The sequence below is a fragment of the Pseudomonas brassicacearum subsp. neoaurantiaca genome, assembly GCF_013608025.1.
Lineage (GTDB): Bacteria > Pseudomonadota > Gammaproteobacteria > Pseudomonadales > Pseudomonadaceae > Aquipseudomonas.
The window spans coordinates 246-57,729 of record NZ_VDLV01000063.1 but is presented as its reverse complement, the minus strand read 5'-3'; the positions used below and the strand labels follow the sequence as shown (position 1 = coordinate 57,729).

At 62.3% G+C, this 57,484-nt stretch carries 49 protein-coding genes (1 of these 49 running past the window's edge); 12 read left to right on the top strand and 37 right to left on the bottom strand.

Features of this window, described 5'->3' with window-relative positions:
- The 14 genes from FHK92_RS26125 to FHK92_RS26060 form a co-directional block, all read right to left on the bottom strand.
- Positions 1 to 1,943: the 5' portion of an ATP-binding protein gene (locus FHK92_RS26125; RefSeq protein ID WP_181290669.1), read on the bottom strand. It extends 169 nt beyond the left edge of the window; only the first 1,943 of its 2,112 coding nucleotides appear in the window; the start codon lies at positions 1,941 to 1,943; its stop codon lies beyond the left edge, outside the window.
- A gap of 266 nt (positions 1,944 to 2,209) precedes the next feature.
- A complete protein-coding gene (locus FHK92_RS26120) occupies positions 2,210 to 5,308 on the bottom strand; it encodes an error-prone DNA polymerase (RefSeq protein WP_375154634.1) in 3,099 nt (1,032 codons plus the stop codon).
- Entirely contained in the window at positions 5,284 to 6,705 is a 1,422-nt protein-coding gene (locus FHK92_RS26115; protein ID WP_181290667.1) for a Y-family DNA polymerase, read from the bottom strand. The genes FHK92_RS26120 and FHK92_RS26115 overlap by 25 nt, the downstream gene beginning before the upstream one ends.
- Before the next feature lie 7 nt (positions 6,706 to 6,712).
- Positions 6,713 to 7,336 carry a translesion DNA synthesis-associated protein ImuA gene (gene imuA / locus FHK92_RS26110; RefSeq protein ID WP_181290666.1) on the bottom strand — a complete coding sequence of 208 codons (624 nt, stop codon included), beginning with the start codon at positions 7,334 to 7,336 and terminating at the stop codon, positions 6,713 to 6,715.
- Positions 7,336 to 7,953 (bottom strand): transcriptional repressor LexA, encoded by a 618-nt coding sequence (gene lexA / locus FHK92_RS26105; RefSeq protein ID WP_181290665.1) that lies wholly within the window; start codon positions 7,951 to 7,953, stop codon positions 7,336 to 7,338. Before lexA ends, imuA begins: the two co-directional genes overlap by 1 nt.
- 275 nt (positions 7,954 to 8,228) lie before the next feature.
- Complete coding sequence (locus tag FHK92_RS26100; protein ID WP_181290664.1) at positions 8,229 to 8,501, bottom strand: gamma-butyrobetaine hydroxylase-like domain-containing protein; 273 nt, start codon at positions 8,499 to 8,501, stop codon at positions 8,229 to 8,231.
- Positions 8,498 to 9,460 (bottom strand): HEAT repeat domain-containing protein, encoded by a 963-nt coding sequence (locus FHK92_RS26095; RefSeq protein ID WP_181290663.1) that lies wholly within the window; start codon positions 9,458 to 9,460, stop codon positions 8,498 to 8,500. The genes FHK92_RS26100 and FHK92_RS26095 overlap by 4 nt, the downstream gene beginning before the upstream one ends.
- Positions 9,457 to 10,305 carry an ABC transporter ATP-binding protein gene (locus tag FHK92_RS26090; protein ID WP_181290662.1) on the bottom strand — a complete coding sequence of 283 codons (849 nt, stop codon included), beginning with the start codon at positions 10,303 to 10,305 and terminating at the stop codon, positions 9,457 to 9,459. The genes FHK92_RS26095 and FHK92_RS26090 overlap by 4 nt, the downstream gene beginning before the upstream one ends.
- Positions 10,305 to 11,087, bottom strand: coding sequence for an ABC transporter permease (locus FHK92_RS26085; protein ID WP_181290661.1), 783 nt, complete (start codon positions 11,085 to 11,087; stop codon positions 10,305 to 10,307). Before FHK92_RS26085 ends, FHK92_RS26090 begins: the two co-directional genes overlap by 1 nt.
- A 130-nt stretch (positions 11,088 to 11,217) precedes the next feature.
- Positions 11,218 to 12,624 carry an ABC transporter substrate-binding protein gene (locus FHK92_RS26080; protein ID WP_181290660.1) on the bottom strand — a complete coding sequence of 469 codons (1,407 nt, stop codon included), beginning with the start codon at positions 12,622 to 12,624 and terminating at the stop codon, positions 11,218 to 11,220.
- A 249-nt stretch (positions 12,625 to 12,873) separates the two neighbouring features.
- Positions 12,874 to 13,119: a 4Fe-4S dicluster domain-containing protein gene (locus FHK92_RS26075; protein ID WP_003180418.1), complete on the bottom strand. Its 246-nt coding sequence runs from the start codon at positions 13,117 to 13,119 to the stop codon at positions 12,874 to 12,876.
- A 24-nt stretch (positions 13,120 to 13,143) separates the two neighbouring features.
- A complete protein-coding gene (locus tag FHK92_RS26070) occupies positions 13,144 to 14,883 on the bottom strand; it encodes a fumarate reductase/succinate dehydrogenase flavoprotein subunit (protein WP_181290659.1) in 1,740 nt (579 codons plus the stop codon).
- A complete protein-coding gene (locus tag FHK92_RS26065; RefSeq protein ID WP_181290658.1) occupies positions 14,880 to 15,632 on the bottom strand; it encodes a GntR family transcriptional regulator in 753 nt (250 codons plus the stop codon). The genes FHK92_RS26070 and FHK92_RS26065 overlap by 4 nt, the downstream gene beginning before the upstream one ends.
- Before the next feature lie 84 nt (positions 15,633 to 15,716).
- Positions 15,717 to 16,760 carry an AraC family transcriptional regulator gene (locus tag FHK92_RS26060; RefSeq protein ID WP_181290657.1) on the bottom strand — a complete coding sequence of 348 codons (1,044 nt, stop codon included), beginning with the start codon at positions 16,758 to 16,760 and terminating at the stop codon, positions 15,717 to 15,719.
- 205 nt (positions 16,761 to 16,965) lie between these two features.
- On the opposite strand from FHK92_RS26060, the gene FHK92_RS26055 reads away from it, so the two are divergent.
- A complete protein-coding gene (locus FHK92_RS26055) occupies positions 16,966 to 17,910 on the top strand; it encodes a SphA family protein (protein WP_181290656.1) in 945 nt (314 codons plus the stop codon).
- A 146-nt stretch (positions 17,911 to 18,056) separates the two neighbouring features.
- Here the strand turns inward: FHK92_RS26055 and FHK92_RS26050 are convergent, their stop codons facing one another.
- The 4 genes from FHK92_RS26050 to FHK92_RS26035 form a co-directional block, all read right to left on the bottom strand.
- A complete protein-coding gene (locus FHK92_RS26050; RefSeq protein WP_181290699.1) occupies positions 18,057 to 19,265 on the bottom strand; it encodes a DSD1 family PLP-dependent enzyme in 1,209 nt (402 codons plus the stop codon).
- Between the two features lie 74 nt (positions 19,266 to 19,339).
- Positions 19,340 to 20,638, bottom strand: coding sequence for a D-arabinono-1,4-lactone oxidase (locus tag FHK92_RS26045; protein ID WP_181290698.1), 1,299 nt, complete (start codon positions 20,636 to 20,638; stop codon positions 19,340 to 19,342).
- Positions 20,639 to 20,755: 117 nt separating this feature from the next.
- Positions 20,756 to 21,130 (bottom strand): c-type cytochrome, encoded by a 375-nt coding sequence (locus FHK92_RS26040; protein WP_181290655.1) that lies wholly within the window; start codon positions 21,128 to 21,130, stop codon positions 20,756 to 20,758.
- 131 nt (positions 21,131 to 21,261) lie between these two features.
- Positions 21,262 to 22,146, bottom strand: coding sequence for a LysR family transcriptional regulator (locus FHK92_RS26035; protein WP_181290654.1), 885 nt, complete (start codon positions 22,144 to 22,146; stop codon positions 21,262 to 21,264).
- Between the two features lie 132 nt (positions 22,147 to 22,278).
- On the opposite strand from FHK92_RS26035, the gene FHK92_RS26030 reads away from it, so the two are divergent.
- Complete coding sequence (locus FHK92_RS26030; protein ID WP_181290653.1) at positions 22,279 to 23,922, top strand: GMC family oxidoreductase; 1,644 nt, start codon at positions 22,279 to 22,281, stop codon at positions 23,920 to 23,922.
- Positions 23,923 to 24,129: 207 nt separating this feature from the next.
- Complete coding sequence (locus FHK92_RS26025; RefSeq protein WP_181290652.1) at positions 24,130 to 25,752, top strand: MFS transporter; 1,623 nt, start codon at positions 24,130 to 24,132, stop codon at positions 25,750 to 25,752.
- A 168-nt stretch (positions 25,753 to 25,920) separates the two neighbouring features.
- On the opposite strand, the gene FHK92_RS26020 is transcribed toward FHK92_RS26025, so the two are convergent.
- On the bottom strand, positions 25,921 to 26,328 hold the full coding sequence (locus FHK92_RS26020) for a response regulator (protein WP_181290651.1): 408 nt from the start codon (positions 26,326 to 26,328) through the stop codon (positions 25,921 to 25,923).
- 239 nt (positions 26,329 to 26,567) lie between these two features.
- Between FHK92_RS26020 and FHK92_RS26015 the strand changes: the two genes are divergently transcribed.
- On the top strand, positions 26,568 to 28,508 hold the full coding sequence (locus FHK92_RS26015) for a DNA topoisomerase III (RefSeq protein ID WP_181290650.1): 1,941 nt from the start codon (positions 26,568 to 26,570) through the stop codon (positions 28,506 to 28,508).
- A 683-nt stretch (positions 28,509 to 29,191) separates the two neighbouring features.
- Positions 29,192 to 29,521 (top strand): hypothetical protein, encoded by a 330-nt coding sequence (locus FHK92_RS26010; RefSeq protein ID WP_181290649.1) that lies wholly within the window; start codon positions 29,192 to 29,194, stop codon positions 29,519 to 29,521.
- A gap of 65 nt (positions 29,522 to 29,586) precedes the next feature.
- On the opposite strand, the gene glsB is transcribed toward FHK92_RS26010, so the two are convergent.
- Entirely contained in the window at positions 29,587 to 30,495 is a 909-nt protein-coding gene (gene glsB / locus FHK92_RS26005) for a glutaminase B (protein WP_030137932.1), read from the bottom strand.
- Positions 30,496 to 30,814: 319 nt separating this feature from the next.
- Between glsB and FHK92_RS26000 the strand changes: the two genes are divergently transcribed.
- The gene (locus tag FHK92_RS26000) at positions 30,815 to 31,009 is read left to right on the top strand and encodes a hypothetical protein (RefSeq protein ID WP_181290648.1); all 195 of its coding nucleotides are present in this window, start codon (positions 30,815 to 30,817) and stop codon (positions 31,007 to 31,009) included.
- Between the two features lie 10 nt (positions 31,010 to 31,019).
- Here the strand turns inward: FHK92_RS26000 and FHK92_RS25995 are convergent, their stop codons facing one another.
- The 12 genes from FHK92_RS25995 to FHK92_RS25940 form a co-directional block, all read right to left on the bottom strand.
- Positions 31,020 to 32,039, bottom strand: coding sequence for a hypothetical protein (locus FHK92_RS25995; protein WP_181290647.1), 1,020 nt, complete (start codon positions 32,037 to 32,039; stop codon positions 31,020 to 31,022).
- A 72-nt stretch (positions 32,040 to 32,111) separates the two neighbouring features.
- A complete protein-coding gene (locus tag FHK92_RS25990; RefSeq protein WP_181290646.1) occupies positions 32,112 to 33,518 on the bottom strand; it encodes a saccharopine dehydrogenase C-terminal domain-containing protein in 1,407 nt (468 codons plus the stop codon).
- A gap of 71 nt (positions 33,519 to 33,589) precedes the next feature.
- Positions 33,590 to 34,399: a DUF3618 domain-containing protein gene (locus FHK92_RS25985; protein WP_181290645.1), complete on the bottom strand. Its 810-nt coding sequence runs from the start codon at positions 34,397 to 34,399 to the stop codon at positions 33,590 to 33,592.
- Positions 34,396 to 34,827: a phage holin family protein gene (locus FHK92_RS25980; RefSeq protein ID WP_181290644.1), complete on the bottom strand. Its 432-nt coding sequence runs from the start codon at positions 34,825 to 34,827 to the stop codon at positions 34,396 to 34,398. Before FHK92_RS25980 ends, FHK92_RS25985 begins: the two co-directional genes overlap by 4 nt.
- A complete protein-coding gene (locus tag FHK92_RS25975; protein ID WP_181290643.1) occupies positions 34,827 to 35,477 on the bottom strand; it encodes a hypothetical protein in 651 nt (216 codons plus the stop codon). The genes FHK92_RS25980 and FHK92_RS25975 overlap by 1 nt, the downstream gene beginning before the upstream one ends.
- A 309-nt stretch (positions 35,478 to 35,786) precedes the next feature.
- Positions 35,787 to 36,287, bottom strand: coding sequence for a YciE/YciF ferroxidase family protein (locus FHK92_RS25970; protein WP_030139706.1), 501 nt, complete (start codon positions 36,285 to 36,287; stop codon positions 35,787 to 35,789).
- 122 nt (positions 36,288 to 36,409) lie between these two features.
- Complete coding sequence (locus tag FHK92_RS25965) at positions 36,410 to 37,339, bottom strand: ZIP family metal transporter (RefSeq protein WP_181290642.1); 930 nt, start codon at positions 37,337 to 37,339, stop codon at positions 36,410 to 36,412.
- A gap of 108 nt (positions 37,340 to 37,447) precedes the next feature.
- On the bottom strand, positions 37,448 to 38,329 hold the full coding sequence (locus tag FHK92_RS25960) for a manganese catalase family protein (RefSeq protein ID WP_181290641.1): 882 nt from the start codon (positions 38,327 to 38,329) through the stop codon (positions 37,448 to 37,450).
- A gap of 267 nt (positions 38,330 to 38,596) precedes the next feature.
- On the bottom strand, positions 38,597 to 38,974 hold the full coding sequence (locus FHK92_RS25955) for a con-10 family general stress protein (protein ID WP_033864476.1): 378 nt from the start codon (positions 38,972 to 38,974) through the stop codon (positions 38,597 to 38,599).
- A gap of 510 nt (positions 38,975 to 39,484) precedes the next feature.
- Entirely contained in the window at positions 39,485 to 39,733 is a 249-nt protein-coding gene (locus tag FHK92_RS25950) for a metallothionein (protein WP_030139702.1), read from the bottom strand.
- Between the two features lie 24 nt (positions 39,734 to 39,757).
- A complete protein-coding gene (locus tag FHK92_RS25945) occupies positions 39,758 to 40,027 on the bottom strand; it encodes a hypothetical protein (protein ID WP_181290640.1) in 270 nt (89 codons plus the stop codon).
- A 64-nt stretch (positions 40,028 to 40,091) separates the two neighbouring features.
- Positions 40,092 to 40,601 carry a ferritin-like domain-containing protein gene (locus FHK92_RS25940; RefSeq protein ID WP_030139700.1) on the bottom strand — a complete coding sequence of 170 codons (510 nt, stop codon included), beginning with the start codon at positions 40,599 to 40,601 and terminating at the stop codon, positions 40,092 to 40,094.
- 178 nt (positions 40,602 to 40,779) lie between these two features.
- On the opposite strand from FHK92_RS25940, the gene FHK92_RS25935 reads away from it, so the two are divergent.
- Positions 40,780 to 41,607 (top strand): NAD-dependent protein deacetylase, encoded by an 828-nt coding sequence (locus tag FHK92_RS25935; RefSeq protein WP_181290639.1) that lies wholly within the window; start codon positions 40,780 to 40,782, stop codon positions 41,605 to 41,607.
- A gap of 129 nt (positions 41,608 to 41,736) precedes the next feature.
- Here the strand turns inward: FHK92_RS25935 and FHK92_RS25930 are convergent, their stop codons facing one another.
- A complete protein-coding gene (locus FHK92_RS25930; protein ID WP_181290638.1) occupies positions 41,737 to 42,633 on the bottom strand; it encodes a LysR family transcriptional regulator in 897 nt (298 codons plus the stop codon).
- Between the two features lie 137 nt (positions 42,634 to 42,770).
- Here FHK92_RS25930 and FHK92_RS25925 point away from each other — a divergent pair, with 137 nt between their 5' ends.
- From FHK92_RS25925 to FHK92_RS25915, 3 genes are read left to right on the top strand one after another with little or no spacing between them, the layout of a single operon-like run.
- Positions 42,771 to 43,469 (top strand): CoA transferase subunit A, encoded by a 699-nt coding sequence (locus tag FHK92_RS25925; protein ID WP_181290637.1) that lies wholly within the window; start codon positions 42,771 to 42,773, stop codon positions 43,467 to 43,469.
- A gap of 36 nt (positions 43,470 to 43,505) precedes the next feature.
- On the top strand, positions 43,506 to 44,171 hold the full coding sequence (locus FHK92_RS25920) for a CoA transferase subunit B (protein ID WP_003180355.1): 666 nt from the start codon (positions 43,506 to 43,508) through the stop codon (positions 44,169 to 44,171).
- A gap of 11 nt (positions 44,172 to 44,182) precedes the next feature.
- On the top strand, positions 44,183 to 45,364 hold the full coding sequence (locus tag FHK92_RS25915) for an acetyl-CoA C-acetyltransferase (protein WP_181290636.1): 1,182 nt from the start codon (positions 44,183 to 44,185) through the stop codon (positions 45,362 to 45,364).
- A 262-nt stretch (positions 45,365 to 45,626) separates the two neighbouring features.
- On the opposite strand, the gene FHK92_RS25910 is transcribed toward FHK92_RS25915, so the two are convergent.
- Positions 45,627 to 46,340: a FadR/GntR family transcriptional regulator gene (locus tag FHK92_RS25910; RefSeq protein WP_181290635.1), complete on the bottom strand. Its 714-nt coding sequence runs from the start codon at positions 46,338 to 46,340 to the stop codon at positions 45,627 to 45,629.
- Positions 46,341 to 46,677: 337 nt separating this feature from the next.
- Between FHK92_RS25910 and FHK92_RS25905 the strand changes: the two genes are divergently transcribed.
- Both FHK92_RS25905 and gudD read left to right on the top strand, forming a co-directional pair.
- Positions 46,678 to 48,024, top strand: coding sequence for an MFS transporter (locus FHK92_RS25905; RefSeq protein WP_181290634.1), 1,347 nt, complete (start codon positions 46,678 to 46,680; stop codon positions 48,022 to 48,024).
- A 29-nt stretch (positions 48,025 to 48,053) separates the two neighbouring features.
- Positions 48,054 to 49,397 carry a glucarate dehydratase gene (gene gudD / locus FHK92_RS25900; RefSeq protein ID WP_181290633.1) on the top strand — a complete coding sequence of 448 codons (1,344 nt, stop codon included), beginning with the start codon at positions 48,054 to 48,056 and terminating at the stop codon, positions 49,395 to 49,397.
- A gap of 125 nt (positions 49,398 to 49,522) precedes the next feature.
- On the opposite strand, the gene glgB is transcribed toward gudD, so the two are convergent.
- The 3 genes from glgB to FHK92_RS25885 all read right to left on the bottom strand — a co-directional run bounded on the left by glgB (position 49,523) and on the right by FHK92_RS25885 (position 57,342).
- Complete coding sequence (gene glgB, locus FHK92_RS25895) at positions 49,523 to 51,757, bottom strand: 1,4-alpha-glucan branching protein GlgB (protein ID WP_181290632.1); 2,235 nt, start codon at positions 51,755 to 51,757, stop codon at positions 49,523 to 49,525.
- A gap of 11 nt (positions 51,758 to 51,768) precedes the next feature.
- Positions 51,769 to 55,113: a maltose alpha-D-glucosyltransferase gene (treS, locus tag FHK92_RS25890; RefSeq protein ID WP_181290631.1), complete on the bottom strand. Its 3,345-nt coding sequence runs from the start codon at positions 55,111 to 55,113 to the stop codon at positions 51,769 to 51,771.
- A gap of 231 nt (positions 55,114 to 55,344) precedes the next feature.
- Positions 55,345 to 57,342 (bottom strand): alpha-1,4-glucan--maltose-1-phosphate maltosyltransferase, encoded by a 1,998-nt coding sequence (locus FHK92_RS25885; protein ID WP_181290630.1) that lies wholly within the window; start codon positions 57,340 to 57,342, stop codon positions 55,345 to 55,347.
- Positions 57,343 to 57,484 lie beyond the last annotated feature (142 nt).

The following is a 57,484-nucleotide window of genomic DNA, read 5'->3' as shown; positions in this document are numbered from 1 at the left end:
GCCAGGTCGGAGCTCTTGATCAGGCCGGGCATGACCACGTCAGTGAAGATCAGGTCCACCGAGACGTTGTCGAGCAACAGCTTCATCGCCTCGTCGCCGTTGGCGGCGGTCAGCGTTCGATAACCGAACTGTTCCAGCAATTCCACCGACGCTCCGCGCACGTCATCGTTGTCTTCGACCACCAGGATCGTTTCCTGCAGGCCGGGCTGGAGCGTGCGGAGGTGCGCCTGCTCCGCAGATTCAGGCTTATGGCTGCGGGGGAAGTACATGTGCACTTGCGTGCCTTCCCCCGGGTGGCTGGCAATCTCGATATGCCCGCCACTCTGCTTGACGAACCCGAACACCATGCTCAAGCCGAGTCCGGTGCCCTGGCCATCGGTCTTGGTGGTAAAGAACGGCTCGAACACCTGGTTCAAGACTTCGGGCGCCATGCCGGCGCCCCGATCGATCACCGACAATCGCACGTAGTCACCGGCCACGACACCTTTGCCAGCGCAGGACGATTCGTCCAGGGCAATATTTTCCCCGACCATGCTGATGACGCCTTCGCCACCCATGGCATCGCGCGCATTGATTGCCAGATTCAGCAGGGCATTTTCCAACTGGTTGCGATCGACATGGATGCACCACGGCTCAGGGGGCAACGACACATCGATCCGGATGGTTTCGCCCAGCGCCCGTTGCAGCAATTCTCCCAGGCCATCGTAGATGCGACGAGGGTTGTAGACCGCCGGCGACAGCGGCTGGCGACGGGCGAAAGCCAGCAACTGCGATGACAACTTGGCGCCCCGCTCCACCGCTTCGATCGACGCGCCGACCCGCCGTTGCACATTGGGATTGTCAGGCTCGTGGCGAGCCAACAAGTGCAGGTTGCCAGCGATCACCTGGAGCAGGTTGTTGAAGTCATGGGCGACGCCGCCCGTGAGTCCGCCGATGGCTTCGAGTTTCTGTGATTGGCGCAGCTGTTCTTCGGCTGCCAGGCGCGCCTGCACTTCATTATCGACGCGCTGCTCCAGGTCGCGGGTGAACTTGAGCAGCGACGCTTCGGCGGCCTTGCGCTCGTTGATGTCGATCAGCACGCCGGGAAAACGCAGGGGCTTGCCCAACGCATCGAACTCGCATCGACCGCTGGCCAGCACCCAAAGGTAATCGCCCTCGGCACGACGCAAACGGTATTCAGCGGTGTAGGGAACGCCCGTGCGCAAGGTCAGATCGACCCGCTGCTCCACGTCCTCGATGTCATCAGGATGGATGCGCTGGCGAGCAATCTCGATGGGCAGTGCATCCAGCGGGCACTCAGGCGGATAGCCAAACGTACGGGCGAAACGCTCGTCGCCAGACAGTGTGTCGGTGGTGATATCCCAAACAAACGACCCCAGCAACGGCCCAGCAGAAAGCGCCAGCTGGATGCGCTCATTGACCGCGCGATAGCTGCGCTCGGCCTCTTGCCGGGCCCGCTCGCTCAGCACCAGTTCGGTGGTTTCCACCACGATCGCCAACACGCCGGCCGGCGATTGGTCATCGTCCGGCACCGGGCTGTAGTAGAGATCCATCCAGACGTCTTCGGGCTTGCCGTCACGCAGCAGCACCAGTTCCTTGCTGCGGTAGGACAACGTGCCGCCAGCCAGGCACACGTCCAATACATGGCGGTTGAACTCGGCCACCTCCGGCCACCCCAACTCCACCGCCCGTCCCAGCAGGTACGGATGGCGACCGCCGGCAAATTCGGCATAGGCATCGTTGTAGATCATGAAGCCCTGGCGGCCCCACAACATGACCATCGGCAAGGGCGACGCCAGCATCACTTGGACCGCGCTGCGCAAGCTGGCGGACCAATGCTCGATCGCACCCAGTTCGGTGCGACTCCAATCGTGCGCCCGGATGCGCCGGGCCATCTCTCCGTCCCAACCGGGACACCCGTTACTCTGGGATAAGAACTTCATGGAACGACTCTCACCTCAAACTACCAGCAGGGAAGCGGCATACCACAAGTCCCTTGTGCTAGTGCTTCGAGCACTGGGTTGGCAATTGGTTTCATGCAAAGGCTTTTGCGCCGGGCCTTGTGGCGAGGGGATTTATCCCCGCTTGGCTGCGAAGCGGCCCCAAACCCGACACTGAGGTGTGTCAGATTGTTCGGAATCGACCGTATTGGGTCTGCTTCGCAGCCCAGCGGGGATAAATCCCCTCGCCACAGATTTCAACCAAAAGTTCAGCGGAAATCCCGACTGCGCACATGGATGCCCGCCAGCAACTCACTCAAATCGCTCAGGCGTCCTGCGATGAGATGGCGGACCTCGCCGACACTCTCCCAGCGCCCATCCACCCTGAGCAATTGCGAGCCCACCAGGACCTTGCGCTGGCGTTCGGCCAAGTCGCGCCAGACCACCACGTTGAGGTTGCCGAACTCATCTTCCAGCGTAACAAAGGTCACGCCGCTGGCCGTGCCCGGGCGCTGGCGGCCGGTGACCAGCCCGGCGACGCTAACGTTGCGGCCATGTTCGACAGCCTGCAATTCCCGCGAGCTGCGGCAGCGCCGGGCGCGTAATTCGGAGCGCAGCAAGGCCAGTGGATGGGGCCCCAACGTCGTGCCCACCGTGGCGTAGTCGGCGAACAGGTTTTCCCCCACCGTGGGGGTCGGCAAGTCCACGGTGGGTTCTTCCTGGCTGGGCAAGCCCGCGAACAAGCCCAGTTGTCTTTCCACGCCAGCGATTTCCCAGCGGGCGCGATGACGATCGCCGGCCAGGCCGCGCAAGGCATCGGCGTCGGCCAATTGCTCCATGGCCCTGGCGTCGAGTCGCGCCCGCTCGCCCAGGTCGGCCACATCGCTGAAAGCCCGCTCCCTGCGCGCCGCTTCGATACGCCGGGCATCGTCCTCGCGAAACCCTTTGATCAGGCGCAAGCCCATGCGAATCGCCGGTTGCCGGCCTTCCATCGGTTCCAGGCTGCATTCCCAGTCACTGGCCCGCACGTCCACCGGACGGATCTGCAAGTGGTGTCGGCGGGCATCCTGGAGGATTTGATCCGGGCTGTAGAAACCCATGGGCCAGCTGTTGATCAGTGCACAGGCGAACGCCGCCGGCTCGTGGCATTTGAGCCAACTGCTGGCGTAGGTCAGCAAGGCGAAACTGGCGGCGTGGGATTCAGGAAAACCGTAATTGCCGAAGCCTTTGATCTGCTCGAAAAGCTGCGCGGCATATTCAGGTTTGTACCCCTTGGCTTCCATGCCCTCGGCCAATCTTTTCTTGTGCGGTTCAAGCCCGCCGTGGCGCTTCCAGGCGGCCATCGATCGGCGTAACTGGTCCGCTTCGCCCGGGCTGTAGCCGGCGGCCACAATGGCGATCTGCATGACCTGTTCCTGGAACAATGGAATGCCCAAGGTTCGGCCCAGTACCTCTTCCAATTCCGGCGACGGATAAGTGATCGCCTCTTCTCCATTGCGCCGCCGCAGGTACGGATGCACCATCCCGCCCTGGATCGGTCCCGGCCGCACGATGGCCACTTCGATCACCAGGTCGTAGTAATCCTTGGGCTTGAGCCGGGGCAGCATCGCCATCTGCGCCCGGGATTCGATCTGGAACACGCCGATGGTGTCGGCGCGGCTGATCATCTCGAATGTCGCGCGATCGTCCTTGGTCAACGACGCCAGGGTATGCCGCACACCCCGGTAATGTGCGACCAGGTCGAAACAACGGCGGATCGCGCTGAGCATGCCCAAGGCCAGAATGTCCACTTTGAGCAGCCCGACCGCATCGAGGTCGTCCTTGTCCCACTGGATGATGGTGCGCTCGGCCATCGCGGCGTTTTCCACCGGCACCAGGGTGTCCAAGGGTTGCTGGGAAATCACGAAGCCGCCGGGGTGCTGGGACAGGTGCCGGGGGAAGCCGATCAGTTGCTGGGTCAGGCTCAATACCCGGCGCAGCACTGGGCTTTCGGGATCGAATCCTCCTTCGCGCAAACGATCCAGCGGCGGCGCTTCATCGCTCCAGCGACCACAGCAATCGGCCAGTGCATTGACCTGGTCCGGCGGCAGGCCCAGGGCCTTGGCCACGTCGCGCACCGCACCAGCGCCGTGGTAACTGCTGACCACCGCCGTCAACGCCGCACGATGCCGACCGTAGCGCTGGAACACGTACTGCAGGACTTCTTCGCGACGCTCGTGCTCGAAATCGACGTCAATGTCCGGCGGCTCATTGCGCTCGCGGGACAGGAAGCGTTCGAACAACATATCCGTCTGGGCCGGGTCGATTTCGGTGATGCCCAAGGCGTAGCACACCGCCGAGTTCGCCGCCGAGCCCCGGCCCTGGCAGAGGATATGGCGACTGCGAGCGAAGCTGACGATGTCCTGCACGGTGAGGAAATAGCTGTCGTAGCCAAGCTCGGCAATCAGCGCCAACTCGCTTTCGATCTGCGCCCGCACCTTGTCCTTCACACCGCCCTTCCACCGCTCGCGCATGCCGCGCTCGGTCAGTTCCCGCAGCCAGGACGTCGGATCATGGCCCTCGGGCACCAGCTCGCGCGGGTATTCATAGCGCAACTGACCGAGGTCGAACGTGCAACGCCGAGCAATTTCCACGGTTTCATCGAGCAAGGCGCGGGGATAGAGATCGGCCAGGGCCTCAAGGCTGCGCAAATGGCGTTCGCCGTTGGGGTGCAAGCGCTGACCGGCCTCAGCGACGGTGACGTGGTGACGGATCGCGGTCATGGTGTCTTGCAAGGCGCGACGACCCCGCACATGCATGTGCACATCCCCCGTGGCGACGGCCGGAAGGCCCAGGCATTCGGCCAATGCGAGCAAGTCCGCCAGCCGCCGCCGATCGTCTTGCCCGCAATGCAACTGCACGGCCAGCCACAGGCGTGCGTTGAACACCTGTTGGAGCCAGTGCCCTTGCGCCTCGGGCTCCTTGCCATCGGGCACCCACAGCGCGAGTAGCCCCGGCAGCGGCTCGTCGAAGTCTTCCCGAACGATGCGATAACGGCCCTTCTCGCTGCGGCGCCGGGCGCGGGTGATCAGCCGGCACAAGGCCTGGTAGCCTTCGATGTTTTCCACCAGCAACACCAGCTTCGGACCGTCCTCGACCTGTATTTCGCTGCCGATGATCAGTTGCAGCTCCAGTTCCCTGGCTGCCTGCCAGGCCCGGACGATCCCGGCCAGGGTGCATTCATCGGTGATCGCCAGAGCCCGATAGCCCTGCTGCTTGGCACGACGGCACAGCTCCAGGGCGCTGGAGGCGCCGCGCTGGAAACTGAAGTTCGACAGGCAATGCAGCTCGGCGTATTCGACGTTCATGCGAACCAGCCTTGCAGCCACAACGGCCCGCCCTCGCCCACCGGCCGATAGGCCCAGCCACGTTGGCCGGCACGGGTTTCGACCAGATAGTAGTCGCGGCGCACGTCGGCCCCATCCCACCAGCCGGATTCGATGCGCTCCGGGCCCATGAGGATTCGCGCTTGGCCTTCGGGCAAAGCCTGGGGCTCGCCGAGCAGCCAGCCGGGGCGCTGGATATCCTCGCGCAGCGGACATGCCTGTTGTTGCGGCTGGGGTTTCATCTGCCAAGCGCATTCGGGCCGATGATCATCGCCAAACCCCAGCCCTTGCACGGCTTCGTCACCGAGGCGCGCCCGCAGCCGTTCGCGCAACTGCTCCCAAGGCAAGGACTGCTGGGGACGTTCATCGAACAATTCCAGGCGCTGGGGTACGAAGCTCGGCAGGTCTTCGGCACACAAGCGAAAGCCGCGCACGGGCGCCTCGACCTGCACCTGTTCGAGACGGCCCCGGGCCAGCTCGAACAGCATCGAAGCATCCCGCTCGGCGCTGAGCAGGCCGACCTTGATGACCGTGTCCGGTAAACCGGCGTGCTCCAGGCGCAGGTCAAAACGCTGCACGCCGCTGTCGCGGCCACACAGGTAGGCCGACAGGTCACCGGTCAATCGGCGCAACGGAAAGAGCAATGCCTGGTGGGATTGCACGTCGTAATTGAGTTCGATGCGCACATCGAAACGGTCCGGCGGCAGGTAGAACGACAGCGCCAGGGTGCGGCTGCCCACCAGCGCGTCGAGGTGCTTGAGCATGTCGGCTTCGAAGCGCCGCGCCAAGGTGTGCCGGGGCAAGGCCTGGACTTGGCCGAGCTGGCGCAGGCCCATGCGCGACAACGCCGTGGCAACTTCCGGCGTCAGGCCGACCCGGTCCACCGGCATGTGTCCCAGGTACGCTTGCAAGGTCTCGTTATCGGGCACCACCAGGGCGTCGTAGGCATTGGCCAGCGTCCGCGCCGCCACGGGATTGGGCGCGGCGACGATGCGATGACGAAAGCCCAGTTCAGTCAGTTCGGCCCGCAACCGCGCCTCGAACACCGGCCACGGTCCGAACAGCCCCAGGCTCGATTCGATCTCGAACACCACCGTGCGCGGGTAATGCACGCTGACCTGGGAGCTGAAACGGTAGGCCCAGGCGGCGAGAAATTGTTGCCAATATTGGATTTGCGCCGCGTCGTACTCGGCCGTGGCGAACCCTTTGCTCAAGGCCTGGGCGGCGGTCATGGTCTGGCCGGGGCGCAGGCCCAAGGCGCGGGCCGGTTCGTTGACCGCTTGCAGCACCCGGCGCTGGGCCGGACCGGTCAGCAGGGCCAGGGGCTCGTCGGGATCGGGGCGCTGGCGCAGCGCGGCGTCCAGCGCCAATTGCGGGAAGAGAATACAGACCCAGCGCATCGCAACCTCAATGCCCTGTGAGCGTGGGAAAAGCGATCGGCGCCGAACGGGCTAGCCCGCCGCGGGACTTGAGCACCCGCAGTTGCGCGGGCCGAGCATCGATGGCGATGCGCAAGGCCGCGGGGGACGGGTTGATGGCTTCTTGGATCGAGCGCCAGGCGAACGCCAGGGTCTGGCCGGTTTCCGCGGCGACCTGCAAACGGCGCAAGGCCCGGTCATCCGCCTGGCGCGGCCAGCACAACACCGCGCCGCAACTGCCCGAACGCAGGCATTGCTCGGTGGCCCACAAGGCTTCCCGTGGATCGGCCTGGATGATCGACAACTGGCGCAAGTCCACCCCGGCGTTTCGCCAGGCCTGGGGATAGGGCACGAAGGGCGGCGCCACCAGCACGATCCGCTCCCCCGCCGCCGACAGCCGCGCCAGGGTCGGCCACACCAGTTGCAACTCGCCCACGCCTGGCGCGCCGATGAGGATTTCCGTCAACGCCGCTTCCGGCCAGCCGCCACTGGGCAATGCCGCGTCCAGCGCCGCATGGCCGGTGGGTTGCGGGCTGGCGGCCGGTGGCGCAGGCCGGCCCTTCCAGACCTGGCCGCCATTGAACAGCGTGTCCAACGCAACGACGGCGCCCATCAGCCTTGCCTCACCAGGCCACAAAACACGCCTTCTATCGCCAGGTCCTGGTCGGCTTCGACGATGATCGGCTGATAGGCCGGGTTGCGCGGCAACAGGCGCACCCGTTCGCCGACTCGCTCGAAACGCTTGATGGTCACTTCACCGTCCAGGCGTGCCACGACGATCTGCCCGTTGGAGGCCTGGGGCGTGCGTTGTACGCCCACCAGATCGCCATCGAGGATGCCGTCCTCGATCATCGAATCGCCTTGGACGCGCAGCAGGTAATCCGGCGCCTTGGTGAAAATCGCCGGGTCCAGCAAGAGACGGCTGTGGACTTCGGCATCGGCCCCGATCGGCAGACCGGCGGCCACCCGCCCGAGCACCGGCACATCCAGCAACTCGGGGCGCGGCGGCTGGTTCAACAGTCGAATGCCTCGGGCCTGGTGCGGATTGACCTCGATGAACCCGGCTTCGGTCAACGCCAACACATGCTTGCGCGCCACGCTGCGGGAGGCAAAACCAAACGCCTCGCTGATTTCAGCGAGGCTGGGAGACTGGCCCTGTTCGGCGATGCGTTCGCGAATGAAGGTCAGGATGGCGGTACGGCGGGGAGTGAGAGTCGTCATGGAGTACATTTGTACTCTTTCAGGATTTTTCTTACAAGCGCCGACAGTCAGTTCACGGGTTGACTGCGCAAAACCAAATTAACCGTGTTGAATGATTTTGGGACTGCTGGCGCAGCCCAGCGGGAGCAAGCTCCCTCGCCACGGGTTTACCGTATTGCTCAAGTAACCAGCGTATCCCTGTGGGAGCGAGCTTGCTCGCGATGGCGGTGGGTCAGCTTGCAAAAGGGTTGAATGTACTGACGTCATCGCGAGCAAGCTCGCTCCCACAAGGGATGGGCACAAAGCTACAACCCCGCCAGGTATTCCCAGGGAAAAATCCCCCGCTCATGCCCATCACTGAAGACCAACTGCACCCCATAGCCCTGGCTATTGACCTCAACCACCCGAACCCGCGAATCCACCTGAACCGCCAACCCTTGCAGACGAAACGCACGGCACCGCGAACAGGGGCACCGACGGCGTAGCTCGGCATGCTCCAACCGTTGTTCACGCCCATCGGGCCAACTCAGCCGCAACGTGCCCTTTTCCCGGGAATTGCCAATCGCCAGCGGGCTCATTGCAGTTGGCCCAAGGCAATGCGCACAGCCTTGCGTACCTCCGGATCGCCATCGTCCTGGGCGGCCTGCAACGCCGGGATGGCAGCAGGATCGTTCAGCTCACCCAAGGCCAACGCCGCTTCCTTGCGCAGATTGCTGATGCGATGAGCCAGGGTTTCGATCAATGCCGCCAGCGCCGGGGCGTAGCGCAAACGCCCGAGGCTGCGAGTCGCCCGCAGACGCACTTGCCAATAATCATCCGCCAGCGCCTCGATCAAAGCCGGACCGGCATCGGCATGACCGACCTTGCCCAACGTGGTGGCGGCTTCTTCGCGCACCGTCCAGGCCGGATCCCGGAGTGCCTGGCGCAGCGCCGGCAAGACTTGAGCATCCGAGGCCAGGCCGAGGGCACCGGTGGCCGCACGGCGCACTTCGCTCTCCGGATCATCACTGGCCAGCCGTGCCAGGGCCGGCAAGGCGTCGAGGTGCTTGAGCCAACCCAGCACGCCAACCGCCTCGCGACGCACGCCGGCATCGGGGTCAGCCAACGCGGCGAGCGCGGCTGGCGCGGCGTCACCCAGACGCAACTCGCGCAACGCCCGGAACGCGGCGACGCGCACATCGGCATCAACATGAACCGTCCAAGGCAAGATCACCCTTCCTGCTGCCTCGCTCTTGAGCAAACTCAGGCTCTGGGCCGCAGCGGCTTGCACGGTCGGGGATGGATCGGTCAGGGCCTCGCACAAGGCCGCGACCACCGGCGCGTCCTCCCACGCTTCGAGCAATCGCGCGGCTTCGGCCCGCACCTCGGCGCTGGGATCCCGGGCCAGGCGATCCACCAGCCACGACAGGCCTTCGGGCTCTTCGAGGTCGGCCAGTTCGATCAGCGCGATACGGCGCACGCCGGCGTCGTCGTCGGTCAGGCGCGGTTGCAGGGCAAGGATGTCGTCGTTGTCGGTGTTTTCAAATAGAGAGGTCATAGGGAAAATCGCGGCAAGGAGGTTTCAGGAGGCAGCCCAAGGGGATTGAGGCGCGGCAGTTGCTGGCCGTCTTCATGACGCAGCAGTTCGAGGCAGTGGCGTTTCAATCGGGCAAATTCAGGGCGGGTGACCAACTCAGTCGTTCGTGGCCGGGGGAAATCCAGGCGCAGGTCCTCGATGATCCGACCCGGGCGCGGGCTCATCACCAACAAGCGATCGGCGAGGAACAGCGCTTCGTCGATGTCATGGGTGACGAACACCACGGTGGTGCGGATCCGCGTCCAGATGTCCAGCAGCAGTTCCTGCATGTTCAAGCGCGTCAGGGCATCCAGCGCGCCGAAGGGCTCATCCATCAGCAACAGGCGCGGACGGTTGACCAGCACTCGGGCAATCTCCACCCGTTGCTGCATGCCGCCGGAGAGCTGATCGGGCCAGTGCCCGGAAAAACCCTCCAGGCCCACCAGGGCAAGGATTTCATCGGCGGCCCGGTGCCGTTCGAGCTTGCCCAGGCCACGCATCTTCAGGCCGAAGGCGACGTTGTCGCGCACGCTGCGCCACGGAAACAAGGTGTGTTGCTGGAACACCATGCCGCGCTGGGGCGACGGGCCAACGACCGGCGCCGCGTCCACATGCAACGTGCCCGTACTGGGTTGCAAGTGCCCGGCGAGGGCGCCGAGCAACGTGGATTTGCCGCAACCGGACGGCCCCAGGATGCAGACGAACTGGCCCGCCTCGATCTGGCAATCGAGCCCCTGCACCGCTTCGAAGGCCTGGGCACCCTGGCCCAGGACAATGGACAACTGGCGGATGTCGATCCGCCCTTCGGGTGCTTGCATCACGCTCATCAGGCTTTTCCTCGCGGTCGGTGCCAAGGCGTGAACAGCCCGCCCAGGCGTTTGATCAACAGGCTGCTGCCCATGCCCAGCACACCGATCAGCAACATGCCGACCACGATGTCCGGGTAGTTCTGCACGGTGTACGACGCCCAGGTGTAATAGCCGATGCCGTACTGGCCAGCGATCATTTCCGCCGTTACCAGGCAAAACCAGGAGGTGCCCATGCCAATGGCGAGGCCCGTGATGATGCTCGGCGCGGCCCCCGGCAGAATCACTTCCAGCAGGATGGCCTGGCGTCCGGCGCCGAGGCTTTTCGCCGAAGCAATCAACCGCCGGTCCACCCCTTCGACGCCGTGCACGGTGTTGAGCAGGATCGGGAACAGCGCGCCAGTGAAGGTGATGAACACCATCGACAATTCCGACGAGGGAAACATCAGGATCGCCAACGGAATCCAGGCCACCGCCGGAATCGGCCGCAGCACTTCAAGCGGCGGCAGCAGCACGTCTTCGGCCCATCGGGAACGACCGATGGCCAGGCCCAGCGCCACGCCGATCAACAGCGCAGCGCCATATCCGGCAAAGACCCGGCCCAGGCTGCTACCCAGATGCCGCACGAGATTGCCCGACTCGCCCAGTCCAAGCGCGGCCTGGACCACCGCCAGCGGGGTCGGAACGTTGGCGAAGGTCACCAGGCCAAGGTCCCAATGCCCGTCGGCGGCGAGTTGCCAGAACAGCAGGCAGAGCAGCAAGGAAGCGGCTCGCAGGAGCCAGCGGTTGGGTGATGAATGCACAAATTTTCCTCCGCAGTGCAATCCCTGTGGGAGCGAGCTTGCTCGCGATGGCGTCAGGTCAGTTGAAATCGAATTGGCTGACACACCGCTATCGCGAGCAAGCTCGCTCCCACAGGGGACGGTGTCAGGTTTATCGGGCAGCGACCGCCTGGGTGGTCGCCTCGGTGAAATCCAGGACCTTGCCGCCCTGGGCCGTGGCAAATTGCTCGGCCTGGCCCTTCAACAGGAACGCGCTGAGCTGGCCCTTGCCGTCACTGGCGAACCACGCCTGTTCGGCCAGCAGCTTGATCCCGCTGTCGCTGGCCTGGGCGTAGACGGCGCGGATGCCCTTGCCTTCCTGCTTGAGGCTTGCCAGCGCAGTGAAGGCTGACTGCGCCGAGGCGTAATGACGCACTTTCGCCTCGCCGCGCACCCAGATCTCAGCCACATGGCGGGCATCGGTGATGGCCTGGCCGGTCAGGGCGTCGGGCGTGCCGAGGGGCGTCTGGGCGTAATTGCCCAGTTGCGCGGTGTAATCAAGGTTCGACGCCTTGAACGCGGCGCGGATGTACTGGTCATCGATGAACGTATTGAGGTCCAGGCCGCGATCGGCTTTCTTCAGCAACTTGAGGGTATCGATGGCGGTGCCGACGGCTTGGCGGTATTCCGGTTTCCACGTCAGGTCGCGGGTCTGCACGCCCAGCGGCCCGTGGAACAGGTAGTTGACCTCGGCATCCACGCCGGTGACCTTGGCGATCAACTCGCTGTACTTCTCCGGCTCGGCGGCCAGCAATTGATTGGCCTCGATGGATGCGCGCAGATAAGCAACGACGATTTCCGGGTACTTCCTGGCATAGGCCTGGTCCACCAGCGCGCCATGGAACGTCGGTGTTTTTGCCTGGGCGCCGTCGTAGATCTTGCGGGCGAAACCACGGCTGGGGAACAGCTCGGCGAAGGGTACGAAGTCGGCATGGGCATCAACTTTACCGGCCTGCAACGCCGAGCCGGCGACCTCCGGCGGCTGGGCGATGATGTTCACATCCTTGAGCGGATCCCACCCTTGAGCCGCGATCGCCCGTAGCAACATGCCGTGGGCGGTGGAAGCAAATGGCACGGAAATCGTCTTGCCCTTGAGCTCGGCCAGCGATTGCACGCCCGAGGCGCTGGGCACGACGATGCCGTTGCCGCTGCCCTGGGTGCTGCCCGACAACACGCTGATGAACAGGCTGTGTTTGCCGGCGGTCTCGAACGCCACGCCGTTGAACGCACCGGGGAAATCGGCCATGGCGCCGAAGTCGAGTTTGCCGGCGACCATCTCGTTGGTCAGTGGCGCGCCGCTGGTGAAGTTTTTCCACTGGATGTCGTAGTGGGCATCCTTGTACGTGCCGTCGTGGGGCAGGTATTTGTCCAACAGGCCCAGCTCCCGGATCAGCAACCCGCCGGCGGCGCAGTTGATGGTGGTGTCCTGGGTGCCGATGGCGATGCGGATGGTTTCTGCCTGGGCAGGCAGGGTCAATGAAGCCAGTACCAGACCGGCCAATGCTGCACGCAATAACATGGGTGTTTCCCCTCGAATCATTTATTGGTTTTTCGTCTCCGCCGCGATCAGGGCGCGGTGGGAAACGAGGGGTGTTCTGAAAAATGCGTCCGGGGGTGCCGGATGGCTTTTGTGGTGTCTGTGGTGGCCTCTTCGTCGGAACGCCGCCCGGAGCAGGCTCGCTCCCACAGGTTTTAACGGTGTACATAAGCTCTACGGCTGGCTTCGATCCCTTGTGGGAGCGAGCCTGCTCGCGAAGGCGTCCTTCGGTCAGCGCAACAGGTACGGAATTTCCACTTTCACCGCCCCCGTCGGGCAGTCCTTTTCACACGGCATGCAATACCAACATTCATCGAACGCCATGTAGGCCTTCTGGGTTGCCGGGTTGATCGCGAGCAAGTCCATGGGGCATACGTCGACGCAAACCGTGCAGCCCTTGTGGGCGATGCATTTGTCCTCGTCCACGGTGACGGGGGCATTGGAGCGGAAGAAGATTTCCTGGGGTTGATAGGCCATAAGCGTTCTCTTTGGGTGTAGGGTTCACGCCGCGTCGGCACCGACCCGCAGCCGGTCGTAGGCCTGCAGCTCGTCGGCATCGAGGGCGATGATGTAGGGCTCGACGGCTTTCTTGAACGAGGTCATCGTGCCGTCCTCGCCTTTCTTCAAATGGCAATGGCAGAACCAGTCGCTGTCGTTGCGCTGCGGGTGATCGACTCGATAGTGGTACAGCCCCCAACGGCTTTCCGCGCGAAACAACGAGGCCCGGGCGGCCATTTCGGCGCAGTCGCGGATCACGCTGACTTCCATGGCGCGCATCAATTCGTGGGCGCTATGGGCCTTGATCTGGTCCAGGTCGCGCTGGATATCGCTGAAGCGTTGCAGGCCGATCTGCATTTTTTTCGTGACCTTCGGCGGTTGCAGGTAATCGTTGACGAAGCGGCGCAGCTTGTATTCCACCTGGGCTGGCGGCAGGCCATGCTCGCGCTCAAGCGGCGCGTAGACACGCGCCCTCTCCCGCTCGATCTGCCCGGCATCCAGCGCCGAGAAATCCTTCCCCGCCACAAAATCGGCGGCGTTGTTGCCGGCAAACCAGCCATAGGTGAACGCACCGAGCATGTAGTTGTGCGGCACCGCCGCCATGTCGCCCGCCGAGTACAGGCCCTTGACCGAGGTTTCCGCCCGCTCGTTGACCCAAACGCCCGAGGCCGAATGACCGCTGCAAAAACCGATTTCGGAAATGTGCATCTCGACCATCTGCGTGCGGTAGTCGGTGCCACGGTTGGCGTGGAACTGCCCGCGGCTGGGCCGCTCATTGCTGTGCAGGATCTCTTCGATGTTCTGGATGGTTTCCTCGGCCAGGTGATCGAGCTTGAGGAACACCGGACCGTTGCCACCTTCGAGTTCCTGGTGGAACTCCCACATCATTTGCCCGCTCCAGTAGTCGCACTCGATGAAACGCTCGCCCTTGTTGTTGGCGGTATAGCCGCCGAGGGGGCCGGTGACATAGGCGCACGCCGGGCCGTTGTAATCCTTGATCAACGGGTTGATCTGGAAGCATTCCAGGTTCGCCAGCTCGGCGCCGGCATGGTAGGCCATGGCATAACCATCACCGGCATTGGTCGGGTTCTCATAGGTGCCCATCAGGTAGCCGGAGGCCGGCAGCCCCAAGCGTCCCGCCGCGCCACAGCAAAGAATGACCGCCTTGGCCTTGATCACATGAAAGTCAGCAGTGCGGCAATCGAAGCCCATCACACCGTTGACCGCGCCCTCCTCGTCGGTCAGCAACCGGGTGCAGACCAACCGGTTGGTAATGCTCACCCGCGCCCGTTTCAGCTGGCGATACAGGACCTTCTTGATGTCGTGCCCTTCCGGCATCGGCAGCACGTAGGCGCCCATGTGGTGAACCTTTTTCACCGCGTAGTCGCCGGTTTCGTCCTTCTCGAACTTCACGCCCCAGCGGTCCAGTTGCTCGATCGTTTCGAAGCTGTGGGTCGCGTAGGCGTACACCGCCGCCTGGTTGACGATGCCGTCGTTGGCAATCGTGATTTCCTTGGTGTATTGCTCAGGCGTCGAGTGTCCCGGGATGATCGCGTTGTTGAGCCCGTCCATGCCCATGCTGATGGCGCCGCTGCGCTTGACGTTGGCCTTGTCCACCAACAACACGCGCAAGTCGCGGTTGCGTTCCTTGGCCTTGATCGCGGCCATGGGGCCGGCGGTGCCACCGCCGATGACGACGATGTCGTATTCCTGTTCGAGGATGCTTCTTGAGCTTTGGGTCATGCCTGCGTCCCTTTCTGCCGGTCGATCCGCAAGCGGTACTGGAAGGCATCGCCGCGGTAATAGAGATATTCGAAGTCCAGTGGCTGGCCGTCGGCGCCATGGGTCAGGCGCTCGATGCGCATGACGGGCGAGCCGGCCTCCACTTCCAGGGCCTGGCACAGGTCGCTGTCGGCCAGCACCGCATCGATGGCAAGGTCTGCGTGACCGAGGGCCAGGCCGCAATCGTTTTCCAGGATCAAGAAAATGTCGCGGGTGACCAGATCGGCCTTTTCAAGGCGCTCACCGAGCGCCTTGGGCAGGTAAGTAATTTCCAGGGAAACCGGCTCGCGGTTGATCAGCCGCACCCGCTTGATCTGCGCCACCACGTCCCCTTCCGCCAGCTTCAAGCGCTCGGCCACTGACTTGTCCGCCGCAATGAACTTGAAGCTGCGCAGGCGGTTGATCACCTCGAAACCGCGCCCGGTCATGGATTCGGCCAAACCCTGGAGGGTGCTGACGTTCTGGAAGGTCTTGGGCTTGGCGACGAAGGTGCCTTTGCCATGGATCTTAAAGATCAGCCCTTCCTTTTGCAGATCGCCCAAGGCTTGGCGGACGGTGATGCGGCTGACGCTGAACAACGCGCCGAGCTCGCTTTCCGACGGCATCTGGCTGCCCTGGGGGTATTCACCATCGAGGATGCGTGCGCGCAGCACGTCCCGCAGTTGCGTGTGCAGCGGCACGCTGCTGAGGGAAAGAACGTTTTCCGGCATGGTTAATTTCACTTGTCATAACGAGTTATGACGTGATCTTAGGAAAACTACCCATGGCTTGAGAAATACCGTTTGGACATAACCTTAGAGCCGGGTTTCGGCGCCCTCGTTACGAAACGCGCTCGGACTCATGCCGGTCCAGCGTCGGAACGCCCGGCGGAAACTGCGCACATCGCTGTAGCCGACTTCTTCGGTGATGCGCTCGATGGACCATTCGGGATTGGCCAGCAAACTCAAGGTACGGCCGCGGCGAACTTGTTCGAGCAAGGCTTCGAAGGTCAAGTTGTGCTCGGTCAGGCGCCGGCGCAAGGTGCGGCTGCTCATGTTCAGGTCACTGGCGATTTTTTCGATATGGCTGCCACGACCCAGGTCCCGGGCAATCGCCCGCTCCACGGCCTGGATCAGATCGATTTTCTGGTGGGCCTCGACGGCCTCCTGCTCCAGCAAAGCCAGTGCCTGGCGCAGGGCCAGCGGGTGGTGAGTTTGCAGGCGCATATCCAACCAACAGGCATCGATCAGCATGCGGTTGTTTCGACAACCAAAACGCACGGCGGGGCCCAGGATCCGCTGATATTCGTCAGCGTAGGGCGGCGCGGCATGTATGAACTCCACCGCCTGCGGCTTGAAGTCGGGGCCCGCCAGCGCCCGGCCATAGACCAACACACTGGCGAAGAACTCTTCGACCGCAAACACCTGCACGTCGGCAAAGGGCAGTCGGCACGTCGCCTCGACCGTGATCCGGTCGCCCGATTCTTCGGTGCTGATTTGCGCGATGCCGCCGGTGGTGCGTTGGTAGCGCACCCCCAGGGCGAACACGTCGCGCAAGGTCTCGCACAACGACAATACGTGTCCCAGCAAACCCAGGGTGCCCAGCACGTTGCGGTCGCCGACCCACAATCCCAACCCTTGGTCAGGCAACAACTTGAGCGCCCGCTGAATCATGACCACGGCCTGGCGATGGGAAATGCGATGGGTCGGGTCTTGCAGGTCATCGAGGCCGAACCCCAGGCCACGACACAGGATCGCCCCGTCGAAGCCTTTATCCGCCACCACTTCGACCAGTGTCTGCAGCAGGAAAGGTGATACCAGCGCCAGCTCAAAAGTGGGGTCGATGACTTTCATCTGCATGGGCGGGTTCCGGGGCACGTTAGGAGGCGTTTTTGTAACCGGTTGTTTCTAAACGTTAGCATGGCCCAGGGAATATAGGCAGCCAATAATCTGGCCGCTCAAGTCCCCTCAATGGCCGCCAATACCCTGCCCTGGCGGCGGCGAACGGCTTATTTCTATGGCTCGGACCCTTGGTGCGTTTCCAACAATAATAACGAGCCCCTCCATGAACCCGATCCGTACGCGATTCACCTTGCAACTGACCTTGGGCCTGGCTTGCGCCAACGCCTTGCCGGCCCTGGCCACCGAATCCGGCGTCGACAACATCGGCACCGGCACCGATGGCTTCTATGTGCTGCCGCTGGAGGTCGATAGCCTTCCGGACCACATGGTTGCGTTCAACCTCTACTACAACCACTACAAGGCCCGAAAATTCAACATCAGCTCATTGGGCGGCGAAGTGCCGGGCGTCGAAATCGAATCCACGGCGGTGATCCCGCGCATCGACTACCTGAGCCCGCTGCGAGTGGCCGGCGGGCGACTGGGTATCTACGTCGCGCAGCCCTGGCTCAAGCAGGAGGTCGCGGCCTTCGGCATGAGTGACACGCGCGAAAGCATGGGCGACACCACCGTTTCGCCCATCATTCTCTGGGACATGGGCAAGCACCTGACACTGGCCGCCGCGGTGGAAATCACCGTGCCGACCGGTGAATACGATGCCGATCGACTGGCCAACACCAGCAATAATTTCTACACCTACAAACCACTGTTTTCCTTCACCTGGCTGCCCACGGACAACACCGAGCTGTCGATGAAAACCACCTACAGCTTCAACCGCGAAAACAAGGACACCGATTACCGCTCGGGGCAGATTTTCCACTTCGATTATTCCGCCAGCTACCGGCTGAACGATAACGTGACGGTGGGCCTCAACGGCTACTACCTGAAACAGACCACCGACGACAAACAGTACGGCCGCACCGTGCAATTCGCCGGGCAGGACGTGGACGACGGCGTGCGCGGCGAGGTGTTCGCCATCGGCCCGGCGCTGCACGTGACCTTCCTCAAATACGCCAGCGCCGAGATCCGCTGGGCCAAGGAATTCGACGTGGAGAACCGCCCCGAAGGCGAGATGCTCTGGGCGAAGATCAGTATTCCGTTTGCGTTTTAAGCGGCCGGCCCATGACCATTGTGGGAGCGAGCTTGCTCGCGATGGCGACCGCACTGCGGATATTTCTGCAAGCTGACACACCGCTTTCGCGAGCAAGCTCGCTCCCACATTGAAACGGTGGCGATTTCAATTCATCCATCCAGCCGTCAGCTATAAACCGGCCAACTTTCCACAATCCTCCCCGCCCGCACCGCCAGCAAGTCACCAAACTGCAGCAACACCGATTCGGTCTGGGTCGGCCGCAGGAACACCTGGTCCTCCAGCCCCAGCCCCACCGCCGCGGAGCCGTTGACCATTTCCTGATTGGAGCTGCGCCCGTACAGATTGTTGACCTGCAAGCCGGGCGGTGATTCAAGGTCGGCCATCCAGTTGCCGCCGTAGATGAAAAAGGTCTCGCGCTGGTTCACGTCCCACCAGGAAAAAATCCGTGACGTGTCGTCCAGCGCCGGGATGTTCACCGCGCCGGTGCGTTTCAACACCGGCGTGGCGATGTAGACCGCCGGCACGTGTTCACTCAGCGAAGGCAAATCGTAGTGGCTGGGCTTGAGCATGGCCGTGCCCACCGACACCTCGGTGCTCAGGCTTTCCTGTTCATGGATGCGATAGCTGGGGCTGCCGGCGGTGTTGAGCGTCAGGCCGGGATGCCAGAGATCGGGATAGCGCAAACGCACGAAATCCACGCGCGCGCGGTAGATCGCCATTACCTGCGCCAGCAGTGTCTGCGGCGTTGCGACGATCTCTGGCACGCCCATTCCGACAAAGGGGTCGTAACCCATGAACCCGGCGAACTCCAGTTGCGCCGGATGGGCGCGGATCAACCTGAGCATCGCGTCCAGGCTCGCCTCGTCAACGATCCCGCCCCGGTGCAGGCCGACGTCCAGCTCCAGGTTGACCCGCATGCGAACGCCGAGCCCCTGGGCCAACGCTCGGTACTGTTCCAGTCGCTCAGGCGTGTCGAGCAACCATTGCAACTGACGCGACGGGTCGAACGGACCTTTGTGCAGCGTGTAGAACAGCTCGGCGGAACGCACCGGCAGGGGTTTGCCCAGCAGGATATCGGCCTGGGGAAACTGCAACGCATCATGGTTGAGAAACGGCTGGTGGAACGACATCAACCGCCGGGTCTCGGCACGCTGGGCGATGTAATTCAGCAGGCCGGGCGCCGGCAAGGACTTCTCCACCAGCCTCAATTGCTTGCCGGCGCGTTGTACGGACGCCTTCACCACGTCGATGTTGTGGTCGAGTCGATCCAGGTCGATGAGCATCACCGGGCGCACCGGGCCATGGGCCTTGAGCTCAAGGTTGAGCTGGCGAAAGTATTCGCTGTACGGCGCACCCTGATCCCGCGGTCGCAACCAGGCACCGACGCCCGCCAGCAACACCCCGGCGCCCAATGTTCCCGCCAGGAAGCGACGACGATTGAAGCCCATCAGTTCACCCCCAGGATTGTCGAAAGATGCCCATTGAGAAACTTGCCGCCCGGGTCCAGGGCCTGGCGCACCCGGACGAATTCATCCCAGCGCGGATACAACGCTTGTAGTGTCCTGGCGTTGAGCGAATGCAACTTGCCCCAGTGCGGGCGCCCCTGGTATTTCCAGAAAATCGGTTCGATGGCCGCGAAGAAGTTGTGGTGATCCATCTGGTAATGCTGGTGCACGGAGATGGCGCAGCTGTCCCGGCCTTCGAACATGCTCAAGGGAATGTCATCGGCCTTCACGTAGCGATACTCGATGGGAAACCAGGTGCGCAGGTTCTTGTCGCGGATCAGCGCGAGGATTTCCCGCAGGCAGGCCGGGCCCTGGTCAGCCGGCACCGAGTACTCCATTTCGTTGAAGCGCACGGTGCGGGCGTTGGCGTAGATATCATGGGAGTCGCCGACCCGATCATCGAAATCGGCCACCCAGCGCAGGCTGTTGAGCAAGGCCCGGCGGGTCGCCGGAAAATCACTGCCGTACTTGTCGAGGTTTTCGATCACGCTGACGAATTCGTTGCCGCCCTCCTCCTCGGGACTGATGGGCGGCGTGGCGGGGTCGGTGGTTTCGTTCAAGGTGATCGACAACGCATAGTCCGAGTGCGTCACGACCTGCATTTCCCAATGCTGGTTGTCGCGGGTGTTGGCTTCCACGTCTTCGAGCAATTCCTCGGTCTTGGCGACCCACTGGTGTTCGCGCAATCGATAGGACGGGCGGTTTTGCAGGCGCACGCGGGTTATCAGCCCCAAGGCGCCCAGGGATACCCGGCCTGCATTGAGCACCTCGGGATGCTGCCTGGCATCGCAATCGAGCACCTCGCCATTGGCCGTGACCAGTTGCAGGCCGATGACTTGGGAGGAATAGGAACCGAACGCCTTGCCCGTGCCATGGGTCGAGGTGGCGATGGCACCGGCCAGGGTCTGGTAGTCGACGTCGGCCATGTTCGGCAGCGCCTGGCCGATAGCCTGGAGCGCCGGGCCCATGCGCGACATCGGCGTACCACCGCCGAACTCCGCCTGCAGGCTGGCCGCGTCGTGATCCAGCAGGCCGCTGAAAAAACTCAAGGAGAGCAAGGTCCCATCCGTGGGCACCAAGGCACTGAAGGAATGGCCGGAACCCACCGGGCGGATCCGCCCCTCGGCGCGACGCACCACCTGCACCAGTTCATCCAGATCCTGAGGGGCGAGGCGCGCGGCAGGCAGGCAGCTTTGGGCGCCCGACCAATTGCGCCACGGAATCAATCGCGGCGCGCGCATCAGTTCGGCCAATGCGCCCTGGCTGCCCAGCGCAGTGAGGGCCGCGACAACGCCGGCCTGTTGCAGCAATCGACGTCTCGAGTAATCCATGGTCATGCCGGAAAACCCCTTGTTGGATTATTGGAATCGTTGTCCAGACATGAAGGCAATCAGGGCCAGGAACTGCTCCTCGGAACAGTGCATGCACAGCCCCATCGGTGGCATGCCGTTGTAGCCGTTGATCGCATGATCGAGCAGAGTCTCGGCGCCCTGTGCCAGGCGCGGGGCCCAGGCATTGGTATCGCCGGTCAACGGCGCTCCGGCGGCGGGATTGGCGTGACAGAGCTTGCAACTGCTGTCGTAGGTCCGAGCCAGCGACGCATCGCCGGGCATGGCCGTGATCGCGGTGGGCGTGGGTGGCGTGGGTGGCGTGGGTGCGTCATCGCAACCTGCCAACAGGGTGAGTAACACGATGGAAATGGCAGGGTGCAGCGAAAACCTAGGTAACCGCATAGGGCCCTCTCGCGGCGCTTTCTTATTGTGGGTCTGACAGCTTCCACACTAAGGCACCCCAGCGTTTTGGCTTGAGGTCATTGCGGGCCATAAATCGGACTTGAGCGGACACCCTCGCCACCGGGCAATGCTCAGGGCAACAGCAACCTCTGCTCGCGCTCGCACAACTGCACCACGTAATCCCACAGCACGCGCAACCGTACGGACTTGTGCAGTTCGCGGCGGGTGCTGATCCAGTAGCTGCGGCGGATGGTTTCGTCCGGCAACAGCGGCACCAGCGTCGGGTCGCCGCTGGCCATGTAGCACGGCAACACGGCGATCCCCAGGCCCGATCGCGCGGCCTGTTGCTGGGCGATCACGCTGGTGCTGTGGAACACCACCCGAGGCTTGCGGCAAAAGCTGTTGAGAAACATCAGTTCCTGGCTGAACAACAGGTCGTCGACGTAGCCGATCCAGGCGTGTCGGGCCAAGTCCTCGCGGCTGCGCAAGGGCGGCGAGCGATCCAGGTAGGCCTGGCTGGCATAGAGCGCCAGGCTGTAGTCGGTGAGCTTGCGCGTCACCAACAGGTCGGCCGCCGGGCGTTCGAGGTGGATGCTGATTTCCGCCTCGCGGTTGAGGATGCTGACGAAGCGCGGCACCGCCACCAGTTCCACCTCCAGCCCCGGATAACGCTGGAACAACCCGTCCATGCGACTGGCCAGGAACATGATGCCAAGCCCTTCCGTCACCCCCAGGCGGATCTTGCCCAAGGGTGCGCTGGATTGGGTGATGTCCTCCTGGGCCAGCAATGCCACGTTCTCCATGGCTTCGGCATGCTTGAGCAACGTCTCGCCGGCCGGGGTCAACTCGTAGCCCTGGGCATGCTGGACGAACAGCGCGGTGCCGAGGCTTTTCTCGATGGCCTCGATGTGCCGCGCCACCGTGGCGTGAGTGGTATTCAGGCGCCGTGCAGCCGTCAACAAACGCCCGCTGCGTTGCAGCTCCAGGAAATAACGCAAGTCATTCCAGTCGAACATGGGGGCGATCCTTGGGTGGGCCTGAAGGCAGGACTGTTTATAAACACACAGCGGCTGCGCAAAAACTAACATTCTTTTGACGAAAACTAACAACTAGGATGAATGCCACAAAAACAATAAACGAGGTCGCGAATGCAACCTGTCGTCGATGAATACGATTACGTGATCGTGGGTGCCGGCCCTGCCGGGTGCTTGCTGGCCAATCGGCTTTCGGCCAACCCGCAACACCGGGTGCTGCTGCTCGAAGCCGGCGGGCGCGATAACTATCCGTGGATTCACATCCCGGTCGGCTACCTGTTCTGCATCGGCAACCCGCGCACCGACTGGTGCTTCAAGACCGAAGCCCAACCGGGCCTGCAAGGACGCGCCCTGAGCTATCCGCGCGGCAAGGTCCTGGGCGGCTGTTCATCAATCAACGGCATGATCTACATGCGTGGCCAGGCCGCGGACTACGATGGCTGGGCCGCCGAAGGCAATCCTGGCTGGGCCTGGAAAGACGTGCTGCCATTGTTCAGGCAGAGCGAAAACCACTTCGCGGGCGATTCCGAAATCCACGGCGCGGCCGGCGAATGGCGAGTCGAACGCCAGCGCCTGTCATGGCCGATCCTCGATGCCTTCCGCACCGCCGCCGAACAGAGCGGCATCCCCAGCGTCGAGGATTTCAATGGCGGTGACAACGAAGGGTGTGGCTACTTCCAGGTCAACCAGAAGGCCGGGGTGCGCTGGAACGCGGCCAAGGCCTTCCTCAAGCCGATTCGCAATCGCCCCAACCTGACGGTGCTGACCGAGGTCGAAGTCGACCGCGTGCTGTTGCGCGATGACCGCGCCCACGCTGTCAGCGCACGCTGGCAAGGTAAGACAATGAGCTTCAAGGCTCGCAAGGAAATCGTCCTGTGTGCTGGCGCCGTCGGGTCGCCGGGCATCTTGCAGCGTTCCGGGATCGGCCCGCGCAGCCTGCTGCAACGCTTGGGCATCGGTGTGACGCACGAGTTGCCGGGCGTGGGTGGCAATCTGCAGGATCACCTGCAACTGCGGCTGATCTATCAACTGGAAAACGCCCGCACCCTGAATCAGATCGCCGGCACGCTGTGGGGCAAGATGGGCATGGGCCTGCGTTACCTGTATGACCGCAGCGGCCCGCTGTCCATGGCCCCCAGCCAACTCGGCGCGTTCGCCCGCTCGGGGCCGGAACAGACCTCGGCCAACCTCGAATACCACGTGCAACCGTTGTCCCTGGAACGTTTCGGCGAACCGTTGCACAGCTTCCCGGCGTTCACCGCGTCGGTGTGTGACTTGCGCCCGATGAGCCGCGGGCGGGTGGACATCCGTTCGGCCGAGCCGGGTGAGGCGCCGCTGATCCAGCCCAATTACCTGAGCCACCCAGAAGACCTGCGGGTCGCCGCCGACGCCATCCGCCTGACCCGACGGATCGTCGCCTCCCCGGCCCTCGGCGCCTTCAAGCCGGTGGAATACCTGCCGGGCGCGAGCCTGCAAACCGAAGAGGAACTGCACCAGGCCGCCGCCCGCATCGGCACGACGATTTTCCATCCGGTGGGCACGTGTCGCATGGGCCAGGACGGCGACGCAGTGGTGGATGCGCAACTGCGCGTGCACGGCATCAAGGGCCTGCGCATCGCCGACGCCTCGATCATGCCGCGAATCACCTCGGGCAACACCTGCTCGCCAACGTTGATGATTGCCGAGAAGGCGGCGCGGATGATCCTCGAACCCGCCACCGTAAGCATCACGAGCCAAAAGGAGCCGGCCACGGTCTGAAGATCTCAGAAGCTCCCTTGTGGGAGCGAGCTTGCTCGCGATGACGGCGGCACATCCAACGCCTACGTTTCAGACAAACCGCTATCGCGAGCAAGCTCGCTCCCACAGGGGGCATGAGTCGATTCAAGGAAAGTGCGTCAAATCAGGAGACGCCCCACCCGGCGTCGCAGTGGAACAACAAAAACAATCACTGTGAGGGATACCGCTATGTCTGAACATGTTCAGCCCCTGGAAGCCACGCGCAGCGCCGGCACCAGCCAGGAAACCCAGAAAGTCATCTTCGCCTCGTCCCTCGGGACGGTGTTCGAGTGGTACGACTTTTTCCTCTACGGCGCCCTCGCGGCGGTGATCAGCAAACAGTTCTTCGCCGGGGTGAACGACACCACCGCGTTCATTTTCGCCCTGATGGCCTTCGCCGCCGGCTTCATCGTGCGGCCGTTCGGTGCGCTGGTGTTCGGGCGGCTGGGGGACATGATCGGCCGCAAGTACACCTTCCTGGCGACCATCGTGCTCATGGGCCTGGCCACTTTCTGCGTCGGCCTGCTGCCCAACTACGCCAGCATCGGTATCGCTGCGCCGATCATCCTGGTGGTGCTGCGCATGCTCCAGGGACTGGCCCTGGGCGGCGAATACGGCGGCGCGGCGACTTACGTCGCCGAGCACGCACCCATCGGCAAGCGCGGTTTCCACACCAGTTGGATTCAGTCCACCGCGACCCTCGGGCTGTTGCTGTCGCTGCTGGTGGTCCTCGGTTGCCGCTACTTCACCGGCGATCAATTCGAGGTCTGGGGCTGGCGCATCCCGTTCCTGCTGTCGATCCTGCTGCTGGGCATTTCCACCTGGATTCGCCTGAGCCTGCACGAGTCGCCGGCCTTCCTGAAAATGAAAGAAGAAGGCAAGTGCTGCAAGGCACCGATCCGCGAATCGTTCGGCAAATGGGAAAACCTGAAGGTGGTGCTGATCGCCCTGTTCAGCATCAACGCCGGGCAAGCGGTGACGTTCTACGCCGCGCAGTTCTACGTGCTGTTCTTTCTCACCCAATTCCTCAAGATGGACCCGGCCCTGGCCAACAGCCTGCTGATTGTCAGCGTGGTGATCGGCGCACCGTTCTTCATCTTTTTCGGTTGGCTGTCGGATAAGGTCGGGCGCAAACCGGTATTGATGATCGGCCTGCTGCTGGCGACCGCCCTGTACTTCCCGATTTTCAAGACCCTCGCCCATTACGCCAACCCGGCCATCGACCAAGCCAGCCGCCAGGCGCCGATCAGTGTGATCGCCGACCCGGCCACCTGCACCTTCCAGTTCGACCCAGTGGGCAAGGCGCGTTTCGACAGCCCGTGCGACAAGGTCAAGACTTTCCTGGTCAAGCAAGGCCTGCCCTACAGCAGCGTCGCCGCACCGGCCGGCAGCCCGGTGCAAGTGAATGTCGGCGACGTGAAACTCGAAGGCTACGACGAGGCCGCCCTGCGCGGCGCAGTGACCTTGGCGGGCTATCCGCAAAAAGCCGATGCCCAGCAGATCAATCGGCCGATGATCGTCGCCCTCATCGTCGCGCTGATCATTATCTCGGCCATGTGCTACGGACCGCTGGCGGCGCTGATGGTCGAACTGTTCCCGACCCGGATCCGCTACACCTCCATGTCCCTGCCCTACCACATCGGCAACGGCTGGTTCGGCGGTTTCCTGCCCACGGTGTCGTTTGCCCTGGTGGTCTACACCGGAGATATCTTCTACGGGCTGTGGTACCCGGTGGTGATTACGGGCGTGAGCCTGGTGGTCGGGATGATCTGCCTGCGGGAAACGCGGAACGTGGACCTGGATAAAAACTGAAAAACCGGCGGGAGCTGTGTAGGAGCTGCCGAGCGAAGCGAGGCTGCGATCTTTCCCCTGCCACTTGAATCCCAAGCGAAAGATCAAGATCAAAAGATCGCAGGCTTCGCCAGCTCCTACACAGCCCTAGCGGGAGCAAGGTCCTCGCCGCGGGGCCGCATCATTTGTTCAATGTACTTGATGGCTCTTGACCGTGCTTTCCACCAGATCCAGCATCTGCCCCAGCGCCCACGGCTTGGCAATGAACGAGGCCTGATGCTTGATCCCGGCGCTTTCCGGCGTCTCGTAGCCGGACATGATCAGTAGCGGAATCTGCGGCCAGCGATCCCCGGTCAGGTTCGCCAGGTCGGCTCCGTCCATTGCCCCAGGCATGGTGATGTCGGTGAGTAGCAGATCCACGTAATCGGCGCTTTCCTCAAGAAAGGTCAACGCCGAATCGGCGCTTTCCCGAGGCTCGACGACAAAACCTTCGTCCTCCAGGATTTCACAGAGAAACTCCAGGATGGTCGGGTCATCCTCAACAACGAGAATCAAACGTGTGGTCGCCTGTCCGTTGCCCTTCGGCATCGAATTCATGAAGTGACTCTCCCTGATTCCATTAACTTGCCTTGCGGTTTCACCCGCTCTGCAAGTTATGAGCGATGCCCTGGCGATTAATTCATTCTGCTTGTCCACACAGGCGCCGGGCGTTGCGCCTGGCGATCGTCGCAACGCAGCGCAACGTTTTATCTGTATATCCATACAGATAAAGCTTGCCCCGGCGTCGATCCCTGACCATGCTAGCGCCCCATGAAACCTGCTTAGGAAGAGGCGCTATGCGGTTGTACCTGTGTGAAAAACCGTCCCAGGCCAAGGACATCGCCGCCGTGCTGGGCGCCACCCGGCGCGGCGACGGCTGCTGGCTGGGCGCGAACGTCACGGTTACCTGGTGCATCGGCCATCTGCTGGAAACCGCCCCGCCCGATGCCTACGACGCCCGCTACAAGCGCTGGGTACTGGCGGATCTGCCGATCGTGCCGGCGCAATGGAAGATGACGGTCAAGCCGAAGACCGCCAGCCAGTACAAGGCGGTCAAGCGCCTGTTGGGTGAAGCAAAGGAACTGGTGATCGCCACGGATGCCGACCGCGAGGGCGAAATGATCGCCCGGGAGCTGGTGGAGCATTGCCGCTATCGCGGGCCCATCCAACGATTGTGGCTGTCGGCCCTGGACGAAGCATCGATCCGCAAGGCCCTTGCCGCCCTCAAGCCGGGGGCGGAAACCTTCAACCTGTACCATTCGGCTCTCGGTCGCTCCCGGGCCGACTGGTTGATCGGCATGAACATGAGCCGGCTGTTCACCTTGCTGGGACGCCAGTCCGGCTATCAGGGCGTCCTCCCGGTGGGCCGTGTGCAGACACCGACTCTGCGGCTGGTGGTGGACCGCGACCGCAGCATCGCCGATTTCGTACCGGTCGCCTACTGGGCCATCGACGTCCAGCTAAGCCACGCCGGCACGGCATTCACCGCCCAGTGGCGCGCCGACCCGGATGCCTGCGACGACCAGGACCGCTGCCTGAATCAGGCCCTGGCCCGGGAAGCCGCACAGGCCATGGCCAACGCCGCCACCGCCCGGGTGGTCAAGGTGCGCACCGAACGCCTGCGCGAGGCGGCACCGCTGCCATTCGACCTGGGCACCCTGCAGGAAGTCTGTTCGAAGAAGCTCGGCCTCGGTGCCCAGGAGACCCTGGACATCGCCCAATCGCTCTACGAAACCTACAAGCTCATCACCTATCCGCGCAGTGACTGCGGTTTCCTGCCCTTGAGCCAGCACAGCGAGGCGCCCGCCATCCTGGCCGTCCTCGCCCAGGCCGACCCGGGGCTCGCCCCGCTGCGCGATCACTTGCAGCCACAGCGCAAATCCCGGGCCTGGAACGACGCCAAGGTCAGCGCGCATCACGGCATCATCCCCACGGCGGCGGCGAAGAACCTCGACAAGCTCGCCGGCAAGCAACGCGCCGTCTACACGCTGATTCGCGCACGTTACCTGGCGCAGTTCCTGCCCAACCATGAATACGACCGGACCCAGGCCGATTTCGATTGTGCCGGGCAGGACCTGCGTGCGGTCGGCAAGCAGATCGTCGAGCCCGGCTGGAAACGCGCCCTGCCCGAAGCCCTGGCGCCCGCACGAGGCCGCGAGGCACCCGCCCCGCAAACCCTGCCGGCACTGGCCGAAGGTCAAGATTGCGTGGTGGACGAGGTGAAACCCAAGGACCTCTGGACCCAGCCTCCCAAGCCATTCACCGAAGGCGACCTGATCAAGGCGATGAAAAACGTCGCCAAGCTGGTGGAGGATCCGCTGCTCAAGCAGAAACTCAAGGACACCACCGGCATCGGCACCGAAGCGACCCGGGCCTCGATCATCCAGGGCCTGCTTGACCGTGGCTACCTGGTGAAAAACGGCAAGGCCCTGTCCGCCACCCCGGCGGCCTTCAGCCTGATCGACGCGGTGCCGCGGGCGATCGCCGATCCTGGCACCACCGCCATCTGGGAACAAGCGCTGGACATGGTGCAAAGCGGTGAGATGAGCCTGGAGGAGTTCGTCACCCGGCAAGCCGCCTGGATGAGCAAGCATGTGGCCCGCTGCCAAGGCATGAGCCTGACCATCAACGGCCCGGCCAGCCCCGCCGGGCGAGGGGCGGCGCCATGGAAGAAAAAACGCAAGCCGACCAAGCGCAAGGCTGGCGGTGCGCCGCGCAAGGCCAGCAAGACCACTTGAACTCAAAGAAGGTCTTCTGTGGCGAGGGGATTTATCCCCGCTGGGGTGCGAAGCGCACCCAAAAACAACTGGCACCGCAGTGCTTCTGATGAAATGCAGAGGGCCGCTTCGCGACCCAACGGGGATAAATCCCCTCGCCACGAATAAATCCCTCATCAAGGATTGGGTTACCCAACCGCAGCTGGTTTCTCATACCCAAACCCTTTTGTCCGACAATATGTAGTGACTAAAAATAATCACTACAAAACCGTTGACGCCTCCGATTTCGCCTTGCATGATGCAGACGTCTCCCCGATCGGGAGTACAGGCAAATGTTTGAGCAAGCTCGTCTGACCGCCGAGCTGTTTTTTTGGATAAGGGACTGCCCACAAGGCAGATTGAAGGTGCTGACCTGGCATGACCGTCCGGTGACAAGGACGAGAAACGCTGGCGATCAATCCTCATGACGCATGGGCTCGACCCTCGAAAGTCGACACTGGCCTGAAGATTCTTCGCTGTTTCTCCTCGTTGTAGCGCATTTGCGTAGCAGCCCTTCGATTAACACTACACAACCGATGCACGAACCCGCCGAGTCCGGCGGACGAACGCTGACGGCCTGATTTCGGTATCAGGCAGGTACTTACCGAACAGCGAAGTTTTGCGAACCACCAGACAGATCAACCAAATGGTCAAGGGGCTTACACATGAATCTGAACAATCAACCATCTATTGATGAACTGGCTCGCATGTTCGCAGCACACAAGGACAGCCTGGATAGCCATATCCTGTGGATCAGCAAGACCGGCCAGGTTCATATGGACTGCCTGTCGCCTTTCACCCAGGAAGACGAATTCGACAAGCACCAGCAAGACTTGTGTGCCCGGCTGAAGATGTACCGTCGTGGCCAAGGCTACGTCGGCAAGAAAGCCGCCGCTGATAAAGACTACATGGGCCGCGTGCTGCAAACGCTGACCCAAGCCTGGCAATCGGTGCAGCACTCGCCTGAGGTCCGGGTCATCGACCGCCTCTGCTGATATTCCACAAACAAAAAGGGCCCGCTCCTGACTCAGGAGCGGGCCCTTTTTTGTGCAACGGGAAACTAGAACACCGACCAGCCAATCCGTTGGCTAAGCAATTCCAGCGCCGCCATGCCGGCCAGGGAGTTGCCGGCCGCGTTGAGCTCCGGCGACCAGACGCAGACCGTGAACTGCCCTGGCACCACGGCGACGATCCCGCCGCCCACACCGCTCTTGCCCGGCAGGCCGACACGATAGGCGAAGTTGCCCGCCTCGTCGTAAAGGCCGCTGGTGGCCATGATGGAATTGACTTGCTGGGTCTGGCGAGCGCTGAGGATCTGCTCGCCGCTGTGCTTGCAGAAACCGTCATTGGCAAGAAAGCAAAACGCCCGGGCCAGGTCGATGCAGTTCATTCGCAGCGCGCAATGGCTGAAGTAACTGCGCAGCACCGCTTCCACATCGTTATGGAAGTTGCCGAAGGATTGCATCAGATAGGCCATCGCCGCATTGCGGGCCCGGTGCTGGTATTCCGACTCGGCGACCTTGCCATCGACCATCACCTGGGGATTGCCCGACAGCCGTCGGACGAAATCGCGCATCGACAATGCGGGAGCGGCGAAGCGCGATTGGTTGATATCGCAGATCACCAGCGCGCCAGCGTTGATGAACGGATTACGCGGCCGACCGCGCTCGAATTCCAGTTGTACCAGGGAGTTGAACGGCTGGCCGGACGGCTCATGGCCCAGGCGCTCCCAGATGGCCTCGCCGGAATGCTCGATCGCCTGCACCAGGCTGAACACCTTGGAAATACTCTGCACTGAGAAAGGCGTTGCGGCGTCGCCCGCGCAATACATCTCGCCATCATTGCTATACACGGCAATGCCCAACTGATTGGCCGCCACGGTGCCGAGGGCGGGAATGTAGTTGGCCACCTTGCCCTGACCGATCAGGGGGCGAACCGCATCGAGGATCTCGTTCAACAGTGCTTGCATATGCGCAGGGGTCCCGTCATTCCCCGTTCGAGTGCGGGGATACAGACGCTAGACGCTGGTCAGGCGAATCAGAGCACACTGGGTTGGCCAAAAAAACCGTGGCGAGGGAGCTTGCTCCCGCTGGGCTGTGGAACAGCCTCCTTGCTGGTCGCCGCAACCGGACAGACCGAGCGATTGGATGAGGGGACGCTGCGCGGCCCAGCGGGAGCAAGCTCCCTCGCCACAAAAGCGTCCGTCCATGGGTTTCAAAAAGTGGCGCGGGCGCTAGTCGCGAAATCCGGCGGTCTATAGTCAAGGATCAACCGGCAGGAGGTACACGATGCGCCAGATCATGCAAAAAGAACCCTGGTGGGCCGCGCCGCCCCAGCCCGGGCAGGATGAGAGCGAACTGGAATGGGGGTGGCTGGTGATCTACAGCGAAGGCGAACCGCGCTTCGAATTCGTCAAGGAACGTCCTACGGACGAACAGATACGCCATCGCAAGGGTTGCCGCGTCACGCTGGGGTCTGACTAGCAAATACTGATCAAGGCGCAATGGCAGGCAGCTCCGCCGGCCGATTGTCGAGGTCCGCTTCCACCAGGTTGCTGTCGATTTCCCCGGCCAGGTAATACACCGCGGCCATAACCCCGCTGAGGGGATGCTTGAGGGACTTGAACCAGGCTTCGTCAAACGCCGTGCTCAGGCTCTTGCGGATTTGCGCTTCCATTTCCGGCCGTTCGCCCTCGTGGATCATCGCGCGGATGCCCGCGACTCCCACCGAAATCAGTGCCCCAGCCGCTTTTCCGGCCACGGCCGCCGCCGCGCCGGTCGCCCCACGCGTGGCAAATTGCGCTTCGATTTTTTCACTGGTGCGTTGCGCCACCGTGGCGATCACCGCGTCGGACGGACCTGAACCAGTGTCGGCGGCCTTGTCGACATGGTCGATCAGCGCCGCATAGGCCGGCAGTGTATCGATCGGTTCGGTGTGGACCATCTCGTACAACGACGCATTGCGCGCCGCTGGCGGGCCGAGGTTGATGGCCCTGATGCCATGCAAGCGCCGGTTCATCAATTCAGCCGGGATGCTATGGCGCTGGGCAATCACCTGGATCTGTTGATTGAGCAAGCGCAGGTAATAACGTGTCGCGTTGGCCCTGATCGCTTCGGGATCGATTTCCAGCGCCACCGGTTCCAGCACTTGCTCGCGATACTGTTCTTGCAGGTAAACCGCCAGGCGCCTGGCCGCAGAATCCGCTTCGCCCTTGGCACTGGCTGAGTACCAACTGACCTTCACGGCCATCCATTCCTGAGTCCAGTAGCTGCTGAACCACGGAATGAAGGCTGCCTCGGTGCGTTCATACACCAGCACCCGCCAATGCTCCATCGAGCCGCGGGCATAAACCTGAGCCTGATCGGTAGCGCTTTTCGAAGCGGCAATGATAAGCCGATCGACCTGTCGCCAGGTATCCTGGGAAATCGCCACCGTGGCGACCTGCTGGCCGCGCTGCGACGTGGCGCACCCCGCCAGAACGAGCATCACGGCCAGCATCAGAGAACGCAGCACGACGGCGCCACCCCAACCTCAAGGGATCACAGACTGAGTATAGGCTGATGGAATCGGGTCGGTCCGCAGCGGTTAAAGCCGGGTGAAGTGCTCGAATTGCCAGTCGTCAGCGGCGCCTTCCGCCGAGGATTTGTGAGCGACGCCACCTGGCGTCCAATCGGTGCGCTGTCCAACCAGCGTGCCAAGGTACGGCCTGGCGATTTCCAGCACACGCTCATGATCCATCTGTTCGGGCTCGACGATGCCACGATCCGGATGCTCGATCGCCCAGACGATCCCCGACAACACCCCCGCCGCCACTTGCAGGCTGGTGGCGTTGTTGAAGGGCACCAGCGCACGGGCTTCGTCGATGCTCAACAGCGAGCCAAACCAGTAGGCATTCAAGTCATGCCCCATGAACAGCACGCCCAGGGCATCGATCCCACCGCTGTCGATTTCACCGTTGAGGGTGCGTTGCCGGGTTTGTGTCTGCCAGCCTCGACCGATCAGTTCGTGAACCGACAGCAACGCGTCATTGCAAGGGTGATAGGCGTAATGCAGGGTCGGTCGATAGACCAGTTTTCGTTGATCCTTGACGGTGAGCAAGTCGGCCGTCGAAGCGGTTTCATGGTGGGTGATCATCAGGCCCAGGCAAGGGCCGCCCACGGGTGTCCAGGTCTTTACCAGAACGCTGGCACTCGCCCGCTCCAGATAGATCGCGTTGCGGCTGCCGAAACGATGGCGCCGCGCAGACGCCGGCCAGGTACGTTCATGGCTGCCCCACCCCAGCTCCGCCGGTTGGCTGCCTTCGCTGATAAAGCCTTCCACCGACCAGGTGTTGACGAACTCATCGTCCTCCTTGGGAAGGTGGGAACGCTGGGTATCGCGCTCGGCAAAATGAATGACCTTGATCCCCAGCTCCATGCACAACCTGGCCCAGTCGACACCACCACGGGTCTCAGGCAACGGTTGGTCCAACTGCACGGCCAACTCCATCAGGCCGGCCTTGAGCAGATGCGTGATCAAGCCAGGGTTGGCGCCGTGGGCGACCACTGCTGTCGGCCCTCTGCCTAATTTCTTGCGCAGACCGAGGACCTGGTAGCGCAATGCGTAATTGGTGCGATGGGACGGGTCCAACTGTGGGTCACTGTAGCCGCCGGCCCACGGCTCGACGCAGGTGTCCAGGTACAACGCACCTTTGTCGAAGGCGTATTCGATGACAGCCAGTGAACTGACCTCCACCGACAGGTTGACGATGAAGTCACCGGGCTTGACGAAGCGATCGAGGATTTGCGTGAAGTTGTGCTCGGTCAGCGCCTTGCGGACAAACTGGATGCCCCGCTCCTTGAACCAGATGTTCTGCTCGATCACCGGGGCGATCACGGTGATCTGCTCGACCTTGATGTGGTCCTGCCCCAGCAGCAAGGGCAAGGTGGCCCGGGCGATAGAGCCGAAGCCGATGAAGACCAGATGACCGGTGAACGGGACCTGACGTTTCATGCGCCGCCTCCCTTGGATCGGTGTATCGACAGGCGCGACGCAAGATTCATCCCGCGCCGCGCCCTGCCCGCCTACGGAGTACCCAGCCCGCCGGACAAGTCCGCACCGGAGTGCGCCCGTTCGTGGGCCGGCGTGACCGTCGGCTCGTCACGGTGCTCGGTGGTCTTGCTCACCGTGTCGCGCACCGTTTCATAGCCCTCGCGAGCCTTTTGCCTGGCCTTGTCGCTCAGCCCGGCGCTGGTCTTGCCCATGACTCGCTGCTCGGTGGAGGTACTCGGCAAGGCCGCACCCAGCATCGCGCCAAGGGCGATACCCGCAGCCGCCATCATCAACGGCTGTTCCTTGAGCAGGCGGCTGAACTGATCCCCCAGATCATGGGAGCCCTGGGTCATGCGATCTCCCGTTTCATGCGCACGGCTGCGGGCATGACGAGCGCTGGCGCTCAAATCATCGGCCAGGTGCGAGGCCTTGTCCTTGAGGTGATGGAAGCCTTCGCGCAAGGAGTCGGTGGTGTCGTGCAGATGATTCCTGGCACTGCCCAGGCCACTCGCAAGCCCCTCGCTCCAATCGCTGCCGTCCTGGTCGGGACCGACGCGATAACCGACCCGGGGCGGGTGGTTCTGGCCGAGCATCAACCAGCACAGGCCAACCGTGGTGAGCACGGTCGGCACCGGGTTGTTGCGTACCGTCGTGCCCAGGTTGCCGAAGAACTCCGCGCCATTGCCCTTCACCAGGCCCAACGCCTGGTCAAGCATTTGCCCGGGGGTGAATTTGCTGCCCAAGGCATCGACGATATGGCTGATATGGGCGCGCTGCTCATCAATCTCGCGCTCGATGGTCTCCGGGCTCTTTTGCGATTCGGTGTTGAATTCATCCTTCATGAGGCTTTCCTCCGCAGGGCTTCCTGATCTTTGTTCAAGGCGTCGAGCGTTCGGTCAGGCTTGAAATGGGACGGTTCGAACTGTTTCTTGCCGGATTGCACCATGACGAAACCGATGATCATCACCACGACACCGACGATCAGCGCGGCCAGCCACGGCGCCATCATCGTGCTCAGGCCATACACCACCGCCATCAGCAGGATGATGAAACCGGCCATCAGCACCATCGCGCCACCGGCCACCCCGGCGATACCCGCCTTCAACGTGTTGAGGCTGGCCTGGAACTCTGCCTTGGCCAGCGCCAGTTCCTTGGTGAACAGCGAGGGGACTTCGTGGGTCAGCTGCCGAAGCAGCCCCACGACCGAGGCATCGTTTTCGGGCACCGAGGTCCCGGCGGAACGCTGGATATCTGGGTCAGGTCGATTCATCACAATTCTCCTCTGGTATTGGCCGAGCCGGGGAACGAACCGGTGACGAAATCACTGGGATGGTCCTGGACGCTGGGTGACGTCGGGGTGACGCCGGTGGCCAGGCCACTGCTCGTGGCGGCGCCAGGACCGATCGGGTCAGGCACCGGGTCGAACGACTGCGCGCTGAACCCGCCAGCGGGGGGAGTCGAATGTCCGGCGGCGGGGTCGTCGACTTCGGTGGCGACCGGCGAGGTGCCAGCCTTGAGAAACCGCGACAGTCCGAACCCCACCGCGATGCTGCCGGCGAGGAACAGGCCGGGGTTTTCCCGCGCCAGGCGAGAGCCGTCCTGCAGCAATTGCTCGGCGCTCTTGTTGCGCAACGTGCCGGCCAAGCCACTCATGCTATCGGCCACGTCTGCCAGGTAATGCGACAAGCCAAGCGTGTCGTTGGCTTCAAGTTCCGACATGGCGGACTTGGCGCCACGCGCCAGTGCATCGATCTGGTCCGCCGCGGTATCGCGGTATTGGCCAAAATGCGCATCGGCCCGTTCGCGGGCGCTGCCGATGGCTTCGTTCACGTCATCCTTGATGTCATGCAACGACTCTTCTGGTCGCCCATGGCTTGAAGTGTCGCTTTGTCGTTCGGGGTTATTGTCCGGGATAGTCATGTCTGTCCATCGCCTCCGTGATGAAAAACTCAACAACAGGCAACCGCCGTGGCGATGCCCGATTAAGTGCCTCTCAGAACAAGTGACGGGACGCGCGGGAGCTGAGTTCAAATGAGTTTGAGGGCTGGACGCTGGGTGGTCGTTGGGAGTGGTTTGAAGAATTTTTCTACACCGAACCCGTGGCGAGGGAGCTTGCTCCCGCTGGGGTGCGAAGCAGCCCCTATGATCGCGCCAGGTCCGAAAACCTAGGGCCTGCTGCGCAGTCCAGCGGGAGCAAGCTCCCTCGCCACAAAAGCGGTTATGTCGCCATCAGGATTCCATCGTCGCCGCCTGGTTGCCGCCCTGTTCGGCAATCTTCGACAGTTTCTCGTCGGTGGCTTTTTCTTCCTTGAGGGTCGCCAGCAGCAAACCGACCACTTCATCGCCCAGGTTCAAATGCTTGGCCATCGCGATCAATGTGCCGTAGCTGGCGATTTCATAATGCTCGACTTTTTGTGCCGCGCCGATCAGCCCCGCATCGAGCACCGCGCCTTTGTCGATTTCCTCGATCAACTCCTTGGACTCTTCCACCAACCCTTCCATGGCGATGCACTTCATGCGCTTGAGCTTGATGCCCGCCACTTCCACCAGGGTGTCGATGCGTTCGATCTGCCCTTGGGTCTCTTCGAGGTGATCATTGAACGCCTGGGCCAATAACGGGTTGGTGGTGGCCCGGGCCATGCGCGGCAAGGCGCGGGTGATCTGTTTTTCGGCGCTGTAGACATCGGACAGTTCGTGAATGAACAGGTCCGTCACGGTTTTTCTGGCCATCGCAATATCCTCCGGTCAATGAACGGCGAAGCCGCGCTTCACCTGTTCAAACACTGACTCGGAGGATTTTGCGGATGTTCAAGAAATCTGCGGACGCCTGGACAGAGGGCAGGCCGAGCGATTCAACCCAGCGCCGTGTCCAGGAACATCATCACCGCGAACCCCATCATCAACCCCAGGGTCGCTGGCGTTTCGTGGCCGTTGCGGTGGGTTTCCGGGATCACTTCATGGGACACCACGAAGATCATCGCCCCCGCCGCCAGCCCCAGGCTGATGGGGTAAGCCACGGCCACGCCGGAGGACATGCCCAGGCCGATCACCGAACCCAGGGGTTCCATCAGTCCGGAGCCGACCGCAATCAACGCAGCGCGCAGAGTACTGATGCCGGTCACCCGCAACGCCATGGCAATGGCGAGGCCTTCGGGAATGTCCTGGATGGCGATGGCAGTGGTCAGGGGCAAGCCGACCTTGAAGTCGCCATTGGCGAAACTGACGCCAATGGCCATGCCCTCCGGCAGGTTGTGCAGCGTGATCGCCAGGACAAACAACCAGACCCGGTTGATGCGCTTGGCCTCGGGACCGCGTCGGCCACTCAGCTCATGTTCATGGGGCACGAACCGGTCGAGACCGATCATCAGCAGGACGCCCAGCCCCAGGCCGATCACGACGACAAGGGCGGCGAGCAACTGGTTGCCGCAAATGATCTGTGCGGCATCGATGCCCGGCAGGATCAACGAGAACGAACTGGCCGCCAGCATCATCCCGGCAGCGAACCCCAGCATGATGTCCTGGGTGCGCGAGGAGATATCGCGCAACACCACCGCCATCACCGCGCCCAATGCCGTAGCGGCGAAACCGGAGGTGCCGCCCAGCACTGCATAACCCAGGTTCTGGCGGTTGGCCCCCACCAGCGCGTTATAGCCGCTGTAGAGCAGCAGCGCGGCGACCAGCGCCAACCCGAGCCAGAAGGTCAGCCCCCACAGCAGGTTGTTTTGCACGGGATCGAGCCAGGTACGCCAGGGCGATCGGATCCGGGAGGTGGGCTGGTCCATCGAATGTCCTTGTTGATTTAACCGCACGGTGCCTGATCGTCACCCGCAACCAAAGGAACGATCAAGCGATATGTTCAGGCGAGGGAGCCAGGCCCCCTCGCCGATGCTTCACAGCTTCTCGTTTTGCATCCCCGAGCCCAGGTCGGCGCCTGTCGTGGGGTTGCTTTCCGGGTTGGACATCGTTCGTGCCTTCATGTCCATCAACAATGCTTCATCCTTCTCGCTCAGTTGCACACTGGCCAGGCCATCGCCGCCATCGACCGCCGGCGTCGGATTCTCGACAAATTCCCAATCGTCGCCCTGGTTCCAGGGACCGCGCACCGAAGGCTCGCCCTGGGACATGTTGAAGTACACGTTGGTGAACTCCGGCATGCCAGGCAATTTGCCTTGGGGGAAGTTGGGCTGGATGGCGTGCAGGGCTTTCTCAAACGACAACTGGTGCGCGATTTCGCGTGTCATCAAAAAGCCCAGGGCTTCTTTCACACCGGGGTCGTCGGTGACGTTCATCAGCCGCTCGTAAACGATTTTCGCCCGGGCCTCCGCGGCGATGTTCGAACGCATGTCCGCGGTCGGTTCGCCAATCGTGTCGATGTAGGCCGCTGTCCAGGGTACTCCCGCCGAGTTGGTCAGCGGCGAACCGGCCCCATACAGCACGCTGGTGATATGGGAGTCGTTGCCCGCACCGTTGATCTCGCGATACAGCTGGCCTTCCTGCTCGACGCCTTCGGCCATCTTGCCCTTGGCGCCCTTGTTCAGCATGACGATGATCGAGCCGATCACCTCCAAGTGACTGAGCTCCTCGGTGGCGATGTCCATCAGCAAATCCTTGCGGCCCGGATCATCTTCGGACAGGGCCTGGGTGAAATAACGCGACGCGGCCGCCAATTCACCCTGGGCGCCACCAAACTGTTCCAGCAACAGGTTTGCAAGGCCTGGATTGGGCTCGGCGACACGCACGGTATATTGCAATCGCTTATTGTGAATAAACATGATTGAACTCCTCGGTCAGGACACAGTTCATGGGAACCCTGCCGACGACAGGCCCATGACAGTCAGAAGAAGTTAATGAAATAAAATTTATTTTTTATTCACGGCGCAAGACGAATGGTCGTTGCATCGCTGCATAACCGAAACACGACTTAGTTGTGAACAGTCAAGCGAAGCCGGGCATGACATGCCCGACTTTATATACACTTTCATGCATTCGACGGTGCGGGCCCCATGTCAAATGACATGGGGCCTGCAGACCACGGGACATTACGAATTACGACCGCCACCGTGGCTGTTTTCCCCGCCTTTCTTACCGGCTTCAGAAGCCTTTTCCCGGTCATTGGCAAAGTTGCCACCGGAGGCTTGGCCACCTTTGCGGCCCGCTTCCGAGGCCCGTTCAGGGTCATTGGCAAAATTGCCACCCGAGGCTTGTCCGCCCTTGCGACCGGCTTCTGCGGCACGTTCCGGATCGTTGGCAAAATTGCCACCCGACATGTGGCCACCCTTACGGCCAGCCTCGGCTGCGCGTTCCGGATCGTTGGCGAAGTTGCCGCCCGATGCCTGGCCGCCTTTCTTGCCGGCTTCAGATGCTTTCTCACGATCGTTAGCGAAATTGCCAGGGTTGTTATTACCTGTATTTGCCATTTCATTCACCTCGTTAGTTGCTATTTGCGAACCCTGTTGGCTCGTACTTATTCGGAAAACATGACGCATTCAAGGTTTGAAGAAAGTTCTTCAAATGGCGACGAACGGTCGCCGCTTTATTTATATACCGCTGCGCTTGCGATGAATTGAAATTGGCTATCACCCAAGCGGCGGTTAATTGGCATCAGCAAGATGCGCAACTATGTGGGAGCGAGCCTGCTCGCGAATGCAATCTATCAGTCAATATGGGTATTGAACTTTTAACTGCTTTCGCGAGCAGGCTCGCTCCCACACTGCCTGTTCCATCCATTTAAAACAGTGCGTGTCTTTCCACGCTGTCCGCCAAGGGCCGAGTGGCGCCGGCACCCCACTGCACCGGTCTCGTCACCCCGGCCTCGCGCCGTTCCAGGAAGCCAAAACTCGCGGGCTGCCGGTGTTGTCTTGCACCACCGCACTGACCGGCTTGCGGTGTCCGGGCACCCTGTCGCCGATGCCCGGATAAAGCGATGTTCAGGGTGAAATCGGGTCGCTGGCCGGGAACGTTTCCTCCAACGCTTCATCCAGCTGGTTGTTGGTGATGTCCCTTTCGCCGACCTTGCCACTGTGCTCGCAATGGCAATCCGGCGCCGGGCACGGTTCTCCGTTGGGGTGTTGCTCGGCGCAGGCCTGACTGCAATAAGCCTCGCCGTCATGGTTGAACACCCGATCGGGATCGACATCGCAGTGGCAGCCGGGGCAGCCACACTTCAATTCGCTCATGATCCTTCTCCTGCACTGGAACTATCAGGATCCCACCAACAGTTGGACCTCAAGGTTCGCTGCCGCAACGCCATGCTTTGCCACATACACCTCGTCGGCCCAACCCTTGGTCAGGTTGCGATACGTCTGGGTGCCAAGGGCCGCGCCGCTGTCCCACTCCATGACGTCGCCAATGTCCACGTCGTTGGCGGGGCCCAGCTCGAGTACCGTGTGGCCGTCTTCTTCGGCCACGTAGACACCCACTCTCGCACTCTGTCGATTGATGGCTCTTACCTCACCGGTGGTCTGCTTCATGCCTGTCCTCTTTGCGTTTGACGGCAGGTTTGGCGCGGCCGCAATCAGCGGCCGCGCTTTTGCATCAGCGCTTGGCTTCGGTATGCGGGTTGGCCGAACGCTCGAGAAACGCCTGGGTGATTTCCGGCAGATGGTCGCGCAGCCAGTCGGCCATGGCGATTTCCTGGGGCAGGATCTGCTCGCAGGCCTTCTGGGTCTCGACATCGCCGGCCGCTTTCGCCGCCGCGATCAGCACCGTGTAGGAAGCGATCTCGAGGTTCTCGAATACGTAGCCACTCATGGCGCCCTTGACCACTTCGTCACTCATCGCCATGCCGCCCATGGCCTGACCGAACGCCATCAGCTTGCCGGCCATGTCCTTGAGCATCGACGGGCTGCCGCCCAGCCGCTGGATGCACCCTTCGACCAGTTTCTGCTGCCCGAGCGTTTCTTCGATGTGCTGTTCGATCCGAGCCTTGAGCACCGGATAATGCTCGAGGCGCTCGGCCTGGGCCTTGAGCATTTTCTCTGCTTGCTGTTCCATGGCGTGGGCGTCGTTGAGCCAATCCAGCAGGTTCTCTTTGGGGGTTGCCATTGCGTTCTCCTTATCCGTGTTCATTAGCGCAGCGCGGCGCAAGAGCGCTGAAGTACCGCACATAAGGTGGATTTCACCGGCGCTGGGAAAGTTTGAACAAACACCACGCGAGGGCGACGAAAGGCGTGGGACGAACCCGGTGCTACCCTCAACGACTCAAGGCCAGCGGAGAACCTCCATGCCCGACGATCTACACCGTGATCCGATCGACCAACTGCAGACCTATATGACCGGGCGCCGCTTCCTGGTGCTGACGGGCGCGGGCATCAGCACCCCATCGGGCATTCCCGACTACCGGGACACCGACGGTGTGCGACGGGGCCGGCAACCGATGATGTACCAGGAATTCCTCGCCCAACCGGAGGCGCGGCGACGCTATTGGGCGCGGGCGATGCTCGGATGGCCACGCATGCGCCAAGCCCGCCCGAACCAGGCGCACGAAGCCTTGGCGGCGTTACAGGCGGCGGAGCGCATCAGTGGGCTGATCACGCAGAACGTCGACGCCTTGCATGACCAGGCCGGTAGCCGGCATGTCGTCGAACTGCACGGCAGCCTGCACCGCGTGCTGTGCCTCGATTGCGGCCAGCGCAGCGAGCGCCAGCAGATCCAGGCGTTGATGGAAACCGAGAACGCCTACCTGAGCGGTGTCGATGCCATGCAGGCACCCGATGGCGACACGCTGCTGGATCCGGCGTTCGAGGCGCGTTTCCAGGTGCCGCATTGCCCGCATTGCGCCGGCGAACGCCTGAAGCCGGATGTGGTTTTTTTCGGTGAAAACGTCGCCGCGCCCACCGCGGCGCGCGCCATGCAAGCCGTCGAGCAAGCGGATGGATTGTTGGTGGTGGGCTCGTCACTGATGGCCTATTCAGCGTTTCGCCTGTGCCGCGCGATCAAGGACCAGGGCAAGCCGCTGCTGGCGATCAACCAGGGCAAGACCCGGGCTGATGAATTGTTGGATCTGAAGATCGGAATACCGTGCGAAGAACTGTTGCCGCTGATGATCTGAAGCGCCCCCCACTCCACTGTGGGAGCGAGCTTGCTCGCGATAGCAATGGGTCAGTTACATAGACGCTGACTGATACACCGCTATCGCGAGCAAGCTCGCTCCCACAGGGACAACTCATGGCACCTGAACTCATGGCGACCGCACACTCAGGTCCTGATCCTTCAACGTATCGAACAACGCCTGGGCCGCCGCCGACAGTTCGTAGCCCGGCTTGGTCAGCACGCCAATGGCCCGTTCTATCACCGGGTCGCTGAGGGTGATGCAACGGGCACCCAGCTCATGCATCTGGCCAACGCACAGGGCCGGCACCGCGCTGACGCCGAGGCCACTGGCAACCATCCGCCCGACGGTCGCCAACTGGTGGCTCTCGAACTCCACCGGCAGCTTCCAGCCTCGGGCTTGCAGATGTTCTTCCAGCATGACCCGCACGGTAGAGGGCCGTTGCAAGGTGATGAATGGCTGTTCCAGCAAGGTCTCCCACTGGATGTCGTCGCGCTGGGCCAGCGGTGAATCCAAAGGCACCACCGCAACGAAACGATCGCGGTACAACGGCGTGAATGCCAGCGACGAGCCCTGCATCGGCTCGAACGCCACGCCCAGCTCCACATGACGATCGCGGACCATTTCCAGCACCTGCTCGTTGATCACGTCGTTGACCGTGACATTGACATTCGGGAACCGTGCGCGGAAGGTCTTGAGAATCGGTGGCAGCAGGTTGCCGGCGAACGACGGCATCGCCGCCAACGTCACGCGACCGCGCTGCAAGGTAAAGCGCTGGCGCATTTCATCCTCGGCGTTGTCCCAGTCAGCCACCAGCCGACGGGCCAGCGGCAACAGGGACTCGCCTTCCGGTGTCAGTGCCACGTTGCGTGTGTTGCGACTGAACAGGCGGCCTCCCAGCCCCTCCTCCAACGCCTTGATCGTCAAGCTCAGGGCCGATTGGGAGAGGTGCAGCCGCTCGCAGGCCACGGCGAAGCTCAGGCTTTGGGCCACGGCCAGAAACGCGCGGATTTGCTTGAGGGTCATAGGTGTCGGGGCTCCTACAGGCGAACTATTGTTGAGTTTTATCAATCAATCCAACGTAAAAATCAACTTAACAAATATATGACTTGGCGCAACACTGCATCTCATTGCGACCCCACTCAAGAATAAAAGAGGTGTCTATGGCAGGTTTCGACAAACGCGTGAGTTCCTACGAAGAAGCGCTGGATGGCTTGAAGGACGGCATGACCGTCATCGCCGGCGGCTTTGGCTTGTGCGGTATTCCGGAAAACCTGATCGCCGAGATCAAGCGCAAGGGCATCCGCGATCTCACCGTGGTTTCCAACAACTGTGGCGTTGACGGCTTCGGCCTCGGCGTACTGCTGGAGGACCGGCAGATCCGCAAGGTGATCGCCTCCTACGTGGGCGAAAACGCCCTGTTCGAGAAGCAATTGCTCAGCGGTGAAATCGAAGTCGTACTCACCCCCCAAGGCACCCTCGCGGAAAAAATGCGTGCAGGCGGCGCGGGCATCCCGGCGTTCTTCACCGCAACCGGCGTCGGCACCCCCGTGGCCGAGGGCAAGGAAGTGCGTGAGTTCCATGGCCGCCAGTACCTGATGGAAGAATCCATCACCGGTGACTTTGCCATTGTCAAAGGCTGGAAAGCCGACCATTTCGGCAACGTCGTCTATCGTCACACCGCCCAGAACTTCAATCCCCTGGCCGCCACGGCGGGCAAGATCACCGTGGTGGAAGTCGAAGAAATCGTCGAGCCCGGCGAGTTGGACCCGACGCAGATCCACACCCCCGGCATCTACGTCGACCGGGTCATTTGCGGCACGTTCGAAAAGCGCATCGAACAGCGCACCGTCCGTAAGTGATCCCCTGCCCCCCGGCCCGAATGAAGGAATGACACCATGGCACTTTCCCGCGAACAAATGGCTCAGCGCGTCGCCCGCGAAATGCAAGACGGCTACTACGTGAACCTCGGCATCGGCATCCCGACCCTGGTCGCCAACTACATTCCCGAAGGCATGGAAGTCATGCTGCAATCGGAAAACGGCTTGCTCGGCATGGGTGCATTCCCTACCGAAGCCGAAGTCGACGCCGACATGATCAACGCCGGCAAGCAGACGGTCACCGCCCGCATCGGCGCATCGATCTTCTCTTCGGCCGAATCGTTCGCGATGATCCGTGGCGGCCACATCGACCTGACCGTGCTCGGCGCGTTCGAGGTAGACGTCGAAGGCAACATCGCCTCGTGGATGATCCCCGGCAAGCTCGTCAAGGGCATGGGCGGCGCGATGGACCTGGTGGCCGGCGCCGAGAACATTATCGTCACCATGACCCACGCGTCCAAGGACGGCGAGTCCAAACTGCTGCCCCGTTGCAGCCTGCCGCTGACCGGCGCCGGTTGCATCAAGCGCGTGCTGACCGACCTGGCCTACCTGGAAATCCAGGATGGCGCCTTTATTCTCAAGGAACGCGCCCCGGGCGTCAGCGTCGAGGAAATCGTCGCCAAGACCGCCGGCAAACTGATCGTGCCGGACCACGTTCCTGAAATGCAGTTCGCTGCCCAGTGAGGAGAGATTCGATGCAAGAAGTCGTGATTGTCGCCGCCACCCGCACCGCCATCGGCAGTTTCCAGGGTTCGCTGGCGTCCATTCCCGCGCCGGAACTCGGTGCCGCAGTGATTCGTCGCCTGCTGGAACAGACCGGCCTGGCCGGCGAGCAAGTCGATGAAGTGATCCTTGGCCAAGTGCTGACCGCAGGCTCCGGGCAGAACCCGGCGCGCCAGGCGTCGATCCTCGCCGGCCTGCCCCACGCCGTGCCGGCGCTGACCTTGAACAAGGTCTGCGGTTCGGGCCTCAAGGCGCTGCACCTGGGCGCCCAGGCGATTCGCTGTGGCGACGCCGACGTGATCATCGCCGGCGGCATGGAAAACATGAGCCTCGCCCCCTACGTATTGCCAGCCGCCCGCACCGGCCTGCGCATGGGCCACGCGAAGATGATCGACAGCATGATCACCGACGGCTTGTGGGATGCGTTCAACGATTACCACATGGGCATCACTGCCGAGAACCTGGTGGACAAGTACGGCATCAGCCGCGAGGCGCAGGACGCCTTCGCCGCCGCGTCCCAGCAGAAAGCCGTTGCCGCCATCGAAGGCGGCCGCTTCGCCGATGAGATCACGCCGATCCTGATTCCCCAGCGCAAGGGCGACCCCGTGGCCTTCGCCACCGACGAACAACCGCGCGCCGGCACCACCGCCGAATCCCTGGGCAAGCTCAAGCCGGCGTTCAAGAAAGACGGCAGCGTCACGGCGGGCAATGCGTCCTCGCTGAACGATGGCGCTGCCGCGGTGATCCTGATGAGTGCGGAAAAAGCCAAGGCATTGGGTTTGCCAGTGCTGGCAAAAATCAGCGCCTACGCCAACGCGGGTGTCGACCCGGCGATCATGGGCATTGGCCCGGTCTCGGCCACCCGCCGCTGCCTGGACAAGGCTGGCTGGTCGCTGGACCAACTGGACCTGATCGAAGCCAACGAAGCCTTCGCCGCCCAATCCCTGGCCGTCGCCAAGGAACTGGAATGGGACATGGACAAGGTCAACGTCAACGGCGGCGCCATCGCCTTGGGCCACCCGATCGGGGCTTCGGGCTGCCGGGTGCTGGTGACGCTGCTGCATGAAATGATCAAGCGCGACGCCAAGAAAGGCCTCGCGACACTCTGCATCGGTGGCGGCCAGGGCGTGGCCCTCGCGCTGGAACGCGCGTAACCGACAACAGGCACAACGGTGGTCGCATGGACCCACGACATCCGCGCGACCACTGGCACCACCACCGGCGCAACCTTGGTTGCGCCGGTTTTTTAATGCCTACTGATTTTCTTTAAATCTTGCTGGCCCCTTCGCGAGCAGGCTCGCTCCCACAGGGTTCTGTGGTGGTTGCAGAACTCAAGAAAAAGTCAGATCCATTATGGGAGCGAGCCTGCTCCGGGCGGCGATCCGACGAAGACGGTGGCTCAGCCAAAGAGACTGGTCAGCTCCCCGCGCCAAACCGATCGCGGCTGTTGGTCAGGTGCAGCCACATGGCCGCGCGGGCGGCGTCGGGGTCCTGGCGCTTGATGGCGTTGAAGATCGCTTCGTGTTCCAGGTTGGCAAACTGCGCGAGCCTGCCCAGGTCCGCCTGGCCGCGCTCGGCCATGTTCACCCTGGTGCGGGGAATCATTGCGCTGCCCAGGTGCTGCATGATCTCGACAAAACAGCTGTTGGCCGTGGCTTCGGCAATCAGCAGATGAAAACGCCGGTCAGCCTCGACGCAGCTGTCGTTGTTGCTGAGCAAGCGCTGGTAATCATCCAACGCCTGACGCATCTGCTGCAATTGCTCTTCGCTGCGGCGCTGGGCCGCCAATGCGGCCGCCTGGGTCTCCAGGCCCAGGCGCAGTTCCAGAATGCCCCGGACGCCCGCCGCGGTATCGACGTTGAGCCGCAACCCTTGCTCGCCATTCGGCTCCAGCACAAAGGTGCCGATGCCGTGGCGAGTCTCCACCAGCCCCGACGCCTGCAACTTGGAAATCGCCTCGCGCACTACCGTGCGGCTGACCCCATGCTCGCGCACGATGGCACCTTCGGATGGCAGCTTTTCCCCCGGCTTCAACTGCCCGAGCAGAATGCTCTGGCTCAACTTCGCCACCAGGTCATGGGCCAGATTGTGGGTGCGCTTGCGCAGGGGCGTTTCGGTGTCTTGCTGCATGTGCCGGGTTCCTTGAAGACAGGCTTGTCGATCCTATCACTGGCCGCGTCGGAAGTGCTCCATTCACAGACGCCAACTTGTATGACAACACTCAATCAAAGCGCTATTTTCTACCAAAAATCGGGCTAAGCACCACACAACATCATCGGCGCCGCTCCTTCTCGCAAAAGTCATAAATCCAATACCGGCCAATGAACACGGTATTAAAAACCTTAACCGTCCATCCAGCAGCACTCAAAAACAGCTTGTCATACAAAAAAATCAACTTGTATGATGTCTATCAACATCGACACCTGCACGATGCCCCGCATAAAAATAACGAGTGGGAGAAAAATCAGTGAACACCTCCAGCCTCAAGGCGAATGCCGGCGTGGATCCGGTGCTGCAATCGGCCATCTCCAAGGTCAAGCGCCACATCCTGCCGCTGTTCGTCATCATGTTCATCGTCAACTACATCGACCGCGTGAACATCGGCTTCGTCCGCGCCCACATGGAGCACGACCTGGGCATCGGCGCAGCCGCATACGGCTTCGGCGCCGGCCTGTTCTTCATCGGCTACGCGCTGTTCGAAGTCCCTTCCAACATCCTCCTGCAACGCATCGGCGCCCGAATCTGGCTGACGCGCATCATGCTCACCTGGGGCCTGGTGGCGGCGGGCATGGCCTTCATCCAGAACGAAACCCACTTCTACATCCTGCGCTTCCTGCTGGGTGTGGCCGAGGCCGGTTTCTTCCCTGGCGTGATCTACTATTTCACCCGTTGGTTGCCCGGGGTCGAGCGCGGCAAGGCCATTGCCATTTTCCTAAGCGGCTCGGCGATCGCTTCGCTGATTTCCGGCCCGTTGTCGGGGCTGCTCCTACAGATCAACGGCATGGGCCTGCACGGTTGGCAGTGGATGTACTTCATCGAAGGGATGTTCTCCGTCGGCCTGTGCTTCTTCGTCTGGTTCTGGCTGGACTCCAAGCCCCACGACGCCAAGTGGCTGGACCGCGCCGAGCAGGACGCGCTGGTCAAGGCCATCGACGATGAACAGGCCGCCCGCGAAGCCGCGACACCGATCAAGCTGTCCATCGGCCAACTGCTCAAGGACCGCCAGATCATCCTGTTCTGCCTGATCTATTTCTTCATTCAATTGACGATCTATGCCGCGACCTTCTGGCTGCCGAGCATCATCAAGAAGATGGGCGAATTGAGCGACCTCCAAGTGGGACTGTTCAATTCGATTCCCTGGTTACTGTCGATCGTCGGCATGTACGCCTTCGCCTCGCTGTCAGCCAAGTGGAAATTCCAACAGGCCTGGGTCGCCGCGGCCCTGTTGATCGCTGCGGCGGGCATGTTCATGTCCACCACTGGCGGGCCGATCTTCGCCTTCGTCGCGATCTGCTTCGCAGCCCTGGGTTTCAAGTCGGCTTCCTCGCTGTTCTGGCCGATTCCCCAGGCCTACCTGGACGCACGCATCGCTGCCGGCGTGATCGCGCTGATCAACTCGGTGGGCAACCTCGGCGGCTTCGTTGCCCCGACCACCTTCGGCTTGCTGGAGCAGCACACCGGCTCGATCCAGGGCGGCCTGTATGGCCTCGCAGCCACGTCGATCATCGCCGCGATCATTGTTTTCGCCGCACGCAATACACCCAAGCCGAAAACCGTCACGACCTCCGCTGACCCGGTCACCAGCCATGCCTGACCACAACAATAATCAAGGATACATACACGATGACTACGCCAGAAACCAGCAAAGCCCCGATCATCACCAGCATGCAAGTCGTGCCCGTGGCCGGCCATGACGGCATGCTGCTGAACCTCAGCGGCGCCCATGGCCCGTTCTTCACCCGCAACATCGTCATCCTCAAGGACAACGCCGGGCACACCGGCGTGGGCGAAGTACCCGGCGGCGAGCGCATTCGCCAGACCCTGGAAGATGCCCGTTCGCTGGTGGTCGGCAGTCCCATCGGCACCTACCAGAAGATTCTCAACAGCGTGCGCCAGGCCTTCGCCGACCGCGACGCTGGCGGCCGTGGCCTGCAAACGTTCGACTTGCGTATCACCATCCACGCCGTCACTGGCCTGGAAGCTGCGTTGCTGGATCTGCTCGGCCAGCATCTGGATGTCCCGGTCGCCGCCCTGCTCGGCGAGGGCCAGCAGCGCGACGAAGTGAAGATGCTCGGCTATCTGTTTTATGTCGGTGATCGCCAGCAGACCGACCTGCCCTACCGCAGCGAACCGGACGCCGATAACGACTGGTTCCGCGTGCGCCACGAAAAAGCCCTGGACGCCGACTCGGTGGTACGCCTGGCCGAAGCAGCCCACGCGCACTACGGTTTCCAGGATTTCAAGCTCAAGGGCGGCGTGCTCAAGGGCGACGAGGAAATCGAAGCGGTGACGGCATTGGCCGAACGCTTTCCCCAGGCGCGTATCACCCTGGACCCCAACGGCGCCTGGTCACTCAAGGAAGCGATCCGCTTGTGCCGCGACCAGCACAAGGTGCTGGCGTACGCCGAGGACCCTTGCGGGGCGGAGAATGGCTATTCGGGTCGCGAAGTCATGGCCGAGTTCCGTCGCGCCACCGGCCTCAAGACCGCCACCAACATGATTGCTACCGACTGGCGCGAAATGGGTCATGCGATCACCTTGCAGTCAGTGGATATTCCATTGGCCGACCCGCACTTCTGGACGATGCAGGGTTCGGTACGTGTGGCGCAGATGTGCAACGAATGGGGCCTGACCTGGGGCTCGCATTCCAACAACCACTTCGACATTTCCCTGGCGATGTTCACCCACGTCGCGGCCGCCGCACCAGGCGACATCACCGCCATCGACACCCACTGGATCTGGCAGGACGGCCAACGGTTGACCAAGGCGCCATTGCAGATCAAGGGCGGTTGCGTGCAAGTGCCGAAGAAACCTGGGCTGGGGATCGAGTTGGACATGGACCAGTTGGCCAAGGCTCATGAGTTGTACAAAGGCATGGGGCTCGGGGCGCGGGACGACTCGGTGGCGATGCAGTACCTGATCCCGGGCTGGACGTTCAACAACAAGCAGCCGTGCCTGGTTCGCTGACCACCAAAACTTTGACCCTGTGGGAGCGAGCTTGCTCGCGATAGCGGAGTGTCTGTCAGCACTATTGTGACCGACTGACCGCCATCGCGAGCAAGCTCGCTCCCACATTGGATCTGAGTCTGGGCCTACCCTTCCGGCCGCAGAATCAACACCGCCAGCGGCGGCAGGTTCAGTTCCAGCGACAGCGCCTGGCCGTGGCTGGGGATCGCCTCGGTGGAAGCGCCACCGCCATTGCCGTAATTCGATCCGGCGTAGGTGTCGGCATCGCTGTTGAGCAGTTCCACCCAGCGCCCGCCAAACGGCACGCCGACCCGATACGCCTCGCGCGGCACCGGCGTGAAGTTGGCGACAACCAGCACCGGCCGACCGTCCTTGCTCCAGCGCAACCACGCATAGACGCTGTTGAGCGCGTCGTCGCCAATCAGCCATTGGAAGCCTTGAGGCGCGTCGTCCTGATCGTGCAGCGCCGGCTCTTCGCGATACAACCGGTTCAGGTCGCTCACCAGTTTCTGCACGCCCCTGTGCTCGGGATATTGCAGCAGGTACCAGTCCAATTGCTGGTCATGGTTCCACTCGCGCCATTGGCCGAACTCGCAGCCCATGAACAGCAATTTCTTGCCCGGATGGCCCCACATGAAACTCAGATAGGCCCGCAGGTTGGCGAATTTCTGCCAGCGGTCGCCGGGCATTTTGTCGATCAGCGAGCGTTTGCCATGGACCACCTCATCGTGGGAAATCGGCAGGACAAACCGCTCGGACCAGGCGTACACCAGGCCAAAACTGAGCTCGTTGTGATGGTGGGCGCGGTACACCGGATCCTGCTGGATGTAATGCAGCGAATCGTGCATCCAACCCATGTTCCATTTATAGGCGAAACCCAGGCCGCCCTGCTGCGTGCTCTGGCTGACACCGGGCCAGGCGGTGGATTCCTCGGCGATGACCAGCGCGCCCGGGGTTTCCAGCGCGACCACGTCGTTGAGATGCCGCAAGAAGTCGATGGCTTCGAGATTCTCCCGTCCGCCGTGGCGGTTAGGCACCCATTCGCCGGCCTTGCGCGAATAGTCGCGATACAGCATCGAGGCCACGGCATCCACCCGCAGGCCGTCGACGTGGAAATGCTTGAGCCAGTGCAACGCCGACGCCAGCATGAAACCGTGGACTTCGGTGCGCCCGAGGTTGTAGATCAGCGTGTCCCAATCCTGGTGGAAACCTTCCAGCGGGTTGCCGTATTCATACAGCGCGGTGCCATCAAACTGGGCCAGGCCGTGGGTGTCGGTGGGAAAGTGCGCGGGCACCCAGTCCAGGATCACGCCAATATCGGCCTTATGACAGGCGTTGACGAACGCGGCGAAATCATCGGGCGAGCCAAAACGCGCCGTGGGCGCAAATTGCGACAGCGGCTGATAGCCCCACGAGCCACCGAACGGGTGTTCCATGATCGGCATCAGCTCGATGTGAGTGAAGCCCAGGTCCTTGACGTAGGGAATCAACCGCTCAGCCAGTTCATGCCAGTTGAATTGCCGGGAGACCTCGCCCGCCTCGTCGATCTCGCATTGCCAGGAGCCGGCGTGCAGTTCATAGATCGACAGCGGCGCGCCCGGTAGTTGGCGTTCACGACGGCTTTGCATCCACTCGTCGTCGTGCCATTCGATTTTCAGTGGCGAGGCAACCTTGGACGCCGTATCGGGCGGCATCTGCGTGGCCAGGGCCACCGGGTCGGCCTTGAGCGGCAGGATGCCGTGGGCGCCGAGGATTTCATATTTGTAGCCTTCGCCGGGCCCGAGCCTTGGGATGAATATCTCCCACACGCCGGATGGATAACGGATGCGCATCGGATGCCGGCGCCCGTCCCAGACGTTGAAGTCACCCACCACCGACACCCGGCGCGCATTCGGCGCCCAGACAGCAAAGCGCACGCCATCGATGCCATCCACTGTCTTCAATTGCGCGCCAAGGCAAGCGCTAAGGTCGCGGTGATTGCCCTCGGCAAACAGGTAGAGATCCATTTCCCCCAGCAGCGGACCGAAGCTGTACGGATCCTCTGCGACCTGCTCGCCGCCGGCCCAACGGGTGCGCAACAGATATGGCTGGGCACGGTCGAAATGGCCGACAAACAAACCCGGGGTTTCGGTAATCTGCAACTCGCCGAGTTCTTCGCCGCCATCACGGGCGAGCACATGCACGCTCAGCGCACCGGGCAGGTACGCCCGGATGAATTGCCCGCCCGCCCCGTCTCCATGGGGGCCCAGGATCGAAAACGGATCGTGGTGTTCGGCGCGCACCAGCGCGTCGATGTCATGGGGGGCTGGCAGCAGTGACTCTTTGGCCTGCCCCTGTGATTCCTTGTTCGAGACACTCATGATTCTCTCCACTAAATCGGTCCGGCTAAATTGGAAAAGGGTTGCAGCCCGCTAAATAGCCCGTACAGGCCGTGCAACGGCACGGGCAGCCAGGCAGGGCGATTCTCGGCTTCATAAGCCACTTCATAGGCCGCCTTCTCCAGGCCGAACAACGCCAGCGCGGCGTCTTCGCCTTCAGCATCCTTCCACTCATGGGCAAGACTAGCTGCCGCCAGCCGATATGCCTGGACAAATGCCTCGCGCGCCTCGATCAGATAGCGGTCGGCGACCCGTTTGCGCGCCGCATCGGCATCCGCCGTGCTGTCGACGGTATGCAACTGGACCGCCATCGCCGCCGCGTAATCGAAGGAGCGCAACACCCCGCTGACGTCCTTGTACGGGCTGTGTTTACCACGTCGCTCGTGCAGCGGCCGCGCCGGCTCGCCTTCGAAGTCGATCAGGTAGGCATCGCCCTTGATCACCAGCACCTGCCCCAAATGCAAGTCGCCATGAACCCGGATCCGCAAGCCGCCAGCGGCCTTGCCGGCCAGTTCCTGGACATGGGCCAGCACGGTTTTCCTATGTTCCAACAAGCGTGCGACCATCGCCTGGTCCGCAGGGTTCAATTGGTCCTGGTTCTGCTTGAGCAGGCGCAAGGCGTTTTCCACCTGGGCGGCGACGTCCTTGCCGATGGCCTGGGCCTCCTTGGCGCTGGTGGGCTGCGGCGCGAAGTCCGGATTGTCGGTGGGCTGGGCGAGCACTTTGTGCATTTCCCCAAGGCGCTGGCCGAGCATGCCGGCGAAGTCCTTCAGTTCGCCCAGGGCGTTGTAGTGCTGCTCCTGCTCGGACACGGCATCCGCCAGCTCGTCGCGCAACGCCCGTTCGAGGTTGTTCTGGGTCCATTCCCACGCGTCGCCCTGATTGCTCAGGTAGCCTTGGGCAATCATCAGCAAGGCATCTTCGCCTTGGCCGTCGCGGCGGATCACCGAACCCAGCAGCGGCGAGATATTGCTGAAGCCCGCAGCGGTCAGGTAAGCGCTCATCTCAAGTTCCGGGTGCACGCCGGACGCGACCTTGCGGATCAACTTGAGCACCAGGCTGCCGCCCACCACCACCGAACTGTTCGACTGCTCGGCGGACAGGTAGCGCACCTCGGGCTCGGCACCCAAATTCAGCGCCGCCAGGCCCTCGGTGGGTTCGAAGCGCAACTCGCCATCGGCGCACGGCAATACCGTGTTGGCCTGGATACTTTGGAGCACGGCCCGAATGAAATTTTCCAGGGTGAACGCATCGGTGATCAAACCGACCTGGCGACCGCGGCGGACCCGCGACAGGGCCAATTGCTGGGGCAGCGCGGCGCCGACCTGATCCTCGGCCAACAGGCCGAACGGCAATTGATAACGCAGGGTCTGGCCACCGCTGGTCACGTCGATCTCGCTCAGCAACACGGGATGTTGCGGATCACCGAAGCGCACGCCGTAGACGATATCGACCTTCTCGATGGCGCTGTCCTTGCCGGCAAACCAGCGGCGGTGCTGCAACCAGTTCGGCAGGATGCCCTGCTCCAACGTGGTACGCGACGGCGCCTCGAGCAATTCTTCCAGGCGCTTTTTCAGCACCAGCGTCGTGAAGTCCGGCAGGCTCTGGGCCGGCTCGACGTGCCAGCTCGGCATCTGGTTTTCCGCCGCCAGGGCGAACCAGTAGAAACCGTACGGTGCCAGGGTCAGCAGGAAATTCAACTGGCCGATGGGCGGAAACGCATTGCCGCCGAGCATTTCCACCGGGACCATGCCGGCGTAGGCCGACAAGTCCAGTTCGGCCGCCTGGGCGCTGCGCGACACGTTGGCCACGCAGAGGATGATTTCATGCTTGCCGTCCGGGCCGGTGTATTCGCGGGTATACGCCAGGATCCGCCGGTTGCTCGGCGACAGCATCTTCAACGTGCCCCGGCCGAAGGCCTTGGATTGCTTGCGCACGGCGAGCATGCGGCGGGTCCAGTTGAGCAACGAATGAGGGTCGCCGGACTGGGTCTCGACGTTCACCGACAGATAGCCGTACAGCGGGTCCATGATCGGAGGCAACACCAGGCTCGCCGGGTCGGCACGGGAAAAACCGCCGTTGCGGTCGATGGACCACTGCATCGGCGTGCGCACGCCGTCGCGGTCGCCCAAATAGATGTTGTCGCCCATGCCGATCTCATCGCCGTAATACAAGGTCGGCGTGCCGGGCATCGACAGCAGCAGGCTGTTGAGCAGTTCCACCCGGCGGCGGTCGCGCTCCATCAGCGGCGCCAGGCGCCGGCGAATACCAAGGTTGATCCGCGCGCGGCGGTCGGCGGCGTAGTAATTCCACAGGTAGTCGCGCTCTTTGTCGGTGACCATTTCCAGGGTCAACTCATCATGGTTGCGCAGGAAAATCGCCCACTGGCAGTTGGCTGGAATCTCCGGTGTCTGGCGCAAGATGTCGGTGATGGGAAAGCGGTCTTCCTGGGCAAGCGCCATGTACATGCGCGGCATCAGCGGGAAGTGGAACGCCATGTGGCACTCATCACCATTGAGGCCCTGGGCATCGACGTCACCAAAATACAGCTGGGTGTCTTCCGGCCACTGGTTGGCCTCGGCCAGCAGCATGCGGTCGGGGTAATTGGCGTCGATTTCGGCGCGGATCAGCTTGAGGACGTCGTGGGTCTCGGGCAGGTTTTCGTTATTGGTGCCATCGCGTTCGATCAGGTACGGGATCGCGTCCAGACGCAGGCCATCGATGCCCATGTCGAGCCAGTAGCGCATCACCGACAGCACGGCCTTGATCACCTGCGGGTTGTCGAAATTGAGGTCTGGCTGGTGGGAATAGAAGCGGTGCCAGAAGTACTGGCCGGCCACTGGGTCCCAAGTCCAATTGGACTTTTCGGTGTCGAGGAAAATGATCCGCGTGCCGTCGTATTTGTGGTCGTCATCGGACCAAACGTAGAAATCCCGCGCGCTGGAGCCTTTCTTGGCCTTGCGCGCCCGTTGGAACCAGGGGTGCTGGTCGGAGGTGTGGTTGATGACCAGCTCGGTGATCACCCGCAGGTTGCGCTTGTGGGCTTCGGCAATGAAACGCCGCGCGTCGGCCATGGTGCCGTAGTCAGGGCTGACTCCGCGATATTCGGCAATGTCGTAGCCGTCATCGCGCCGGGGCGAAGGATAGAACGGCAGGAGCCAGATGGTGTTGACGCCCAGGTCGGCGATGTAGTCGAGCTTCTCGATCAGGCCCGGAAAATCGCCGATACCGTCGTTGTTGGAGTCGAAATAGGATTTTACGTGGACTTGATAGATCACCGCGTCCTTGTACCAGAGCGGGTCCTTGATGAACGTGGCAGACCGGGGTTTCTTGGCCATTTGCAACTCCTGAAAATTCGATAAAACCGCGGGTCTTGTTTTGTGATCAGGCCTTTTGTGGCGAGGGGATTTATCCCCGCTGGGTTGCGAAGCGACCCCATGAAACAAGCCCGACCTATCGGGTAGGCGGCGTTAAAGCTTTCGGGGCTGCTTCGCATCCCAACGGGGATAAATCCCCTCGCCACAGCAAGCTCCCTCGCCACAAAAGCACTTCATCCGCTCACTTTTGTTTTATGCGACGCTGATCCGCCAGATCCCGAACGGCTGGTACGCCGGGTCGATACGCATGAACTGGTACTTGCCATACCAGGTCCAGCGGTGACCGTTCATCAAATCCTCGCCCTGGGTCTGGGCGTCGTCGGGCAGGCCCATCTCCCACAGCGGCAGCTCGAAATTGGCTTCCTGGACGTTATGCGGATCGAGGCTCACGGCCACCAGGATGAAGTTGCTGCCATCCGGCGTGCGCTTGCCGAAGTACAGGATGTTGTCGTTCCAGGCGTTGTAGATCTTCAGGCCCAAGTGCGTATGCAGCGCCGGGTTTTGCCGGCGGATTCGGTTGAGCTGGGCGATCTCGGCGATGATGTTGCCCGGCGCGGTGAAATCCCGAGGACGGATTTCGTATTTCTCCGAATCGAGGTATTCCTCCTTGCCTGGCACTGGCGCCGATTCGCACAATTCAAAGCCCGAGTACATGCCCCACAGCCCCGAGCCCATAGTCGCCAGCGCCGCGCGGATCAGAAAACCCGCACGCCCCGACTCATGCAGGAACGCCGGGTTGATGTCCGGCGTGTTGACGAAGAAATTCGGCCGGTAGCATTCACGCCATGGCGATTCATTGAGTTCGCTGAAATACGTCGCCAGCTCGGCCTTGGTGTTGCGCCAGGTGAAATACGTGTAGCTCTGGGAATAACCGACCTTGCCCAGCCGCGCCATCATCGCCGGCGTAGTGAACGCTTCCGCGAGGAAGATCACTTCCGGGTGTTGGGCGCGTACGTCGGCGATCAGCCACTGCCAGAACGGCAACGGCTTGGTGTGAGGATTATCGACACGGAAGATCTTCACCCCTTCGTTGACCCAACCGACGACGATATCCCGCAGCTCTATCCAGAGACTGGGGATGGCATCGGCGGCATAGAAATCGACGTTGACGATGTCCTGGTATTTCTTCGGCGGGTTCTCGGCGTATTTGATCGTGCCGTCCGGCCGCCAACTGAACCAGCCCGGATGCTGCTTGAGCCAAGGGTGGTCCTGGGAACACTGGATGGCGAAGTCCAGGGCGATCTCCAGGCCGTGGTCGGCGGCAGCGGCGACCAGGCGACGAAAATCTTCGCGAGTGCCCAACTGTGGGTGAATCGCTTCGTGTCCGCCCTCCTCGCTGCCGATGGCATAAGGGCTGCCCGGATCGTCCGGACCGGCGGTGAGGGAATTGTTCGGGCCTTTGCGGAAGCTGCGGCCGATCGGATGGATCGGCGGGAAATACAACACGTCAAAACCCATGTCCTGGATCACCGACAAGCGTGAGTGCACGTCGTTGAACGTGCCGTGGCGCTTGGGATCGTCGGTGATCGAGCGCGGAAACAGCTCGTACCAACTGGCGAACTCGGCCCGCTCGCGCTCCACATCCAACGGATATTCGGGGCTGATGCTCAGGTAGGGCCGATGATCGGCCAGGGACATCAGGTCGGCGCTGCGCGGCGCGAGGAACAACGTCACCTGTTCCTGCGGCAGCAGGCTCGAAAGTTCATGGTGCAACGCCGTCAGCTGTTCACTCAATTCGCCGTCGCTGCGTTCAGCGGCCTGTTGCACATGATTGCGGCCTTCCTGCAGCTCCAGGCTGATGGGCACCCCGGCGGCGTATTTTTTTTCCAGCTCATAGCGGAAGCTGGCGAACTGGTCGAACCACGCCTCGATGCAGAACACATAGCGTCCCACGGCCGGCACAGTGAACTGACCGCGCCAGCCGTTATTGCCCAGCTCGGTCATCACCTCGCTGTTCCAGATATCATCGTCCAGCGCCCGCCAGCGAATTCGCACCGCCAACTTGTCGTGGCCATCGGCGAACACTTTGCTGGTCACCGTCACGTCCTGCCCGGCCAGGGCCTTGGCGGCGAACTGCCCGCCGTCGATCACCGGCATGGTGTCTTCAATCGCAATACGCGGCAACAACAAGGCCTGGGACAACGGCAAATGCGGGTTGTACACCAAGTCGGTCGGCTGTTCGGCAGTCATCGAGCATCGCTCCTTTTACTACGCCCCATGGACGCGCTTGTGGCGGTAAAGGCCCAACGGGTCCCTGATTAAACTCACTTAAGCTCCGAACCGGACCGGCGACTAAAAGTTCAGCGGGATTTGCTGGCCGGCACCGGGGAAT

Bases quoted from the DNA above. Each gene is read 5' to 3' on its own strand.
- FHK92_RS26115 (WP_181290667.1), bottom strand. From the start codon at position 6,705: ATGCGCTGGGTCTGTATTCTCTTCCCGCAATTGGCGCTGGACGCCGCG.
- imuA (WP_181290666.1), bottom strand. From the start codon at position 7,336: ATGGGCGCCGTCGTTGCGTTGGACACGCTGTTCAATGGCGGCCAGGTC.
- lexA (WP_181290665.1), bottom strand. From the start codon at position 7,953: ATGTACTCCATGACGACTCTCACTCCCCGCCGTACCGCCATCCTGACC.
- FHK92_RS26100 (WP_181290664.1), bottom strand. From the start codon at position 8,501: ATGAGCCCGCTGGCGATTGGCAATTCCCGGGAAAAGGGCACGTTGCGG.
- FHK92_RS26095 (WP_181290663.1), bottom strand. From the start codon at position 9,460: ATGACCTCTCTATTTGAAAACACCGACAACGACGACATCCTTGCCCTG.
- FHK92_RS26090 (WP_181290662.1), bottom strand. From the start codon at position 10,305: ATGAGCGTGATGCAAGCACCCGAAGGGCGGATCGACATCCGCCAGTTG.
- FHK92_RS26080 (WP_181290660.1), bottom strand. From the start codon at position 12,624: ATGTTATTGCGTGCAGCATTGGCCGGTCTGGTACTGGCTTCATTGACC.
- FHK92_RS26075 (WP_003180418.1), bottom strand. From the start codon at position 13,119: ATGGCCTATCAACCCCAGGAAATCTTCTTCCGCTCCAATGCCCCCGTC.
- FHK92_RS26070 (WP_181290659.1), bottom strand. From the start codon at position 14,883: ATGACCCAAAGCTCAAGAAGCATCCTCGAACAGGAATACGACATCGTC.
- FHK92_RS26065 (WP_181290658.1), bottom strand. From the start codon at position 15,632: ATGCCGGAAAACGTTCTTTCCCTCAGCAGCGTGCCGCTGCACACGCAA.
- FHK92_RS26060 (WP_181290657.1), bottom strand. From the start codon at position 16,760: ATGCAGATGAAAGTCATCGACCCCACTTTTGAGCTGGCGCTGGTATCA.
- FHK92_RS26055 (WP_181290656.1), top strand. From the start codon at position 16,966: ATGAACCCGATCCGTACGCGATTCACCTTGCAACTGACCTTGGGCCTG.
- FHK92_RS26045 (WP_181290698.1), bottom strand. From the start codon at position 20,638: ATGCGCGCGCCGCGATTGATTCCGTGGCGCAATTGGTCGGGCGCCCAA.
- FHK92_RS26040 (WP_181290655.1), bottom strand. From the start codon at position 21,130: ATGCGGTTACCTAGGTTTTCGCTGCACCCTGCCATTTCCATCGTGTTA.
- FHK92_RS26035 (WP_181290654.1), bottom strand. From the start codon at position 22,146: ATGTTCGACTGGAATGACTTGCGTTATTTCCTGGAGCTGCAACGCAGC.
- FHK92_RS26030 (WP_181290653.1), top strand. From the start codon at position 22,279: ATGCAACCTGTCGTCGATGAATACGATTACGTGATCGTGGGTGCCGGC.
- FHK92_RS26025 (WP_181290652.1), top strand. From the start codon at position 24,130: ATGTCTGAACATGTTCAGCCCCTGGAAGCCACGCGCAGCGCCGGCACC.
- FHK92_RS26020 (WP_181290651.1), bottom strand. From the start codon at position 26,328: ATGAATTCGATGCCGAAGGGCAACGGACAGGCGACCACACGTTTGATT.
- FHK92_RS26015 (WP_181290650.1), top strand. From the start codon at position 26,568: ATGCGGTTGTACCTGTGTGAAAAACCGTCCCAGGCCAAGGACATCGCC.
- FHK92_RS26010 (WP_181290649.1), top strand. From the start codon at position 29,192: ATGAATCTGAACAATCAACCATCTATTGATGAACTGGCTCGCATGTTC.
- glsB (WP_030137932.1), bottom strand. From the start codon at position 30,495: ATGCAAGCACTGTTGAACGAGATCCTCGATGCGGTTCGCCCCCTGATC.
- FHK92_RS26000 (WP_181290648.1), top strand. From the start codon at position 30,815: ATGCGCCAGATCATGCAAAAAGAACCCTGGTGGGCCGCGCCGCCCCAG.
- FHK92_RS25990 (WP_181290646.1), bottom strand. From the start codon at position 33,518: ATGAAACGTCAGGTCCCGTTCACCGGTCATCTGGTCTTCATCGGCTTC.
- FHK92_RS25985 (WP_181290645.1), bottom strand. From the start codon at position 34,399: ATGAAGGATGAATTCAACACCGAATCGCAAAAGAGCCCGGAGACCATC.
- FHK92_RS25980 (WP_181290644.1), bottom strand. From the start codon at position 34,827: ATGAATCGACCTGACCCAGATATCCAGCGTTCCGCCGGGACCTCGGTG.
- FHK92_RS25975 (WP_181290643.1), bottom strand. From the start codon at position 35,477: ATGACTATCCCGGACAATAACCCCGAACGACAAAGCGACACTTCAAGC.
- FHK92_RS25970 (WP_030139706.1), bottom strand. From the start codon at position 36,287: ATGGCCAGAAAAACCGTGACGGACCTGTTCATTCACGAACTGTCCGAT.
- FHK92_RS25965 (WP_181290642.1), bottom strand. From the start codon at position 37,339: ATGGACCAGCCCACCTCCCGGATCCGATCGCCCTGGCGTACCTGGCTC.
- FHK92_RS25960 (WP_181290641.1), bottom strand. From the start codon at position 38,329: ATGTTTATTCACAATAAGCGATTGCAATATACCGTGCGTGTCGCCGAG.
- FHK92_RS25955 (WP_033864476.1), bottom strand. From the start codon at position 38,974: ATGGCAAATACAGGTAATAACAACCCTGGCAATTTCGCTAACGATCGT.
- FHK92_RS25950 (WP_030139702.1), bottom strand. From the start codon at position 39,733: ATGAGCGAATTGAAGTGTGGCTGCCCCGGCTGCCACTGCGATGTCGAT.
- FHK92_RS25945 (WP_181290640.1), bottom strand. From the start codon at position 40,027: ATGAAGCAGACCACCGGTGAGGTAAGAGCCATCAATCGACAGAGTGCG.
- FHK92_RS25940 (WP_030139700.1), bottom strand. From the start codon at position 40,601: ATGGCAACCCCCAAAGAGAACCTGCTGGATTGGCTCAACGACGCCCAC.
- FHK92_RS25935 (WP_181290639.1), top strand. From the start codon at position 40,780: ATGCCCGACGATCTACACCGTGATCCGATCGACCAACTGCAGACCTAT.
- FHK92_RS25930 (WP_181290638.1), bottom strand. From the start codon at position 42,633: ATGACCCTCAAGCAAATCCGCGCGTTTCTGGCCGTGGCCCAAAGCCTG.
- FHK92_RS25925 (WP_181290637.1), top strand. From the start codon at position 42,771: ATGGCAGGTTTCGACAAACGCGTGAGTTCCTACGAAGAAGCGCTGGAT.
- FHK92_RS25920 (WP_003180355.1), top strand. From the start codon at position 43,506: ATGGCACTTTCCCGCGAACAAATGGCTCAGCGCGTCGCCCGCGAAATG.
- FHK92_RS25915 (WP_181290636.1), top strand. From the start codon at position 44,183: ATGCAAGAAGTCGTGATTGTCGCCGCCACCCGCACCGCCATCGGCAGT.
- FHK92_RS25910 (WP_181290635.1), bottom strand. From the start codon at position 46,340: ATGCAGCAAGACACCGAAACGCCCCTGCGCAAGCGCACCCACAATCTG.
- gudD (WP_181290633.1), top strand. From the start codon at position 48,054: ATGACTACGCCAGAAACCAGCAAAGCCCCGATCATCACCAGCATGCAA.
- glgB (WP_181290632.1), bottom strand. From the start codon at position 51,757: ATGAGTGTCTCGAACAAGGAATCACAGGGGCAGGCCAAAGAGTCACTG.
- treS (WP_181290631.1), bottom strand. From the start codon at position 55,113: ATGGCCAAGAAACCCCGGTCTGCCACGTTCATCAAGGACCCGCTCTGG.
- FHK92_RS25885 (WP_181290630.1), bottom strand. From the start codon at position 57,342: ATGACTGCCGAACAGCCGACCGACTTGGTGTACAACCCGCATTTGCCG.